At 70.1% G+C, this 57,671-nt stretch carries 38 protein-coding genes (2 of these 38 only partly in view); 21 read left to right on the top strand and 17 right to left on the bottom strand.

All coding sequences use genetic code 11. The features are described 5' to 3' along the window. Window positions 1-428, top strand: partial view of an aldehyde dehydrogenase family protein gene (locus tag WME90_RS48060; protein WP_437278842.1) — the end only. It extends 1,015 nt beyond the left edge of the window; the window shows 428 of its 1,443 coding nt (coding positions 1,016-1,443); its start codon lies beyond the left edge, outside the window; it ends in the stop codon at window positions 426-428. Window positions 429-507: 79 nt separating this feature from the next. Here the strand turns inward: WME90_RS48060 and WME90_RS48055 are convergent, their stop codons facing one another. The 3 genes from WME90_RS48055 to WME90_RS48045 form a co-directional block, all read right to left on the bottom strand. Continuing rightward, window positions 508-1,290 carry a DUF4142 domain-containing protein gene (locus tag WME90_RS48055; protein WP_437278841.1) on the bottom strand — a complete coding sequence of 261 codons (783 nt, stop codon included), beginning with the start codon at window positions 1,288-1,290 and terminating at the stop codon, window positions 508-510. 168 nt (window positions 1,291-1,458) lie between these two features. After that, complete coding sequence (locus WME90_RS48050) at window positions 1,459-2,925, bottom strand: ferritin-like domain-containing protein (protein ID WP_437278840.1); 1,467 nt, start codon at window positions 2,923-2,925, stop codon at window positions 1,459-1,461. Window positions 2,926-3,535: 610 nt separating this feature from the next. After that, window positions 3,536-4,048 carry a hypothetical protein gene (locus WME90_RS48045; RefSeq protein WP_437278839.1) on the bottom strand — a complete coding sequence of 171 codons (513 nt, stop codon included), beginning with the start codon at window positions 4,046-4,048 and terminating at the stop codon, window positions 3,536-3,538. Window positions 4,049-4,160: 112 nt separating this feature from the next. Here WME90_RS48045 and WME90_RS48040 point away from each other — a divergent pair, with 112 nt between their 5' ends. After that, the gene (locus WME90_RS48040; RefSeq protein ID WP_437278838.1) at window positions 4,161-4,724 is read left to right on the top strand and encodes a GNAT family N-acetyltransferase; all 564 of its coding nucleotides are present in this window, start codon (window positions 4,161-4,163) and stop codon (window positions 4,722-4,724) included. Window positions 4,725-4,766: 42 nt separating this feature from the next. Here WME90_RS48040 and WME90_RS48035 read toward each other — a convergent pair whose 3' ends face one another. Then, window positions 4,767-6,251 (bottom strand): serine/threonine-protein kinase, encoded by a 1,485-nt coding sequence (locus tag WME90_RS48035; RefSeq protein WP_437278837.1) that lies wholly within the window; start codon window positions 6,249-6,251, stop codon window positions 4,767-4,769. 370 nt (window positions 6,252-6,621) lie between these two features. On the opposite strand from WME90_RS48035, the gene hemL reads away from it, so the two are divergent. Then, the gene (gene hemL, locus WME90_RS48030) at window positions 6,622-7,935 is read left to right on the top strand and encodes a glutamate-1-semialdehyde 2,1-aminomutase (RefSeq protein ID WP_437278836.1); all 1,314 of its coding nucleotides are present in this window, start codon (window positions 6,622-6,624) and stop codon (window positions 7,933-7,935) included. 148 nt (window positions 7,936-8,083) lie between these two features. Here the strand turns inward: hemL and WME90_RS48025 are convergent, their stop codons facing one another. After that, window positions 8,084-9,811 carry an FG-GAP repeat domain-containing protein gene (locus tag WME90_RS48025; RefSeq protein ID WP_437278835.1) on the bottom strand — a complete coding sequence of 576 codons (1,728 nt, stop codon included), beginning with the start codon at window positions 9,809-9,811 and terminating at the stop codon, window positions 8,084-8,086. Window positions 9,812-10,090: 279 nt separating this feature from the next. Between WME90_RS48025 and WME90_RS48020 the strand changes: the two genes are divergently transcribed. From WME90_RS48020 to WME90_RS48010, 3 genes are all read left to right on the top strand, one after another. Further along, window positions 10,091-10,693, top strand: a complete 603-nt coding sequence (locus WME90_RS48020; protein ID WP_437278834.1) for a hypothetical protein — start codon at window positions 10,091-10,093, stop codon at window positions 10,691-10,693. A 15-nt stretch (window positions 10,694-10,708) separates the two neighbouring features. After that, on the top strand, window positions 10,709-12,202 hold the full coding sequence (gcvPB, locus tag WME90_RS48015) for an aminomethyl-transferring glycine dehydrogenase subunit GcvPB (protein ID WP_437278833.1): 1,494 nt from the start codon (window positions 10,709-10,711) through the stop codon (window positions 12,200-12,202). Window positions 12,203-12,348: 146 nt separating this feature from the next. Next, window positions 12,349-12,657 (top strand): hypothetical protein, encoded by a 309-nt coding sequence (locus WME90_RS48010; RefSeq protein WP_020742172.1) that lies wholly within the window; start codon window positions 12,349-12,351, stop codon window positions 12,655-12,657. A 68-nt stretch (window positions 12,658-12,725) separates the two neighbouring features. Here WME90_RS48010 and WME90_RS48005 read toward each other — a convergent pair whose 3' ends face one another. Beyond that, the gene (locus WME90_RS48005; protein ID WP_437278832.1) at window positions 12,726-16,559 is read right to left on the bottom strand and encodes a serine/threonine-protein kinase; all 3,834 of its coding nucleotides are present in this window, start codon (window positions 16,557-16,559) and stop codon (window positions 12,726-12,728) included. 349 nt (window positions 16,560-16,908) lie between these two features. On the opposite strand from WME90_RS48005, the gene WME90_RS48000 reads away from it, so the two are divergent. From WME90_RS48000 to WME90_RS47985, 4 genes are all read left to right on the top strand, one after another. Beyond that, window positions 16,909-18,024 (top strand): ABC transporter ATP-binding protein, encoded by a 1,116-nt coding sequence (locus WME90_RS48000; protein WP_437278831.1) that lies wholly within the window; start codon window positions 16,909-16,911, stop codon window positions 18,022-18,024. After that, a complete protein-coding gene (locus tag WME90_RS47995) occupies window positions 18,017-18,910 on the top strand; it encodes an ABC transporter permease (RefSeq protein ID WP_437278830.1) in 894 nt (297 codons plus the stop codon). The genes WME90_RS48000 and WME90_RS47995 overlap by 8 nt, the downstream gene beginning before the upstream one ends. Further along, window positions 18,907-19,737, top strand: a complete 831-nt coding sequence (locus WME90_RS47990) for an ABC transporter permease (protein WP_437278829.1) — start codon at window positions 18,907-18,909, stop codon at window positions 19,735-19,737. The genes WME90_RS47995 and WME90_RS47990 overlap by 4 nt, the downstream gene beginning before the upstream one ends. Before the next feature lie 524 nt (window positions 19,738-20,261). Further along, a complete protein-coding gene (locus WME90_RS47985; RefSeq protein WP_437278828.1) occupies window positions 20,262-23,237 on the top strand; it encodes a TonB-dependent receptor domain-containing protein in 2,976 nt (991 codons plus the stop codon). 305 nt (window positions 23,238-23,542) lie between these two features. On the opposite strand, the gene WME90_RS47980 is transcribed toward WME90_RS47985, so the two are convergent. After that, window positions 23,543-24,646 (bottom strand): aromatic ring-hydroxylating oxygenase subunit alpha, encoded by a 1,104-nt coding sequence (locus WME90_RS47980; RefSeq protein WP_437278827.1) that lies wholly within the window; start codon window positions 24,644-24,646, stop codon window positions 23,543-23,545. An 863-nt stretch (window positions 24,647-25,509) separates the two neighbouring features. Between WME90_RS47980 and WME90_RS47975 the strand changes: the two genes are divergently transcribed. Next, window positions 25,510-26,094 carry a GNAT family N-acetyltransferase gene (locus tag WME90_RS47975; protein WP_437278826.1) on the top strand — a complete coding sequence of 195 codons (585 nt, stop codon included), beginning with the start codon at window positions 25,510-25,512 and terminating at the stop codon, window positions 26,092-26,094. Between the two features lie 628 nt (window positions 26,095-26,722). Continuing rightward, window positions 26,723-27,688 (top strand): agmatinase, encoded by a 966-nt coding sequence (gene speB / locus WME90_RS47970; protein ID WP_437278825.1) that lies wholly within the window; start codon window positions 26,723-26,725, stop codon window positions 27,686-27,688. Window positions 27,689-27,780: 92 nt separating this feature from the next. On the opposite strand, the gene WME90_RS47965 is transcribed toward speB, so the two are convergent. The 4 genes from WME90_RS47965 to WME90_RS47950 all read right to left on the bottom strand — a co-directional run bounded on the left by WME90_RS47965 (window position 27,781) and on the right by WME90_RS47950 (window position 36,582). Continuing rightward, window positions 27,781-28,893, bottom strand: coding sequence for a polyamine ABC transporter substrate-binding protein (locus WME90_RS47965; RefSeq protein WP_437278824.1), 1,113 nt, complete (start codon window positions 28,891-28,893; stop codon window positions 27,781-27,783). 89 nt (window positions 28,894-28,982) lie between these two features. Further along, window positions 28,983-31,238: a SulP family inorganic anion transporter gene (locus tag WME90_RS47960; protein ID WP_437278823.1), complete on the bottom strand. Its 2,256-nt coding sequence runs from the start codon at window positions 31,236-31,238 to the stop codon at window positions 28,983-28,985. Between the two features lie 177 nt (window positions 31,239-31,415). Continuing rightward, window positions 31,416-34,502: an AAA family ATPase gene (locus WME90_RS47955; protein WP_437278822.1), complete on the bottom strand. Its 3,087-nt coding sequence runs from the start codon at window positions 34,500-34,502 to the stop codon at window positions 31,416-31,418. A gap of 415 nt (window positions 34,503-34,917) precedes the next feature. Further along, the gene (locus tag WME90_RS47950) at window positions 34,918-36,582 is read right to left on the bottom strand and encodes a serine/threonine-protein kinase (protein WP_437278821.1); all 1,665 of its coding nucleotides are present in this window, start codon (window positions 36,580-36,582) and stop codon (window positions 34,918-34,920) included. 425 nt (window positions 36,583-37,007) lie between these two features. Between WME90_RS47950 and WME90_RS47945 the strand changes: the two genes are divergently transcribed. Together WME90_RS47945 and WME90_RS47940 are read left to right on the top strand one after the other, a co-directional pair. Then, window positions 37,008-38,243: a serine/threonine-protein kinase gene (locus tag WME90_RS47945; RefSeq protein ID WP_437278820.1), complete on the top strand. Its 1,236-nt coding sequence runs from the start codon at window positions 37,008-37,010 to the stop codon at window positions 38,241-38,243. A gap of 23 nt (window positions 38,244-38,266) precedes the next feature. Continuing rightward, window positions 38,267-39,253, top strand: a complete 987-nt coding sequence (locus WME90_RS47940; protein ID WP_437278819.1) for an NAD(P)H-quinone oxidoreductase — start codon at window positions 38,267-38,269, stop codon at window positions 39,251-39,253. 18 nt (window positions 39,254-39,271) lie between these two features. Here WME90_RS47940 and WME90_RS47935 read toward each other — a convergent pair whose 3' ends face one another. Both WME90_RS47935 and WME90_RS47930 read right to left on the bottom strand, forming a co-directional pair. Then, window positions 39,272-39,823, bottom strand: a complete 552-nt coding sequence (locus tag WME90_RS47935) for a DUF2452 domain-containing protein (protein ID WP_437278818.1) — start codon at window positions 39,821-39,823, stop codon at window positions 39,272-39,274. Further along, window positions 39,798-40,982 (bottom strand): thrombospondin type 3 repeat-containing protein, encoded by a 1,185-nt coding sequence (locus WME90_RS47930; protein WP_437278817.1) that lies wholly within the window; start codon window positions 40,980-40,982, stop codon window positions 39,798-39,800. Before WME90_RS47930 ends, WME90_RS47935 begins: the two co-directional genes overlap by 26 nt. A gap of 167 nt (window positions 40,983-41,149) precedes the next feature. On the opposite strand from WME90_RS47930, the gene murA reads away from it, so the two are divergent. From murA to sucD, 4 genes are all read left to right on the top strand, one after another. After that, on the top strand, window positions 41,150-42,418 hold the full coding sequence (gene murA, locus WME90_RS47925) for a UDP-N-acetylglucosamine 1-carboxyvinyltransferase (RefSeq protein ID WP_437278816.1): 1,269 nt from the start codon (window positions 41,150-41,152) through the stop codon (window positions 42,416-42,418). Then, on the top strand, window positions 42,415-43,050 hold the full coding sequence (gene hisG / locus WME90_RS47920) for an ATP phosphoribosyltransferase (protein ID WP_437278815.1): 636 nt from the start codon (window positions 42,415-42,417) through the stop codon (window positions 43,048-43,050). The genes murA and hisG overlap by 4 nt, the downstream gene beginning before the upstream one ends. Before the next feature lie 633 nt (window positions 43,051-43,683). Next, window positions 43,684-44,874 (top strand): ADP-forming succinate--CoA ligase subunit beta, encoded by a 1,191-nt coding sequence (sucC, locus tag WME90_RS47915; protein ID WP_437278814.1) that lies wholly within the window; start codon window positions 43,684-43,686, stop codon window positions 44,872-44,874. A gap of 95 nt (window positions 44,875-44,969) precedes the next feature. Further along, on the top strand, window positions 44,970-45,851 hold the full coding sequence (sucD, locus tag WME90_RS47910) for a succinate--CoA ligase subunit alpha (RefSeq protein WP_437278813.1): 882 nt from the start codon (window positions 44,970-44,972) through the stop codon (window positions 45,849-45,851). A 457-nt stretch (window positions 45,852-46,308) separates the two neighbouring features. Here the strand turns inward: sucD and WME90_RS47905 are convergent, their stop codons facing one another. The 3 genes from WME90_RS47905 to WME90_RS47895 form a co-directional block, all read right to left on the bottom strand. Further along, the gene (locus WME90_RS47905; RefSeq protein ID WP_437278812.1) at window positions 46,309-47,349 is read right to left on the bottom strand and encodes an oxidoreductase; all 1,041 of its coding nucleotides are present in this window, start codon (window positions 47,347-47,349) and stop codon (window positions 46,309-46,311) included. A gap of 59 nt (window positions 47,350-47,408) precedes the next feature. Continuing rightward, complete coding sequence (locus WME90_RS47900; RefSeq protein ID WP_437278811.1) at window positions 47,409-47,600, bottom strand: hypothetical protein; 192 nt, start codon at window positions 47,598-47,600, stop codon at window positions 47,409-47,411. 255 nt (window positions 47,601-47,855) lie between these two features. Continuing rightward, a complete protein-coding gene (locus tag WME90_RS47895; RefSeq protein WP_437278810.1) occupies window positions 47,856-48,425 on the bottom strand; it encodes an AAA family ATPase in 570 nt (189 codons plus the stop codon). Between the two features lie 1,291 nt (window positions 48,426-49,716). On the opposite strand from WME90_RS47895, the gene WME90_RS47890 reads away from it, so the two are divergent. From WME90_RS47890 to WME90_RS47880, 3 genes are all read left to right on the top strand, one after another. Continuing rightward, window positions 49,717-50,736 carry a hypothetical protein gene (locus tag WME90_RS47890; protein ID WP_437278809.1) on the top strand — a complete coding sequence of 340 codons (1,020 nt, stop codon included), beginning with the start codon at window positions 49,717-49,719 and terminating at the stop codon, window positions 50,734-50,736. Next, window positions 50,627-52,093, top strand: a complete 1,467-nt coding sequence (locus WME90_RS47885; protein WP_437278808.1) for an HTTM domain-containing protein — start codon at window positions 50,627-50,629, stop codon at window positions 52,091-52,093. Before WME90_RS47890 ends, WME90_RS47885 begins: the two co-directional genes overlap by 110 nt. A gap of 273 nt (window positions 52,094-52,366) precedes the next feature. Next, a complete protein-coding gene (locus tag WME90_RS47880) occupies window positions 52,367-57,508 on the top strand; it encodes an AAA family ATPase (RefSeq protein ID WP_437278807.1) in 5,142 nt (1,713 codons plus the stop codon). Window positions 57,509-57,590: 82 nt separating this feature from the next. Here the strand turns inward: WME90_RS47880 and WME90_RS47875 are convergent, their stop codons facing one another. Next, window positions 57,591-57,671 carry the 3' end of a PHP domain-containing protein gene (locus WME90_RS47875; protein WP_437278806.1) on the bottom strand. It continues 3,483 nt past the right edge of the window, so the window shows 81 of its 3,564 coding nt (coding positions 3,484-3,564); its start codon lies beyond the right edge, outside the window; it ends in the stop codon at window positions 57,591-57,593.

Here is a 57,671-nt window from a genome sequence, read left to right as displayed (position 1 = left end):
TCGGCTACATCGACCGCGGCGCGGCCGAGGGGGCGCGCCGCGAGACCGGCGGGCGCCGCGAGGGCCCGGGGTTCTTCGTGGAGCCCACGGTGTTCTCGGCGGTCTCCTCGTCGATGAGCATCGCCCGCGAGGAGATCTTCGGCCCCGTGCTGGCGGTCCTCCCCTTCGACGACGTGGAGGAGGCCGCCCGCGTCGCGAACGCGACCGAGTTCGGCCTCGCGGCGGGCATCTGGACGCGCGACGTCGGCAAGGCGCACGCGCTGGCCGCGCGCCTCTCGGCGGGCACGGTCTGGATCAACACGTACAACCGCTTCGACGCGGCGAGCCCGTATGGCGGATACAAGCAGTCCGGCTTCGGGCGCGAGAACGGCCGCGCGGTGCTGGACGAGCTGACGCAGCTGAAGTCCGTCTGGGTCTCTCTCGGGTGAGCCCCGCTCGGGGACGCATCGACTGGGTGTAACGACGCGTTCCCGAGCGTCTCCCTCTTCGGTCCTCGACTGCGGCCGATTACTTCGGCGGGGGCGCGGCCTCCTTCGTGCCAGGGGCCGGATGCTGCGCGTCGCCCTGGGCCCCTGTCGCGCCGGCGCCCGCAGGACCGAGCTTCTGCGAGAGCGCCTCCGCGTCCTTCAGGTGCTTCTCGATCCTCGGCCGGAGGTCCTTCTCGACCATCGCCTTCAGGTCGGCGTTCTTCGCGTTCGGCAGGGCCTTCCTGTCGAGGAAGTCGAGCGTCGACTGGTGATCCTTGATCATGGTGGACACGAACTGCTGATCGAAATCGGCCCCTTGCAGCGCCTTCAGCTGCTCTACCGCCTGCTGCGTCTCGTCGGTGAGCTGCTTGCTCTTGTCCGAGTCCGCAGCCGTGATACCGAGCTTCTTGGCCAGCTTGGCCTGCTTCGCCTTGGCCTCGGTGTGGTGCTGGGCGATGACCTTGGCATAGGCCTTCACGTCCTTGTTCTTGGCCTTCGTCTGCGCGAGCTGGGCCTCGTCGATCTCCTTCTTGTTGGAGGCGTCGAGCACCGCGAGGATCTGCTCGTCGGTCAGGGGGGCCTCGACCTGGGCGCTCGGCGCCGTGGTCGTCCCCGGCTGCGTCGCCCCCGCCTGCGGATCGGTGCTGGGCTCAGCCGGAGGCGGCGCGGGCGCCGCCTCCGGCGGCGGCGCCGGGGCCATGGTCGGGGCCGGCGGAGGTGCTGCTTCGTTCGGGCTCGGGCTGCTCGCCGGGGGTGGGTTGGAGCAGCCGACGCCGACAGCGAGGCCGATCGTCAGGACGAGAGCGTTGCGCGATGCGATCATGGGCAAAGACCTCCTCACGTGGATTGGAGTGCCGGCCCCTGTGCAAGATCTGGTGCACCTGCCACGAGCACGCTTTTCTCCAGATTCACGCGTTCGCGCCCCGCCATGCTGTGGCAAGTTGCTACGGAAGTGAGCGAATCTGCCTCATCAGTCCGCTTCTGATTCTTATCAGGACGAAGCGCCTTGTGGCGGACTCGACGGTTGATCCGAGGCGGCGTGGCGCGACAGCCACGGTAAGGCCGCGCGGCACGGCGCGATGACCTCGGCGAGCACCTCGCGGCGCAACGCCCCGAGCGCGCGCGCAGGGAGCAGGCCGAGCGCCTCGTGCACGGCGGGCCCGGGCGCCGGATCGACCGCGTAGCGGGCGGCGGCGCGGGAGAACGCCCGCTCCGCCGCGGAGCGCGCCGGCTCGCCATGGGTCGCCAGCATCCACGAGAGCGCCTTCCACGAGAGCGCCGCGTGCCGCTCCTCGTCGGCGGCGATGCGCGCGAGCGTGGCCGCGAGCGCCGGGTCCTCTGCGATCTGCGAGAGCTCACGGCCCTCCGCCGCGCCCAGCGCCTCGCCCACGCAGCCCTCCTCGACGAGCGCCTCCACCACCTCCGCGACGCCGGCGCCGAGCGGCGCCGTGGCCGCCTCGAGCAGCGATCCGGGGCCGATCGCCCGGCCGGCGAGGCGCGAGGCGATGCCGTAGGCGAGGCGCGCGTGCTCCATCTCGTCGAGCGCGGCGCGGTGCGCCTCGCCGACGAGGGCGGCCGGCGCGCCCAGCGCGAGGAGCTGGAGGGAGAAGCGGGCAAAGCTCGCGATGGACGCGTGCTCGAGCGCGGCCACGGCGGCGTAGTGCGCCGCGGCGAGCTCGCGCACCTCGGGCGAGAGGGACGCGACGTCGATCTCGGCGGGAGCGCGCCAGTCGTCGCGCGCGGCGCCCTGCGCGGCCCGCGGCTGGCCGTCGACGACGAGGGGGCGGCCGATGGCGCAGGAGATCCCCGCGCACTCCCAGCGCACGCTCTCTCCCTCGATGTCGGGGACGACGCAGGCGGCGCCGCGGTTCTCGTCAGCTCGGCAGTCCGCGTCGCTTCGACAGGTATCCTCCTTGGTGCGGCAGGCGAGCGTGACCTGCTCCCAGCAGCCGTTGAAGTACGCCGACAGGCCGCAGACGCTGCCGGGGCAATCGGCGTCGACCGAGCAGAGGGCCTTTGCGCAGACGGAGTGCTGCTCGCGGAGGGCGCCTGTCCCCTTGCACACGCACACCTCGGAAGCGCCACACTCGGCGTCGCTCTCGCAGGCGTATTCGCAGCCGCAATACGCGCCTATCTGTCCAAACGAGCTCACGCACTTTCCGCGGGGCCCCTCATGGCAGTCGGCGTCCGTCCTGCACTGAAACGATCGCTCCGTGCCGCTGCACGCGCGCTGGTCGATGGTCGCGTCGCACCGGACGCGCGTGGCGCGGTGCACGGTGCCGTCCCGCTCCGTCACCCAGCCCACGCCGCGCGGCGGCCGGGGCGTGGGCGAGCCCTGCTCGTCCGGGACGCCCGCGTCGCGGGGCGTGGCCTGCGGCTCGCCGAGCGTGACGACCGCGATGTCGGGGCTCTTCGCGTTGGAGCAGCCGGCGGCGCCAGCGGCGAGGAGGAGGGTCATGCGGAGCGAGCGATGGCGTTCCATTGCCGGGAGGGTAGCAGAGGGGCGAGCGCGCCCCGACCGGCGGGCTCGCGGGGCGCCGCGCGCCGGCGTCGAGGCAGCGCGGGCGGAGCGCGTGGAGCAGGAGCTCACGCGCGATCCGGGAGAAGGCGGAGTGCGGCGCTGGCGAGCTCGCCGGGGTGGTGAGGCGTGAATAGCAAGTGTTCTTTGTCGACTCGCCTGCGGGAATACCCGGCGTGATAGCGTCCAAGGTTTGCCAGCTGCGAGTAGAGCGCGCCATCAGCAGCGCACAACCTGGACAAGTGCCCATAGCGCGATGACGCGGGTCCGAGATCGACGGACAAGAAGAAGATTGTCATCGTCGACGACGACAGGAGACATGATCTTTCTTGAGCTCCGATTGTGCGATTGTACCGATCGCAACATACACGGCGTCATGCGGCAAGGAGCTCATCATCGATAACCGCACGATCTACAGCCCCACGCCGGCGGATACTCCAGGTCAAGCGGGCAGGCCCAAGGCACGTCCTGCAAGGGCTGCTGCCGTGTTCTGATCCGGACTCTCGCGCTCCCGTTCGCTGCTCGGTTGCCGCTCGTCGCCCCCGCGCGCCTACCTCCTCGGTCTGCGCCCGATCCCACGCGCGTCGCGGCCGATCGGCTCACCCAGCTCGATCGCCGGAGCGCCGGTCCGCGCTGGCTCCTCCCGCGGCTCGCCCACCTCGAGCGGGCCGTGCGCCTGCTCGGCTTCGGCGATCGACGGGTAGTGCTCCACATCGCCGTCGACCTTCCAGCCGCCTGCGCGCGCCGGGCGCACCACGCGGCCGAGCACGATCCCCTCGTCCCAGATCCCCCCGTGCTCGGCGGCGATCGCGGCGCCGGCGGACACATCGCCGAGCCGCGCGAGCACGCCGTCCGGGCGCTTCGGCGTGGGCCGCCAGCGCAGGATCGTGTCCTCGTGAAGCACGACCACCGCGCGCTCGCCGGGCAGCTCGGAGATCCCGAGGGCAAAACGCACGCGATGCCCCGAAGCCCCAGAGCCCGCGCCGCGCCCGCCCCGGGCAGCGCTCGCCGCCTCGTCGATGGCGGCGAGCTGCTCCGGTTGCTGATCCTCGATCGGAGCCATGCGCCGTGTCCTCCTTCGCGGATCTCGGACGAGGTCGCCGTGCCGTCAAGCCCGCTGCGCCGCCCGCCCCTGAGGCTTGACGCCCGCCGTACCTCCGCCCATCCCTCGCCCGATGGTGTCGTTCGATCCGTTCCCCGTCCTGATGACGCCGCGCCTCCGCCTCCGCGCGATCGAGCCCGCCGACGCCGCGACCATCCTCCGCATCCACTCCGACCCGGAGGTGACGCGCTACTTCGGCCGCGCGCCCGACAGCTCGCTGGCCGACGCGGAGCAGCGCATCTCCCTCGTCCTCGCCGGGATCCGCGAAGCCACATCCATCCGCTGGGGCATCACGCTGCACGAGAGCGGAGAGCTCATCGGGACCGCGGGCTTCTGGCACTGGCACAAGCCCCATCGCTGGGCGGAGATCGGCTACGAGCTGCTGCCCGCGCTCTGGAACCGGGGCATCATGACCGAGGCGCTGCGCGCCATCCTCCCCTTCGGCTTCGACGTGATGGGCCTCCACCGCATCGAAGCGCACATCGATCCCGAGAACCGCGCCAGCATGCGCGTCCTGGAGCGGCTCGGCTTCGTGCGGGACGGGCTGCTCCGCGAGAACTGGTATTACGACGGGCGGTACACCGACACCGCGATCTACGGGCTCCTGCGAAGCGACGCCGACGCCGACGCGAAGTGACCCGAGATCGCCCGAGCGGCCCGCGCGCGCTCCCCTCGGGCGCTACCTCGGCGCCGTCGCGCCACGGCTGCCCGGCGGCGCCGCGGTCCCGCGCCCGGCCTCGCCCTTGCGCTCCAGGTTCAGCTGGATCCGCGCCGGGGACTCCGACGTGATCTCCACCGTCTGCGAGACGCCGTCGCTCGATCGCACGTCCACCGAGAGCGACACCCCCGGCATCGGCCGCGCGATGACCTGGCTGCCCACGCCGAGCACCACGCCGTTCAGCCGCACCACCGCGGCGCTCGGCTCGATCTGCACCGCGATCGGATCCATGAGCGACCGCTGATCCCGCGGGCGGCTCAGCGCGACGAACATGAGCGACGCCACCGCGACCCCCGTGGACACCGACGCCACGAGCCACGGCAACGCCACCGGGCGCAGGGCGTCGCCGCCGGCGCGCATCAGCCCGCCGAGCCCGCGCCGCCCACCCCGCGACCGGCCCTCGGAGGAGGGCGGCCCCGCGGAGAGCGTCGCGCCCGGCTTCGGCCGCCACCCAGGGCGCTGCTGCGGGGCGATGGCGGCCGAGATCCGCTGCCGCTCCTCCTCCATGCTCTCCCCGCAGCGCGAAAGGAGCAGCTCCGCCACGTGCGCGGGCGTCAGCACGCCCGACCTGCGCATAAGGAAATCCTCCAGCGCGCTCGCCATCTCGCCCGCCGTCTGGAAGCGCTGCCGCGGATCGCGCGCGAGCGCCTTCACGATGATCTCCTCCAGATCACGCGGGCAGTGCGGCGCGATCAGCGTGGGCCGCGGCGGCTCCGGCACCCCGGTCTGCGGCAGCACGAGATCGTGCAGCACCTGGAACGGCAGCGCGCCCGTCACCGCCTCGAACAGCACCACGCCGAGCGAGAAGATGTCCGAGCGGCGATCGACCGGCTGCCCCTGCGCCTGCTCGGGCGACATGTACTCGCCCTTGCCCTTGATCTCGCCCGTCTGCGTCGTGTCGCCCAGGCGCTCGAACGCCTTCACGATCCCGAAATCGGCCACCTTCACCGTGCCGTCGTGATCGATGAGGATGTTCTGCGGGCAGACGTCGCGGTGCACGATGCCGAGCGGCTCCCCGCGCTCGTCGTGGAGCTCGTGCGCCGCGTGCAGCCCGTGCGCCGCGTCGGCCACGATGCGCGCGGCGATCGCCGGGGAGAGCGGCATCGGACGCAGCCCGGGCCGGAGCAGCCGCTGCATCGTCTGCCCGTCGATCCACTCCATCACGAGGAAGAGCACGCCGTCCGTGTCGCCGAGATCGAGGATCTCGACCACGTTGCGGTGGTGGATCTTCGAGGCGAGGTTCGCCTCGTCGAGGAACATGCGCTGGAACTGCGGATCGCGCGCGAGCGCCGGGATGAGCGTCTTCAGCGCGACGACCTTGTGAAAGCCGCGGGAGCCCTCCATGCGCGCGGCCCAGACCTGCGCCATCCCGCCCTCGCCGATGAGGCGCAGAAGCTCATATCGCCCGAGACGTTGCCCCGGACCGGGGTCCTCGGAGATCCGCATGGCTCACCAGAAGCTTGTGCTCGGGGAGCCGCGCCCGCGGTCCCCAGGAGCAGCCCGGCCGCGGGTCGCGGCCCCTCTCTCCAGACGATCACCATAGCCAAGCGCGACCGCGCCGGAAAGGCTCGTGTGGGGTCCGCCCCGCGTCCGCAACGCCCCGCGCCCGGTGTCCGCGACGCGCCGCGCCCGGCATCCGCGACGCGCCGCGCCCGATGTCCGCAACGCCCCGACAGCTCGCGCCTTTCACCCGCGAGACGACGCCCCGCGTCCGCGACGCCCCGCGTCCGCGATGCCCCCCGTCCGCGATGCCCCCCGCCCGGCGTCCGCGATCCGCGTCGCTCCACCGCCTCGCCCCTGCTATGGCCGGAGCACGATGACGAACGCGACAAGCGCTCCGCCTGCCCGCGCGGACCGAGCCCCCGCCTCCAAAGCCCTGTTCGACCGCGCCGCCGCCGTCCTGCCGGGCGGCGTGAACAGCCCCGTGCGCGCCTTCCGCGCCGTCGGAGGCGACCCCCTGTTCATCGCCCGCGCGGAGGGCGCGCGGCTGTTCGACGCCGATGGAGCCGAGTACATCGACTACGTCGGCTCCTGGGGGCCGGCCATCCTCGGCCACGCGAACCCGGCCGTCGTCGAGGCCGTCCGCGAGGCCGCGCTCAGCGGCCTCTCCTTCGGCGCGCCGACCGAGCTCGAGGTCCGCTTCGCCGAGAAGATCCGCGAGCTCTACCCGAGCATCGACATGCTGCGCTGCGTATCGAGCGGCACCGAGGCCACGATGAGCGCCATCCGCGTCGCGCGCGGCTTCACGCGCCGCGACGCCATCATCAAATTCGAGGGCTGCTATCACGGCCACGCCGATCACCTGCTCGTCAAGGCAGGCAGCGGGCTCGCCACCTTCGGCGCGCCCGACTCCGCCGGCGTCCCCGAGAGCATCGCCCGCACCACGCTGTCCTTGCCCTACAACGACCCCGCCGCCCTCGAGGCCGCCTTCGCCGCGCGCGGCGGCGACATCGCCGCGGTCATCCTCGAGCCCGTGGTCGGCAACATGGGCTGCGTCCCGCCGGAGCCGGGGTTCCTCGCCCTCGTGATCGACCTCTGCCGCAAGCACGGCGCGCTCTCGATCTTCGACGAGGTGATGACCGGCTGCCGCCTCGCCCGCGGCGGCGCGCAGGAGCGCTTCGGCCTCCGGCCGGACCTGACGACGCTCGGCAAGATCGTCGGCGGCGGCATGCCCCTCGCGGCCTACGGCGGCCGCGCCGACGTGATGCGCGTCGTCTCGCCGCTCGGCCCCGTGTACCAGGCGGGCACGCTCAGCGGCAACCCGCTCGCGGTCACGGCGGGGCTCGCGACGCTCGAGCGCCTCACGCCCGATCTCTACGAGCGGCTCGAGAAGCTCGGCGCGTCGCTCGAGCGCGGCCTCAGGGCCGCCGCCGAGGGCGCCGGCGCGGCCGCGTGCGTCCAGCGGGTCGGCTCGATGATCACGCTGTTCTTCACGAAGGGGCCGGTCCGCTCCTGGGCCGACGCCGCCACCTCCGACACGAAGCGCTTCAGCGCCTTCCACGCGGCGATGCTCGCGCGCGGCATCTACTGGCCTCCGTCGCAGTACGAGGCGGCGTTCCTGAGCGGCGCGCACTCGGAAGAGGACATCGAGCGGACGATCGCCGCCTGCCGCGAGGCGCTCGCGGCCTGAGGGCCGCGGCCGCCCTGCGCGCCGGCCCCCGCCGGAGCATCCCAGCGAGGGCGAGGCCAAGACGACGAAGGGCCGACCGCCGCGGCGATCGGCCCTCCGCAGGCTGGCGCCCCCTCTGCGCCGGCGCGCGGAGGGGCGCCCGAGCGCGTCAGTCCGCCGCGCGGACCCAGCCGTTTCTGTAGTAGTTGCCGCGAGCCGTCGGCCAGAGCAGGCAGTTCGTCGCCGATCCCGGCACCGTGTACACATACGTGTTCGGCTCCGGGTCCGCCCCGTCCCACCCGATCTCGCGGAGCGACACGACGATCTCGATCGTCCCGTCGCCGTTCACGTCGCCGAGCGTCGGCACCGGCATCGCGCCGAGCCGCGGCAGCGGGATCTGGTGGAGGATCTTGCCGCCGGCGTCGAGGACGAAGAGGTGGCTCCTGTCCTCCTCGGTCGAGTAGGTGGTGAACACGATCTCGGGGATGCCGTCGCCCGACAGATCCCCGACAACGACGCCGCCCGTGAGCACCTGCGTGTCGTTCGTGTACGCGACGTCCCAGAACTCGGTCTTGTCGGCGTAGACCGCGTGGATCCGCCCGTCCAGGCCCGCGAAGACCATCTCGGGGCCGGCGTGCGTCGCGTCGAGATCGGCCACGGTCACCTGCTGGGTCATGGCCACGATGTTGCCGCCGAGATCCTCGCCGCCGGACAGGTAGTCCGGCGCGTAGAACGGGCTCTCCCAGCCCTCGATGCGGCTCGCGTCGTTGTGGACCACCCAGAGGCCCACGCCCTGGGACTGGTTCGACATGTCGACGTCCTCGGCCGCCGCGAGCATGATGATCTCCGGCGTGCCGTCGCCGTCGACGTCCGCGATCGCAGGGGCCGAGTTCTTGAAATAGGCCTGCAGGTCGCTGCTGTCGCCGAAGCCCTGCTTCGCGAGCTCGAGGTCGTGCATGTACCGCACGCCCGGCGTCTTCGGGCGGCCCCTGAACATGGGATTCGCGTCGAAGGCCTCTCCCGTGCCGTGATAGAACCCGGCATAGGAGTTATCCATCGGCGCGATGATGTCCTGCGAGCCGTCTCCGTCGAGATCGCCGATGGCCAGGTTCTGGTCGTAGCCGCCCACGATCCAGCACTCGGCGTCGTCGCTCCGGCGCGCGTCGCAGCCGATCGTCTGGCTCTCGATCGGCGGGAAGCCCTCGACCGGCGCCCCGCTCGCGTGGAAGGCCATCAGGATGTCGGCGTAGTCGGGGGATCTGTCGGTGCTCACGGCCACGACGTCGAGCTGCCCGTCCCCGTCGATGTCGCCCGCGGCGAGGGAGCGCATCTCGTCGTTCCAGGTGACGGGCCAGCCGCTCACGAGCTTGCCGCTCGCGTCGAGCATGTAGATCGTGGTGCGCGCCGCGAAGACCACCTCGAGCTGCTCGTCGCCGCGGAAGTCCGCGACGATCGGGCTCGCCCAGATGCGGCCGTTCTGGCGGGACTCGTCGTACCGCCACTTCTGCTCGCCGTCGGGGCCCCAGACGACGACGTTGCCGTTGTGCGTCACCAGGATCTCCTTCTCGCCGTCGCCGTCGAGATCAGCGACCACCGGCGACCCGAGCCACGCGCTCTCGTCGTCGTCGGACAGCTGGAGGAGGAGCTGGGGCTCCGCGACGTCGGACGAGCCGCTCGACGCCGGAGCGCACGACGCGGCGGCCGGAAGCGGCTTGGAGCCTCCGCCGACGGGGGGGCGGTAGCCGCCGGAGCCGGAGGAGCCGCTGCCGCCCGTGGGAGAGGTGCCGTCGGGGTTACCGAGCTGCCCCTCGCACGCCGTGAGGGCGAGGAGGCTGGTGAAGAGAGCGATTCTACCGGGAATTACAAAACCTCGGTTGTAGACAAAGGACTTCATCATGCCAGGGAGCTTACCAGCGCTCCGGGCCCCACAAGGAGGTGGAAGCGGAAAATTGACGCGGTCGCGCACGCGCCGAACGGTGGGTCACACTCCTCCTTCAGGTGCGCAGGTAGGCGCACTTCCTTGCAGAAGGAAGGCAAGTACACGTCCGTGGCGTAGCGCGCGTCCCTCCATGCCCGCCCCACGCCCCGCTGCACATCCGCTCGCGCCCCCGCGCGACGTCGGAGACGCATGGCGGGGGTATGGGTGCGGGTAGGTGCTGTGCTAGGCTCCGCCGCCATGAACGTATCGCGACGGCTTTGGATTGCCGGCGCCGCGTGTGCCCTCCTGCTGGGGACGACGGCGCTTGGCTGCAGCTCGAATCCCGCGCCCAAGACGGCCAAGGTGCAAGCCGGTGACATGCCCGAAGGCGGCGACTGGACGGGGGTCTATTACAGCGAGCTCTACGGCTACCTGCACCTCGTGCAGGACAACGACGCCATCGAGGGACGCTGGATCCGTCCCGTCAAGGATCGCTGGGGCGTGCTGCACGGGACGGTGACAGGCGACCTCATCAAGTTCACCTGGACCGAGCACACCATCGGCGCGGTCGGGCAGAGCGCGACAAAGGAAGGCCGGGGGTACTTCAAGTACCAGCGGCCCGAGGGCGAGAACGTCGACGACAAGCTGACGGGCGAGATCGGCCGCAACAAGGACGAGGTCGGCGAGCCCTGGGAAGCGGTCAAGCAGCGCAACATGCTCCCGGATCTGAAATCGATCGGCGGCTCCGGCGCCGCTGACATGGGCGGCGGCGACTGGGACAGCGAGAACCAGGAGTCCGGCGCGCCCGAGCCGCCCGCCTCTCCCTCCGACGAAGCACCTGCCGAGCCCCCCGGCCTCTGACATAACAGCCCCCCGATGACCCAACCGCAGCCTCGAGGCATTCAGTTCCGTGAACCCCCCATCTTCGAGCGTGGCACGCCGGGCAGGACCGGCGCGTCGCTCCCCCCGCTCGACGTGCCCGAGGTCGAGCCCGCCGCCCACTACGGCGCGCTCGCCCGCAAGGAGCCGGCAGGCCTGCCGGAGGTGAGCGAGCCGGAGGCGTTCCGGCACTTCATCCGGCTCTCGCAGTGGAACTTCTGCATCGATGGGCAGATGTACCCGCTCGGGTCGTGCACGATGAAGTACAACCCGAAGATCAACGAGTGGGCCGCGCGCATCCCGGGCTTCGCGAAGCTGCACCCGATGACGCCCGATGAGCTCTGCCAGGGGTCGCTCGAGGTGATGTGGCGCCTGCAGGAGGCGCTCTGCGAGGTCAGCGGGATGGACGGCTGCTCGCTGCAGCCCTCGGCGGGCGCGCAGGGCGAGCTCGCCGGGCTGATGATGATGCGGGCGTTCCACGAGTCGAAGGGGCGCTCGCCGAGGAAGGTGTTCATCCCGGAGAGCGCCCACGGCACGAACCCGGCGAGCTGCGCGCTCAACGGGCTCGTGGCCGTCCGGATCGAGAAGAACGCCGACGGCATCACCCACCCCGAGCAGGTCCTCGCCGCGATCGAGCGCGAGGGGTCGGACGGCGACGTCTGCGGGCTGATGATCACGAACCCGAACACCCTCGGGGCCTACGAGACGCACCTGCCGGCGATCATCAAGCTCATCCACGACAAGGGCGGGCTCGTCTACGGCGACGGCGCGAACACGAACGCGATCATGGGGCACGCGCGGCCGGGCGACGTCGGCATGGACGTCATCCACATCAACCTGCACAAGACGTTCACGACCCCGCACGGCGGCGGCGGCCCCGGCTCCGGGCCGGTCTGCTTCAAGAAGCACCTGGAGCCGTTCCAGCCCTCGCCCGTCCTCGTGCGGCGCGGCGACGCGTTCGCGTGGGACCGCGATCGGCCCCAGAGCATCGGGCGGCTCCGGGCCTTCACGGGCAACTTCGGCATGTTCATCCGGGCGTACACGTACATCCGCGAGATGGGCGGCGACGGCCTCACGATGGCGAGCAGCCTCGCCGTGCTCAACGCGCGCTACCTGTGGGCCAAGCTGAAGGACCACTACCTCGCGCCGGTGCCGCAGCCGTGCATGCACGAGGTGGTGCTCTCCGACAGCCAGCTGGAGAAGGAGACCGGGGTCAAGACGCTCGACGTCGCCAAGCGGCTGCTCGACTACGGCTTTCACGCGCCCACGGTCTACTTCCCGCTGGTGGTGCCCGGCGCCCTGATGATCGAGCCGACGGAGACGGAGACCCGCGAGACCCTCGACGAGTTCGTGGCCGCGATGCTCAGCATCCTCAAGGAGGCGCAGGAGACGCCGGAGGTCGTGAAGCAAGCGCCCCACGGCACCGTGGTCGGCCGCCTCGATGAGGCCCGGGCCGCGCGCCAGCCGCGCCTGCGATGGTCGAAGGCCTGATCCACCGGAGGAGGCGGCCCGCGGTCGGCCTCCTCCGGCGGGCGGCGCCGGCCGGCCGTGCGCTCCAAATTCGCGAATCTCCGCCGGACGCGACTACAATGAGCGCCGAGGGACCGCGGTGAGGCACCTCACGGGACGAGCGACGCGTGGCCGATACCGTTGAGAACGAAGGCGACATCGAGACGATCAGCCAGACCACCCCGGTCTCGGTTGGAGACACCGTGCGCCTCGTGTTCCGTGCCTACGACGAGGCGACCCCCCCGTTCAACATCAAGATCCGCTCCCCGTCCGGGAAGATCATCATCGAGCGCGTGCTGCGCGATCTGCCCACCGGCAAGCCGCAGAGCGCCTCCCCCGTCGAGTTCAGCGCCTCGTCCCCCGGCGAGTACAAGATCGAGATCAAGCAGCTCTACGGCAAGCAGAAGGGCACCGCCGTCCTGCGCGTGAAGCCCTAGAGCGCCCCACGGCGCGAGGCTCGCCGCTCTCCCGACCTGGCGCCTCCGTGCCTCGGAGGCGCTCCGCGCTAGCTCGCGAAACCAGGGAGGAGCATTGCTGTCATCCGATCGGCGCTCACGATGCCCTGATCCTGCATCCAGCCGTTCGCCGCGGCGACGGCGGCGCGGCCCTCGTCGCCCTTCAGCAGCTCGCCGTGACGGCGGCGCGCCGCCGCGGCGTAGAGGGCCATGCCGGCGGCCTCGAAGCCGCGCGCCGCGTCGGCGAGCTGCTGGATGGCCGCCTCCGCCTCGCCGCGGGCCGCGGCGATCGCGGCGCGCACCGCGGCCGCGAGCGGGTCGGCCCAGGGCATGTGCTCCGCGTCGATCTTGCGGGCGGCGCGCGTCGCCTCCTCGTACAGCGGCTCCGCGTCGGCCGGCGTGGCCGCGGCGGCCGCGGCCAGCGCGGCGCAGGCCCGGAGGTGGGTGATGATGATGCGCACGGCCTGGATGCGCAGGACGAGCGAGCTCTCGATGCCCGCCCGCTGCTCCGCGAAGAGGCGGTAGGTCGCCTCGCCCTCGCCCCGGTAAAGGCCGATGTGCGCGCGGGCGACGAGATCGAAGTAGCTCTGCAGCTGGAAGCCCGCCTTGGACCAGCTCCGGATGGCGTCCTGCGCCTGGCGCAGCGCGGAGTCGGGATCGTCGCCGACGAGCCAGTAGGCGTTGCTCTGCGACGAGCGGAGGCTCGTGGCCAGGTAGCGGTCGCCGCGCTCGTCGGCCGTCTGCAAGTACATCGGGACCCGGCGCATGAACTCGCGCGTCTCGCCGCCGTACCAGAGCGCCCAGACCGCGAAGGTGTGCGCCCAGCTCCGCTCCCACGTGACGCCGGTGCAGCGCTCGCGAAAGATGGTGTCCGCCCGATCGAGATCCGCCACGCCCTGCTGCCAGCGGCCGAACAGCGTCGCCGTGACGCCGCCCACGAACCCGACGAGGCCGAGCGCGTGAGGCCTGCCGATGCGCGCCGCGATCGCGCTCGCCGTCGAGAGCAGGTCGGCGACGCGGGGCGCCGACGGGCCGCCGTCGATCGCGAGGTAGCTCGCCTCGAAGGCGAGGGCGCGGGTCACGCGGTACGGCTCGCCAGCCTTCAGCGACAAGAGGAGGTTGCGCGCCTGGAAGTCGGCGCCGCGCGTGGGATCGACGATCGCGAGCCCCATCGCCGCCGACCAGCAGACGTCGATGCGCGTGAGCTCCTCCGGCGAGACCTCGTCCGCCGGGCGCTCGACGAAGTTGAGCCCGCGCAGGCGCACCTGCGCGCGCCGCAGCATCAGCGACGCGACCGCGAGCTCGGGCGTCTTCGGCACCTGCATCCCGACCGCGCCGAGCACCGAGCGCAGGCCCGCCATGCCGGCGTCGACGTAGCCGGCGCGGAGCAGGTTCTCCGCGGCGCGGCGGCCGAGATCGATCGCCTCGGCCTCCGGGGCGCCGTCGCTCGCGGCCATGTAGGCCTCCGCGGCCTTGGCGCCGCGGCCGGCGCTGCTCAGCGCGTCGCCGAGCTTGGCGAGCACGACCCGCCGCTCCGCCCCGCCAGGCAGGTGGAGGTCGATCGCCATGCGGTAGAGGCGCGCCGCGTGGTCGAACGCGAACGCGGCCTCGGCCTGCTCGCCGGCGCGCACGGCGTAGCCGGCGGCGCGCTCCGGGTCCCCGGCGGCGCGCCAGTGCTCGGCCAGCGCCTCGAGCTCCGCGCGCCCCGAGGCCTCCAGCGCCAGCGCGAGCCGGCCGTGCCAGCTGCGCGCCGCCTGATCGTCGAGCCGGCTCGCCACCGTCTCCCGGATGCGGTTGTGGAACGGCTCGACGAACTCGTTCTGACCCGAGCCGCCGGTCCGCACGAGGTTCGCCGCGCGCAGGGCCGAGAGCACCCGCGTGAGCTCCCCGAAGTCCGCCGCCATCGCGTGCGCTGCGACCGACGTCAGCACCGGCACGCCCGCGCACACGACGAGCTCGAGCAGCTGGCGCGCCCGCGGGTCGAGCCGGCTGATCCGCGCCCAGAGGACATCGTCGAGGCGCACCGGGCCGCCGTCGGCGTCCGGGGACATCATCCGGTGGCGCAGGAGGGCGTCGATGAACAGCGGGTGGCCGCCGGCCTCCTGCGCGATCGCCTCGATGCTGAGCGGGCGGCCGACGTGAGCGCCCCGGAGGAGGAGCGCGCAGAGCTCCTGCGCCTCCGCGAGCGACAGGCGGTGGAGGATGATGTGCCCGAGCGAGTCGACCGGCACCCCGAGCTGCCGCGAGACGGGCGGCGCGGTCTCCGAGGCCGTCCTCACGGACGCGATGAGCATCATCGCGCGCGGGCGCGACGGGTCGACCGGCGCGCCCGAGGACACGGGCCCGTCGAGGCCAGCGAACGAGCCAGGCCTGTTCGCGGCGCTCAAATCGGCATCCGTCCACGGGCGCATCACCTCCGAGAGCAGCGCGACGCTGTCGGCGTCCGCCCACTGGAGGTCGTCGATCGCGAGCACGAGCGGCCGCTCGGCCGCGAGCCGGCCGAGCAGCTCCCGGAGCGCGGTGAAGACGAGGGCGCGGATCTCCGGCGGGTCGATCGCCTTGCGCCGCGCGCGCGCCTCCGTGATCGCCGGGACGGTCCGGAGCACGGGGAACACCGTGCCGAGCAGGCCCGCGTTGGGCGGCAGCAGCGCCTTGACCTGCTCCGGCGCGCGCTGCGCGAGGTGCCGGCTCAGCCCGTCGATGAGCTCGTCCACCGCCTTGTAGGGGACCGCCTCGCGCTCGTAGCAGCGCCCCGCGAGGACGAGCGCCTCCTTGTCGATGCGCTCCAGGAACCGGCGCAGGAGCGCGCTCTTGCCGACGCCCGACTCGCCCTCGATGAACCGCGTGACCGCGCGCCCGAGCTTCGCCTCGGCGAACGCGCCCTCGAGCGCGGCGAGCTCGCTGTGCCGACCGACGAAGCCGATGCGCTGCGAGAGGACGGGCGGCTCCTCGATGGGCTCCTGCACCCGCAGCCGGCGCAGCACGTCGCGCGCCGTCGGCCGGGCGGCGGGATCGATGCGGAGCATGTCCACGCAGAGCTCGTCGATGTCGGGAGGCATGTCCTCGACGAGCTGGCTCGGCGGCGGAGGCTCCGCCCGCCGCATCATGTCGAGCGCCGCCTTGGGCGCCGTCTGGAACGGGTAGACGCCGGTCAGCGCGAGGTAGAGCATGACGCCGACACTGTAGATGTCCGCCTCGGGCCCGGCCGCCTTGGCCTCGGCCTGCTCGGGCGCCATGTAATGAAGGGTCCCGACGACGGCCTGCTCGCGCCCTGGGCCGCTCGCGTCGGCGACGAAGCCGAAGTCGAGGAGGACCACCCGCTCTTCCGCGGTGACGAGGACGTTGGAAGGCTTGATGTCGCGGTGAACCTTGTAAGCCGCATGCACCGCCGCGAGCCCCTGGGCGAGCTGCGCCAGGGCCGAGCGGAGGCGGGCCTCGTGGAAGGGGCGCTTGATCCGGCCTTGTTGCACCGCCGCGGAGGCGCTCAGAGACCACATGGGGCTCGAGGGCCGGGTCGAGCGCGGCCCGCTGCTCGCGGGCTGGCCCCTCGGCGCGGCGTCGCCCTCCTCGTGGAGGCGCACGTGCACCACGAAGTCGACGCCGCGGATGAGCTCCATCGTGAAGAAGAGCTGCCCCTCTTCTTCGTGCAGCTCGCCGAGGCTGACCAGGTTCGGGTGCTGGATGTCCTGCAGCGATCGGAACTCGTTCTTGAACCGGAGGCGCGCCTCGGCGCCCAGATTCCGGAGGATCTTCAGCGCGACGCGCCCCTTTCGGTCGCGATCGAACGCCTCGTACACAACCCCCATCCCGCCGACCCCGACGACGCGAACGACCTGGAAGCGACGCGTGCCTCCGAACTCGGGTCTCGCGTTCCTCAGGCCCATGCGAGCACCAAGAAATCACCGGCGCCTGGCGGTGGCAAGCCAAGCGTGACCACGCGTGGACCGCGCGCGAGGTGCGCGAGGTGCGCGTGGACCGTGCGTGGACCGCGTGCGAGGTGTGTGTGAACCGAGTGTGGCACGGCGACGGGATCGGCAGAAAGCTGGCATGCCTAGGCGAAGGGCGGTAGCGTAGCCGTCCGCGAGCGAGAAGAACCCGCCCGGGCGCGCGCCGCTCCGCCGGTCAGCACCGGCGCGCACCCAGTTGACAACGGGAGGGCATCATGGTCTGCGTAGTACGCTCCGAGGCTTCGGAAGCGCGTCCGAGAGCGCCACGTGTAAAGGGTTTGACGGGGTGATCCAGAGGTTGAGAGACTTCTTCGCGACGTCGGCGCGGCGCAGCGCGGCGCCCCCGATCGAGGGCGGGGTCGACCAGAAGCCGGGATGCAGCCTAGTCGTAGAGAACATCAGCAAGAGCTTCGGCAAGACACAGATACTGAACGACGTGTCGTTCACGGCGGAGGCCGGCGAGTTCGTGACGCTCCTCGGGCCTTCCGGCTGCGGGAAGACGACGCTGCTCCGGATCATCGCGGGGCTCGATCGGGCGGACCGGGGGCGGGTCCTCCTCGCGGGCAGAGGGGTTGACCACCTGCCCGCGAACCGCAGGCCGGTGAACACCGTCTTCCAGAACTACGCGCTGTTCCCGCATCTCACCGTGTTCGAGAACGTGGCGTTCGGCCTGAGATCGCGCAGCTTCCCCAACGAGGAGGTGCACGAGCGGGTGCGCGCCAGCCTCGCGATGCTGAAGCTCGAGGATCTCGCCGCGCGATACCCCCACCAGATCTCAGGTGGCCAGAAGCAGCGAGCCGCGCTCGCTCGAGCGGTCGTCAACGAGCCTGAGGTGCTGCTGCTCGACGAGCCGATGTCGGCCCTCGACGCGAAGCTCCGCGCCGAGGTCCAGCTCGACCTTCGCCGGCTCCAGCGCGCCCTCGGCAAGACGTTCGTGCTCGTCACTCACGATCAGGACGAGGCGATGACGGTCTCGGACCGGGTCGTCCTCATGAACAAGGGCCGCATCGAGCAGCAAGGCGCGACGACCGAGGTGTACGAGCGCCCGCGCAACCGATTCGTCGCCGAGTTCTTCGGCGCGGCCAACCTCATCTCGGCGCAGCGCATCGGCGCCACGCTCGTCTTCACGACCGTCGGCGCGCTGAGGGTCAAGACGATGCCTGAGTGGGAGTTTGGCACGCTCGCGATCCACCCCGAGTGGATCGAGCTCTGCGAGGACGAGCCCCCGGAGAACGGCGTGCGCGGCGTCGTGCGCGAGAGCTTCTATCGAGGCGACCACGTAGAGCTCATCGTCGAGCCCGGGCCCCTGCGCGTGCAGCTCAGCCCCCGCGCGCGGCTCAAGCCCGGCTCATCGGTCTGGCTCGCCCTGCCCGCCGAGCGGCTCGAGGTGCTCCTTGACTGAGCCCACGGTCTGGTATGGCCAGCTGACGACGCGGCGCAGGCTCCTCGCGCGAGGCTTTTTGTTCATCGCGAGCGGCGTCGCGTGGCTGTCCGCGTTCCTCCTCCTGCCGAGCCTCGCGCTCATCGTCGTGTCGTTCGTGAAGCGCGACGCGGACGGAGCCCTGATCTGGGAGCTGACGCTGGAGTCGTTCCAGCGCATCTTCGGCGCCGCGTCGGGCGAGAACGCGCGCATCCTCATCAGGAGCATCGTCCTCGCGCTGATCGCCACGACCGCCTCCGTGATGCTCGCCTATCCGATGGGCTTCTTCATCGCCCGCGGCTCGCGGCGCCGGCGGTTCTTCTGGCTCGCGACCGTGATCGTCCCGCTCTGCACGAACCTCGTGATCCGCACGTTCAGCTGGAAGCTCCTGCTCTCCGCGCAGCTCTTGCCCGCCAAGATCGCGGCGGGGCTCGGCTGGGTCGATCCCGGCCGCGACATCTACCCGAGCTGGACCGCGGTCACGCTCGGCCTCGTGGCGGCCTCGCTCCCGTTCGCGGTGGTCCCCCTCTACACCAGCATCGACCGCATGGACTGGTCGCTCGTCGAGGCGGCGCAGGACCTCTATGCCTCGCGCCTGCGCGTCTTCCTCGCGGCGATCTTGCCCCAGACCCTCCCTGGCCTCAGCGTCGCGGTGATCCTGACGTTCGTCCCCGCGATGAGCGTCTTCGTGGTGAGCGACATGCTCGGCGGCGCGAAGCACTGGCTGATAGGGAACCTGATCCAGCACCAGTTCGGCCCCGGCCGGAACATCCCCTATGGCGCGGCGCTGAGCCTGATCTTGATCATCCTGACCCTGGGCGGCGTCTCGCTGTATCGCCGGAACGGGCGCTCCGTGGAGATCTTGTGAACATCGGCCGCGGCCCCTGGCGCGCCCTGACGACCGTCGCCGCCTTCTTCGGCTTCGCGCTCCTGTACGTGCCGCTGTTCGCGGTCGCCGTCTACTCGTTCAACGCCTCGGAGAGGGGCCTCCTCTGGACGGGCTTCACGGTGCGCTGGTACGTCGATCTCTTCGCCGATCCCGAGACCAGCCGGCACGCCAGGGAGATCCGCGAGGTGGCCGTGAACACCATGCTGCTCGGCGGCGCCTCCACGCTCATCGCGACGGTCCTCGGGACGCTGCTCGCCCTCGGGATGCGCTTTCCGTGGACGAGCTCCACGAGCCGCCTGCTCGAGTCGATCGTCGACATACCCGCGGTGGCGCCGGACATCACGTTCGCGGCGGTGCTGGTCATGGCGTTCAACTTGCTCCGCCGGGTGGTGGACGATTGGTTCGAGCCCGGCATGACGACGATGATCATCGGTCATGTGACGTTCGAGATCGCGTTCGTCACGCTCATCGTGCGCAGCCGCCTCACGGCCATCGGACCGACGCTGAGCGAGGCGGCGATGGACCTCTACGCATCGCCGTGGCTCCACTTCCGGAGGGTCACGCTTCCCCTCCTGTGGCCGGCCATCGTGGGGGGCGCCATGCTCGCGTTCACGCTGTCGCTCAACGACTTCGTGATCAGCTTCTTCACGTCCGGCCCCCGCTCGGTCACGCTCCCGCTCTACGTCTACCAGTCCCAGGTGCGAGGCATCCGGACCGACCTGTTCGCCATCTCAACTATCCTCGTGTTCGGGGTGGCGGTGTCCATCATGATGCTGGAGCGCTTGACCCGCTGGAAGCACGATTGAGCTGCCACCCCCGCTCGGCCGAAGGGCCCTCGGCCCGGAAGCTCGACCGCTGACGGGCTCGCGCCGTCCTCGCGGACGCGGGGCAGGGCGAGCCGTCCGCCAGCGCACCGCGATCATGGACACGCGGGGAACACGACCGGCGATCGATGTCGCGTCGCGCTTGCGCCGGGGCGCGGGCTTGAGCGAACATCAGGGCCCTCGCGGCCCGCGAGCGCGCGCCCGACGGCGCTCGGCGGCCGCGTGCTCCGATCGCCGCGCGGCGAGATCCGCGCGCGCCGCGCGCTCGGCGCCGCTCAGGATGTATGCGCTCCGCGCCGAGCGCCTACACAGCGCGTTCGCGCGGACGTAGGGAACATCGCCCGCGTCGCCCACTTGTGCGAACAGGTTGGATCGGCTCACGGCTTACGGTAGGCTGACCAAGCAATGGGGCTGTTCGTCCCAAGCTCGCCGTGATCAGCGTGACTGCTGGCCCCGGCGGACGGCACCTCCGCTCCACTACGACCGTTGGGAATCGAGATCGAAAGATGAGCTTTCGTCGTTCCACAATCCTACTCACACTCGTTTCACTCCTCACATTCTCCGGTCGGCCTGCCTGGGCGGACGATCTGGCCGATGAGGCCGATCTACACTTCAGGATAGCCACGGAGCGCTACTCGGTCCGCGACTACCGGGGTGCCCTCGAGCACTTCCTGGTGTCGAACCGGCTCGTGCCAAACCGCAACGTCATCTTCAACATCGCTCGAACGTACGAGGCGCTCCAGGAGTACCCGGACGCGTTCCGCTACTACGTTCAGGCGCTCGATCTCGAGCCCAACGCCGCGCGCAGGCCCGCCATCGAGGAGGCCCTGGCGCGCATCCGGCCCAACGTCGCCGTCATCAATGTGACGACGGACCCGCCCGGAGCGACGGTGTACATCAACCGCCGCGATCTCGGCGGCCGCGGCAACACGCCCCGCCTCCTCGGCTTCCAGCCTGGCAAGCACAAGATCATCGTCGACCTCGAGGGATACGAGCCGGCGGAGGTCGAGAACGTCGAGGCGAAGATCGGCGAGCAGACGAACGTCGCGGTGAAGCTGAAGCGCATCGTCGGGACGGTGCGCGTGGTGGGCGAGACGGCGGGCACGACGGTGCGCGTGAACGACGCGAGCGGCCCTCCGGCGTGCACCGCGCCGTGCGACCTCACGCTGCCTCCTGGCCGGCACCGCCTCTACCTCTCGCAGGAGGGCTATCAGCCGTCGGAGCAGGACGTGAACGTCGGGGCCGCGAGCACGGTGACCGCGCGTTACCGCCTCAACCCGCTCACGGGCAGCCTGGTGGTCAACGCGGACGAGCGCGACGCGCTCGTCGAGGTCGACGGCAAGCCGATGGGCTTCACGCCGGCGGTCCTCAACGTGCAGAGCGGCCAGCGCAAGGTGCGCGTCTCGCTGCGCGGCTTCCGCCCGGTGGAGCAGGTCGCGAACGTCGTGGCGAGCCAGCAGACCCGCATCGACATCTCGCTCCGGCAGCTCGAAGAGGTCGAGGCCGCGTCTCGTTCGACAGAGGCCGTCGAAGACGCGCCCGGCTCGGTCACGATCATCCCTGGCCAGGAGCTCCGCGCGATGGGGTACCCGACGGTCGCGGAGGCGCTGAGGGGCACGCGCGGCGTCTACACGACCTACGACGGCGCCTACACCTTCGCCGGGATCCGCGGCATGAACCTGCCGGGCGACTTCGGTAACCGCGTCCTCACGCTCCTCAACGGCCACTCAATCAACGACAGCTGGGTCGGCCTCCAGATGACGGATTACCTGGCGAGGACCGATCTGGAGGACGTGGAGCGGATCGAGGTCGTCCGAGGCCCCGGCTCCGCGCTCTACGGTACAGGCGCCTTCTCGGGCGTCATCAACGTCGTGACGAAGTCGCGACCGACCTCGGCGTCCGCCGGCTTTGGCCTCGGCACCGCGGACAACTCCTTCATCCGCGGGCGGGCCTCGTTCCAGCTCCCGCTCGGCTCCGACTCCGGTGTCTGGATGTCGGCCGGCGCGGGCCGCAGCCTCGGGCGGGACTACTACTTCCCCGGGGCGGCGGACGCCAGCAGCGGGTACACCGGGGAGGTCCGCAACTCGGACCAGTTCAACGTCGGGACGCTCCAGGGGCGCATGTGGTTCAAGTCGCTGTCTGCGCAGTGGTACCTGAACTCGAGGGTCAAGTCGCTTCCGAACGGCGTGGCGGGAACCAAGCTCAACACCAACGAGACGAAGTACCGCGACACGCGCGGCTTCCTGGAGCTCATGTTGACGCCGCGGATCTCGGACAAGCTCAGCTCGATGACCCGGGCCAGCGTCGATCTTTACAACTTCCACGACAACCTGGAGTACCCCCCCGGGGACAATCACAAGGTCTTCGGCACCGAAGACTTCTTGGACGTCTGGCTGCTCGCCGAGCAGCGCATCGAGATCTCTCCGATCCCGTCCCTGAAGTTCACCGCCGGCGCCGAGGGGCGGCTGCACTTCCTCGGCGGGCACAGAGGCTGGGACACCGTCTGCGGGCCCGCCGGCACCTGCGAGAAGTTCATCTATCTTCCGCGTAACGAGCCGGACGCCAAGGTAGGCGATTACGAGGAGCATCCCTCTCATGTCCTGGGCGCCTATGCGCTCGTGGACATCACCCCGTCCGAGCGGCTCCGCATCTCGGGTGGTATGCGCCTCGACTATTACTCCCTCTACGGAGGCGTGGTGCCGAGCCCTCGGCTCGCGCTCATCGTCAAGCCGTACGAAGGTGGCAACCTGAAGATCTTCGGCGGCCGCGCGTACCGCGCTCCCACCGTCGAGGAGCTGTACTACTCCTACAATGACGTCTGGGTTCCCGGGAAAGACTGGAGCAAGATGTCTGCCGAGAACGTCTACTCGGGAGAGGTGGAGTTCACGCACCGGTTCTCGACAACGGTGTCGCTCGTCGGCGCGGGGTACCTGAACTACTTCGACAACCTCATCGCCCAGCAAGGAACCGCCACCCCGGTGACGGATCCGACGCGCTTCCAAAACACGGGGGTTCCGATCCTCGTCCTGGGCGGCGAGGCGGAGCTGCGGCGCGAGTGGCGCCAGGGCTGGATGGCCTCCGCGTCGTACTCCTACGCGCGCGCTCGGTACCTGGAGAAGGACGGCCATGACGACCTGCGGCACGTCCCGAACTCGCCGGAGCACATGGGCTCGCTCCGCGGCGCGATGCCGCTCATGGGCAGCGCCCTCACGCTGGCATCGCGCTTGACGGTCGAGGCGCCCCGGTGGGATCGCAACTTCAAGGAAGACTCGGGCGTCGACCAGGAGGAGACCGATCCGGCGGTGATCTGGGACGTGGTGCTGTCAGGGCAGCTCGATCTGGGCGGCCTCCGCTACAACATCGGCGTCTACAATGTCGCTGACTGGCGCTGGTCGGTGCCCATCGCCCCCCAGTACACCGTCTCCACGCAGTTCCCCCAGAACGGGCGGACGTTCCTCGCGTCGATCAACCTCAACCTCTGAGCGCCGCCAGCCGACCCGGCTCAGGCGCCGCTTCGAGCGCGTGAGCCGGGCACGGTGGCCGTCCCCCGCCCCGAGCTCAGCTCAGCAAGCCTAGGCAGCCGCCCCGATGACGTCGCAGAGGCGGCGCCGGGGCGGCCGCGCGACCCTCCGTTGAATCGAGTGAATCGAGCGGGAGCAGGCGCCCCCGCGGGTCCAGCGCCACGCTGGCGCTGCGAGGCGCCGCTCCAGGCACCCGCGCAAGCGCCGCGGGAAGCCGGAAGGCGCCAGCCGCGCTTCTCGCGGTCGGCGCCGGCGAGCCGTACAGGTCAGCCGTGCGGTCGCCCGATGCGGTCGAGCACGTAGTCGTCGAACTGCCAGAGCAAGCTCTCGTCCTCGAAGTACGGGCCAGGCCGGTACCCCCGCTTGCTCTTCAGGCCGGAGGCGATCAGCTCACACACGGCCCAGTCTTCCTTCTGCGCGACGTCCCAGAACTCGACCGCATCATTGCCGTCGAAGTCCGGCTGGGCCACGTGGCTGGGATCGAAGTAGATATCGGAGACGAACAGCGTGCGCCCGACCGACACAGGCCAGATGTAGTTGACGGAGACGTAGTCGGAGAACAGGCTGATCCCAAGGTTCGGGAAGAGCGTGTAGAAGTACATGCTGCGCGCCTCCTCGGCGGTGAGGCCGGGAAAGGGGCGCCGGTTGCTCGAGCCGCTCGTGGTCGCCGAGGTGTATCCGTCGCGCAGCGCCTGGGAGCTGCCCATGTATGCACCATCCGCCGCGAGGACGTCCGACTTGCTGTCAGGCGGGGAGACGCGGCTGAAGGCGGGGTGCACGCTCGGGCAGTGAGCGCACTCGTTGTAGTTCCCGACGACGATCTTCCAGTTCGCCTCGATGACGGACTCCATCCGGCGGTAGTGCTTCAGCCCGGTGAAGCCATAACGCCGCAGCCCGAGGTTCAGGCTGCCGAGGTGCTCGTCGAGCGGCTTCGCGGGGTTGCCGAAGTGAACGAAAATGAGCCCCTCGTACACCGCGGAGCGAGGCGAACGGAGCGGATAATCCTCTGTACGGAACCCGGTCAGGCTCTTCGTATGAGGCGCCACGACGAGCCTGCCTCGCAGGTCGTACGCCCACGAATGGTAGGGGCAGACGACGTGCTTTCTGAGGTGCCCCGAGCGCTCGCACAAAAGCTGGCTGCCCCGGTGCTGGCACACGTTGAAGTGCACCTGGACCCCGCCGTCGCTGTCCCGAACGATGAACAGCTTCTCGTCGAAGACGCTACAGGTGATGTAGTCGCCCGGCTTGGGGATCTGGGCGACGTGCCCGATGCACAGCCAGTCATCGAAGAAGATCCGCTCACGCTCCAGATCGAAGATGGCCTGGTCGAGATAATAGTTTGCCGCCAAGCCGTGACGCATCGGGTTCATGGCCTCTCCTGAGTTGCTCGCTGCGTGTCACGATTCATCGGGCTGAACGGTCACCCCTCCGCGATACGAGCACGTCCTCCATGGCAACTGATATCCGAAACCCTCGGCAGAGGGTATCTTTTTCTTCGGACGGACAGCCTCTGCCTTCTGCGCTCGCCGATGTGGACATGTGGACACCGATTGTCCGCTCCACAACGGCATCGTTGCAATGCTTCCAGTCGCACTGTTTGGCCGCACTGTTTGGCCGCACATGTGTGCCCATGTGCCCCGCCGCCGCGCGGTTGTTCCAACGGCCTCACCCGCTCGACCCAGGAGACGGCCCTGGCCTGCGCGGGCGTGGCCCTGCGTCGCCGCCGCTCTGCGGCGGCGGGATCACGGCGCATCAGGAGCGATCGAAGCTTCGATGTCGCGCATTGAGACCGCCGGACGCAGAACCGCAGCGCTTCACCGTCTCCACGACGACACGACTCGCGCTCACGGACAGCGCCGCGGCCTTCGCCGAATTTTCTTGACGTCCGCGTCGCATTTTGCTCCGGTCATCAGGAGGGCTCTCGCGAGCAACCCAAGCAACGCTCTTCGCCTGTGCAATGGGCTCGACGACACAACGTCATCTGATCGGCTGAGCTGCTCGCGACGCCGTGTACGGATCTGTATGGGCATCGGCTCGCCCATGGCGCGCGGGGTGTCGCCTTTTAATCACTCGCCGCTGGCGCCGCAGCACCTGCTCGCAGCCGCTCTCTGCAGCACGACGCGATCTGTCATGACGGGCCGCTTACAGCAGCACAGAAGCGGATAGCAAAAATTCCGCAGGTGTTCGCCGGGTCATGCTATGGGTCGAACAGGCCCAGAAAGAATTTGACGTGATGAACAAACGCCCAGACTTCCCACTCAAAGTGTTTCCGCGGCTCGAGACCGAGCGCCTGATCCTGCGAGAGCTCGCCGACACGGATGCCGAAGCCTACTTCCAGGTGTGCTCGGAGTATGAGTGGCTAAGACTCTGGGGCTTTCCAGTCCACCGCTCGCCGAAGGACACGCTGGAGATGATCCGGCATCAGAGGGAAGCGTATGAGGCCGGCCTCCAGCTCCGGTGGGGCATTGCCCTTCGCGGCCTCAATAAGGTCATCGGATCCATCTGCCTCTATCGCTTCGTCGTACCCCACTTCCGGGCCGAGGTGACGTACGAGCAGGCGCGCGCCGTGAGCGGCAATGGGTACATGACGGAGGCGCTCCGCGCGGTCGTGCGGTTCGGCTTCGATGAGCTGGAGCTGCACACCATCGAGGCGGGCATCGATCCCGGGCACGCCGGGTCGCTCCGCGTGGCCGAGCGGGTAGGCTTCCAGCGAGAAGGGTACCTCCGGGAGAACTTCTTCTTCGAAGGGCGGTTCTACGACACCATCCTGTGCACGATGATGAGCGGGCGCCCGTCGACGCGCCCCTGGAAGAAGTGACCCCTGCTCGCCGAGCCCCGCGGGCTGCCTCGGCTCCGCGAGCCCCGTTCCGGCTCGTACGCCCTCATGGTAAGCGCAGGATGACCGCCGAGGGGCTGCGCCGTCCGCTCCGGACCATAGCGGCGAGCAGATTCGTGTGATACGGACTCAGCCGCTAGAGCGGGGTGCGGATTCGGGTGATACGAGCTCAGGCGCTAGGCAGGCGAGTGAGGCGTACGAAGGTACGCCGCGGCGAGCTTCACGCTGCGGATGAGCCCGTAGCGCACTGGGCTGCGCCCCGCTGTGGACCATGGACGGACATCAGCATCACCGCGACGCCATCGCAGCTAGCGATTGTTCCTTGACCATGGCAGCCTGTTGCTATGCCGCCGTGCGCAGTGGCGCCCGCAGACGCGCGAGGGGTGCGTCGACATGAGCCAGGCGCGCCAGCGCCCCCGCAGGACCCGAGCGCCAGCGCCGCCGCAGGACCCGAGCGCCAGCGCCGCCGCAGGACCCGAGCGCCCGCGGCGCCGCCCTCGCCGCGCGCGATGGAGGCCCGCGCCGCCCGTGGGGCCCTCGCGCCCGAGGCGGGCCGGCTGAGCTATCATTGGATTGGTGATAGTCTATCTGAAGGTGACAGTGAGGCAAGATGAGTAACAATATCGGCGATCATGCTTTTACGGCTCAGTCGCTGACCAACGTCTCTCCAGAGCCGTTTTATTCGGGTGCGCTATCGTTCCTGCGCCGGAAGTACTCGCGCGACCTGACGGGCGTGGACGTCGCGGTCACCGGGCTGCCGCTCGACACGGCGACGACCCACCGCCCCGGCACGCGCTTCGGCCCCCGCGCCGTGCGGGAGGCGTCGACCACGCTCGCGTGGGAGCGCCCGTACGGGTGCGATTTCAACCCGATGCAGGAGCTGGCGATCATCGACTACGGCGACTGCGTGTGGGATTTCGGCCGGCCGGAGAGCGTCCCTGCCGCCATCGAGGCGCATATCCTCGGCATCCTGCGCGGCGGCGCGGCGCCTCTGTCCATCGGCGGAGACCACTTCGTCACGCTGCCCGTGCTGCGGGCCATGCACAAGGAGCACGGCCCCCTGGCGCTGATTCATTTCGACGCTCACTCGGATACGTGGAGCCGCGCCGAGGAGGACGGGCGGATCGATCACGGGACCATGTTCTTCCACGCCGCCCAGGAGGGGATCATCGATCCGGCCCACTCCGTGCAAATCGGCATCCGCACCTACAACCCGGACACGCACGGGTTCCAGATCCTCGATGCTCCCTGGGTCCACAAGAACGGCGCGGCGGCCGTGATCCAGCGCACCCGAGAGGCGGTGGGTGGGCGCAAGGTCTACCTGACCTTCGACGTGGACTGCCTCGACCCCTGCTTCGCCCCGGGTACGGGCACCCCTGTCTGCGGCGGGATCAGCACCGCGACGGCCATCGAGATCCTCCGCGGTCTCGCGGGCATCAACCTCGTCGGGATGGATGTCGTCGAGGTTGCGCCGGCGTACGACGTCTCAGGCATCACCGCCCTGGCCGCCGCGACCATCGCGTTCGAGCACCTCGTGCTGTACGCGAGCAGGCCGAGCGCCACGCCCCGGCGCTGAGCGCGGAGCCCCCCCACATCCTCGCGACCCGTGCTCTGCCCCCCGTGGCGCTCGCCTGCGCCCCCTGCGCGCGACGAGCCGTGGGACAGGCCCTAGTTCGACTTGATGGCTGTCCAGGCTTCGTCGTAGACCTTCGAGGCCTCGCCCAGGTCACGGTGGTATTCGAGGCGCGTCGAGATCTCCCCGGTCGGGTAGATGAGCGGGTTCTCCCGCTCTTCGGCGGGGAGCTTGGCCTGCGAGGCGGTGTTGGGCGAAGCGTACTTTGTGAACAGGGAGAGCTGCGCGCCGATCTCCGGCCGCAGGATGAAGTCGATGAACTTGTGCGCCAGCTCGGAGTGAGGCGCCTTCGCGGTGACGGCGAGCACGTCGACCCAGATCACCGAGCCCTCCTTGGGGATGATGAGCCCTAGGCGCTCCTTGTCCTCGGCCACCACCTTGGACGCGTCGCCGTTCCACACGACGGCCATGTCGACAGAGCCGCCCTTGACGTCCTGGGTCGCCCCGACGCCGGCCCTGAACCCGAGGCACTTCGGGTTGGACTTCGTCTCCTTGAGGAGCTTGCCCGCCTCGCGGATCTCCTCCGGCTTGGTGGTGTTGCTCGAGAAGCCCTTGTACTTCAGCGCGACCCCGAGCATGTCCCTCATCTCGTCGATGAGCACGAACGTGCCCGGCATCTTCGGCGGATCGAAGATGACGTCCCATGTCGGGCTCAGGTTGGGGAACTTCTGCTTGTTGTAGATGATCGCGACGGTGCCCCACTGGTAAGGCACAGCGTGCTTGTTGCCGTCATCGAACGAAGCGCCCGAGAAGCGCGGCTCCACGTTCTTGATGTTCGGGATCTGGGCATGGTCCAGCGGGCGGAGGAGCCCTCGCCGGACGAGCCTCGGCATCGCGTGGCTCGCCAGGACGACGACATCGTACTGGCTGTCGGCGCCCCCGTACGCCAGCTTGCTCTCCATCTCTTCCGTGGAGTCGTAGATCGTCATTCGCAGCCGGGCGTTGTGCTGCTTCTCGAACTCCTGGACGATCTTCTCGTCGATGTAGGCCGGCCAGATCAGCAGGCTCAGCTCGCTGGGGGGAGCGGGCGCAGGAGCCGCGGACGCGCTGGGCCCATCGGACTTTTTCGCCTTCTCAGAGCAGGCTGAAAGCAAGAACACGCCGAGAAGCGTGGCGAGCACCATCAGGGGCAGGCATCTGTATCGCATAAGCCGATCCTTTCATTATTCCATGCGGCGTGCCGCTCGCTCCGGCGTCTGACCCGAGGGGTATGCCCTTCGAGCCCCTCGGTCGGGCGTTAGTTGAACAGCGATTTGAGAGGCCCAGTCGAATGCACAATTCTCCTGGCGAGCAGCGTGACCACGAAGTGGTGGAACGCAGCGGCCAGCTCGGGCGCCTCCGCGGTCATGCGGATCAGCGCCTCCTCCGAGAGCCGGTAGAGCGTGGCCCGTCGGCTGGTGGTGACCGTCGCCGACCGCTTCTCGCCCATGTAGAGCCCGGACTCGCCCACGACCGACCCCGGACCCATGGTGCGGAGCCGCTTCACCTTCATCCCGTCGATCTCGAGCCAGGCCGTCAGCTCCCCGCTCTCGATGAGATAGAGGTCCTTCGAGACGTCGCCCTGCCGGAACAGATCGAACCCCTCCGGCGCCTCCACGCGCTCGAGGTAGCCGAGAAAACGTATCATGTCCTCACGGCCGTTGAACACGTCCTGGAGATCGTAGAACAGCATCGGCGGCGGCAGCATGCTGGGCGGCGCGTCCGCGATGATCTCGTTCTCACACGCCTCGAGGCCTCGATCCAGATCGGGGTAGATCCGACAGACCTCGTCGCTGTCGCCGCCGACGACGACCTCGCCTCGCTGGAGGTGATTGCGGATATCCGCTCGCACCTCCGTCAAGATGAGCTTCACGCCGTTCGCCTTGGCGAGCCTGCGGAGCCGGAGGAAGCTCGCGATGGCGGACGAGTCGATGCCGTTGACGTGACGGAAGTCGAGCAGCAGATAGCGCACCTTCTCATCGTCGTCGTTCTCGATGCGCTGCTGCGCGCTCGTGAGCAGGTTGTACGCCGTCCCGAAGAAGATATAGCCCTGGAGCTGGAGCACGTAGAGCAGCTTGGCGCGCCCCGTCAGGGTCATCTCCTCGCCGTCGCTGCGGGCGACGTTGCTGCGCAGGTGAACCCCGGAGATCGCGTTGCGCACCACCTCGATGCGGCTGTAGCTGAGCGCGAACAGGATGAACGAGATGCCGAGCCCCACGCCGATGCCGACAAGGAATCCCCGGACGGCGACGACGAGGAGGATCGCCACGATGACGAAGTACTCGATGCGCCGCAGCCGGAACCAGCTCTCGTAGAGCGTGTTGATGAGGAAGTGAAAACCGAGATACGCGATCAGCCCGCCGAGGACGGGGCGCGGGAAGTACAGGATGGCGTCCGCGCCCACGAAGAGCACAAGGCAGCTGATCGACGCCGCGACCAGACCGGAGACGCGGCTGTTCGAGCCGGCCTTGTAGCTCATGGACGACTCGGCCAGCGACAGGTAGCCCACCATCCCGCCGAACAGGCCCGTGACGATGTTCGCGACGCCGGTGGCTCGCAGCTCGCGGTCGAGGTCGATCTCCTGCTCCGTCGCCAGCTCGACGCCAGACGCGCTCAGGAGCACGGTGATGGCGGCCATCATCGTCACGGCGGCCATGTTGCCAGCGCTGCTGAACAGGACCGCCCAGTCCACCTGCGCGAGGTCCGAGGGCCCGATCGGCGGCCAGAGCGACCTTGTCGGGAACGGACCGAGGAGCCAGCCGCCGTCGAGCACCTGCTGGACGCTGACGCCGGCGAGGCCCACCGAGATGTAGAAGACGCCGATCGACCCCCCGAGCAGGATGGGGAGGAGCAGGAGCGACGAGAACCGGCGCAACACCGAGAGGAGCAGCACGCCGAACACGAGGCCCGGGAGGACCCGCGTCAGCAGGTTCGGGTCCGCGAACACGCGCGGGAGCTCCTCCAGCGCCGAAGGCTGGCCGGACATCACCGAGATCGACCCCGTGAGGAGGAGCCAGCCGGCGCCTGCGATGAAGCCGCCGGCGACGGGGTACGGGATGAAGCGGACCAGGATGCCTAGACGCAGGATACCCAAGAGCAGGAAGAAGCCGCCCGCGACGACGGAGGTGATCGCGATGGCGACCACGATCGTCGGGAATGGGCTCATCCCCGGGTTCTTCTGCGCAATGCCCGCCGCGATCGTCGACGCCATGGAGGCGAGGATGACGGCCGCGTCCTCCTGCGGCGCAGCGATCACCGGGCGGTACGAGCTGAGGAGCGCGACGAGCACGCCGACGATGACGGAGCTGATCAGGATGATGCCGATCCCTCGCGAGAGGTAACTGGCAAGATCGTGGTTGAAGATCAGCGCGCCGAGCGAAATATCGAAGGAGACGACCAGCATGCCCGAGACCATGCCGGCGATGACCGCGGGCATGATCTTGGACGGCTTCACCTTCGCAAGGAGGTCCTCGTTCGGCAGCTCAGATGACTCCTTTGTTGCCTGTCGTGTCATGCGCTTGGGAGACCTCTTCGTCGATTGTCGGCAAGGTTCGCGTGGCGGTGAGGTCCGAGGCGAATCGGCGCCGCCGAGCGGCTCGGTCGGACCAGCGCCCCGTGAGCGAAGGAAGATGCAACGATTGCTGACGAGGAGTCGCAACGAGCGGCGGGCCGCGGGGCCCGGCGCTCCGGCTCAGGACGCGCCCAGCTCACGCTCGATCGCGGCGGCCTGCTCCTGCAGAGCCTCCGCCTCGCCGAGGTGGCCGCTCAGCCGGTGGAGCTTCGCGAACTCGGCGAGGAGCCTCGCCTCTTCGCGGCGGTTCCCGATCTGGCGCTCGATCGCGATCGCGCGCGTGTACAGCGTGCGCGCAGCATCATATCGGCCCTGGACGGCGTAGGCCATGCCGAGGCTCGCGAGCATGAGCCCCTCCGCTGGCAGGTTGCCCGCTTCGCGCGCGGCGCGCAAGCCCTCCTCCCAGTAGGTGCGCGCGTCATCGGGCTGCTGCATCGCCCAGTGCGTGCGGCCCAGGCCGAGGAAGCCGAGCGACTCGGAGCCGCGGTCGCCGAGCTTCTGCGCGTCGGTGAGCACGCGGATGTGCTCCTGCCGCGCCTCCTGGTACCGCCCCCTCGCTTCGAGGACGTCGCGCGCGAACTCGTAGCGGACGACGACGCTCTCGGGCGTCGGCTCGGGCGAGAGCTTGAAGTAGACGCGGTAGAGCCGCGTCGCCTCCTCGTGCGCGTAGCGCGCGGCCGCCTTGCGCGCGCCCCCGAGGAAGTAGCGGCGCGCGTGATCGACCTTGCCGGCGCGGCGCCAGTGGCGGCCGAGCGCCACGAGCTGATCCTCGAGGTCGTCGCCGTAGAGGCTCTCGATCGCCTCGGCGGCGAGCCGGTGGAGCTCCTGGAGCCGCGCGCGCGACTGCATCTCGTAGGCCGCGTTGCGGAGGAGCGCGTTGCTGAACTGGAAGCGCCGCTCCGTCATCTGCGACCAGATGCACTGCGCCTCGCCGATGCGCACGTGCTCCTCGAGCACGGAGGCGTCGGGGAGCATCAGCGCGAGGACGCGCAGGTCGAACTCGCGGCCGAGGACGGCCGCGGCGACGATCGTCTGCTTCACCTTCGCGTCGAGCCGGTCGAGCCGCGAGATGAGCAGGCTGTTCACGTTCTTCGGCGGCATGAACGTGTTCGAGATCGAGATGGAGCTCGAGCTCGATCCGTAGCGCCCGTCCTCGAGCCAGTACGCGAGGATCTCCTGCGCGAAGAACGGGTTGCCGCCCGCCGTCTCGCAGAGGAGCGTCGCGAGCATGTCCGGCATCGGGCCGCCGAAGAACGGGACCGCGAGCGCGAGGAGCTGCTCGCGCGGCAGCGGCTTGAGCTCGATCACCTTCTCCGAGATGCCCGGGTCGAGCGGGATGCGCACCGGGGTGCCGTCATCCTTGCGCCGCGTCGTGCAGATGATCGCGATCGGCAGCCCCCGGCACGCGCGCGCGATGACGCGCACGGCCTCGAGCGAGTCCTCGTCCGCCCAGTGGGCGTCCTCGAGGTGCAGGATCACCGGCTGGAGCGACGCCTCGGCGAGGAAGACGAAGCTCAGCGCCGAGAGCGTGCTCGTGTACCGCAGCTTGGGGTGCAGGCGCTCGTACGGCGAGTCCTCCCAGCGGATGCCGATGAGCGCTGCGAACACCGAGCGCGCGCGATCGAGCTCGCGCTTGAGCGCGCTCTGGCTCTCGGGCAGCCGATCGAGGAGGTACTCGAACGCGTCGTCGAAATTCGTCAGCTTCTCTTCCTTGCCGAGCGCCGACGACTCCCAGAAGTACTCCTTCAGCGCGAACTCGAACGCGTTCAGCGAGCTCTGCAGCGTCTGGTCGCAGCGCGCGTCGATCCAGAGGAACGGCCGCTCGTTCTGGTGCTCCTCGCACCGGTGGCGGAAGCGCTGGACGAGGTAGCTCTTCCCGAGCCCGGGCTCGCCGTCGATGTAGACGATCCCGGCCGGCTTGCCCTCGAAGATGGGCCCGACGTACCGCGCGAGCTGGTCGATCTCCTGCTCGCGGCCGATGAGGCCGAGATCGTAGAACTCCTTCTGGACCGAGATGCGCCGCCGCTCGAGCGAGTAGACGAGGATGGGCAGGTCGAAGCCCTTGAACCGGAAGATGTTCTCCGTCGTCCACTGGTAGCTCGTCTCGCCGGCGCGGAAGACCTGCTCGTCGGCCCAGATCGCCGACCAGGGCGCCTTCGCGACGAGGCGCGCCGCGAGGTTCGTCGCGCGGCCGATGCACGCGAACTCGTGGCGCTCGGTGCCGCCGTTGAAGCCCGCGTAGCGGACGTCGCGCGTGATCCCCGCGCGCAGGCGCATCTGCCGGAGGCCGCGCTTCTTCAGCTCGAGCGCGAAGTCGAGCGCGCGATCGTTGTCGTTCTCGTGCGTGATCGGCGCGCCGAAGTGGATGAGCGCGGCGATGCCGAGGTCGCCCGCGTCGATGCCGGTGAACGTGCCGCCGTAGAGCTCCGAGAGCTCGTGCAGGAGGCGCGTGAGCTCCGCGAAGCTCGGGATCTGCTCGAACGACAGGAAGACGCTCGTGACGTTGCGGAACTCGCCCTCGGGGGGCATGTCCGCGACGCCCCTCGCCACGAACGCCGCGCCGTCGCCGGGCGGCGGGTTCCTGGGCACCTGCGCCAGCCTCGGCGCCGGCACGTCGCCGAGCTTGTAGACGCCCTCGCCGTGGTACTTCGCGCTCGCGGGCGGGATGCGATCGCAGAGCGCGCGGTCGAGGAGGATGTCGCCCTTCTGCGCTTGCCGCTCGATCGCGACGCACGCGGCGAGCGCCTGCCCGTGGAAGTGGTAGTACGCGCGCTCCGGGGAGATGCGGACGATGCCCCATTCGACCGAGCCCCACGCGAGCCCCATCCGGAACGAGAACGGGAAGCTGCCGAACGGCGTGTCGCGCTCGGGGTGCTCGGCGAAGAGATCGCGCATCGAGAGCGCCGCGCCGAGGACGTACTCCGCGACCTTGCGGTCCGGCGTGTCCTGGAAGAGCGCCGTGAACGCGTCGCCCGCGAAGTTGGTGATGAAGCCGCCGGCGTGGTGGACCGCGGCGATGAGCGGGTCGAAGTAGTAGCGGAGCGTGCCCGCGAGCGTCTCCGCGCCGGCGCGCCCATGCTGCATCAGCTTCTCCGTGAGCTCGGTGAAGCCGGGGATGTCGATCATGAGCACCGCCCCCGTGAAGCTGCCCTCGGTGTTGCCAAGAGCGTCTTGCTGGATGATGAAGTCGGGGACGAGCGGGTTCATTTCCTTGCTCCTCAGCAACGGATCCCGCTTGGAATCGGCCTGGGAAGCGCGTCTGCGGGACGCAGAGCCTGGAGTCTACTGCCGGCGGGAACGGATGAATACGGGGATCTTCGATCGATCGTGCGGTCGGTCTGCACAGGCTGGTTTTGACGCTGGATTCGGCGCTGGGCGCGACCTTGGCCACGCTTCGCGAGCAGGCGAGCGTGCGCGTGTTCCTGCGCATGTTCCGGAGAACGCTGCACATCGTCACCTTCACCGTGCGCACCGAGCGCGTCGTGCGCCTCGTCCGATGAGCGCTCGTCCGTGGAGAACCTGGAACAAGCCGCCTCCGCGTCGGCATGGATATCCGCCCAGAGCGGCCGTGCGGTGAAGACAGACGGGGAGACGACGATGAGGCGTGCGGGGCGCAGGAGGGTCATCGTTCGATTTGGATATCCAGCGGCCGAGAAGGAGGGGGCGGGGGCGGCGCGTCGGGAGCGGGCGTGGGCCTCGCTGCCGGCCGGCCGGAGTAAGTGCGAGGCGCCGCGGCGGCCGGGGGCGGCGTGGGCGCGGCCGGCGTGCTCGTCGGCGCGACGGCGCGCTTCGTGAGCGTGGCGACGAGGCGCACGGACTGATCGGAGGGGCCCTGGACGATCGAGTACGGCTCGAACCCCTCCTGACGCACGGTCAGCCGGCGTGGGCTCGCGCGCACCGAGCTGTTCGAGATCGACAGCTGGAGCGGCGTGTTCCCGAGGGGCTTGCCATCTTCCAGCACCTCGGCGCCGGACGGCATGGACTCGACCATCAGCACGAACGACCCGACGTCGGCGGGCGGCGGCGCGACCTGCGGCTTCTCCTGCGGCGCGACGGCGGTCGGCGTCGGCTCGCTGGAGCGCATCCGGGACATCGCGACCCCGATGCCCGCGACGGCGAGGACCCCCACGGCGACGAGCACGATGCCCTTGCGGCCCTGCGGCGCCGCGTCGGCCGGGCGCGAGGCGGCGCCGAGCGAGGCGTCGTCCACCTGCGAGGTCGTGGCGCCGGACGTCGACGTGGGCGACGAGGAGCTGGCGGGGATCGCCGTCATCACGCGCACGGGCGGCATCGGCGTCGGCATCCTGCCGGTGCCGGTGGAGTCCATGGTGACGAGGCCCGTCGAGCCGAACGCCGGGGACAGGCCCATCGCCTGCGCGCACTCGCCGAGCCCGCGGATGACGGCCTCCATGTTGGCCGGTCGGCCGTCCGGATCCTTCGACAGGCAGCGGAGCACGAACGCCTCGAGCGGCTCGGGCACCTCGGCCTCGGGGCTGCGCTCGCGCATCCGCGGGACGGGCTGCTGCAGGTGGGCGATCAGGATCTGGACCGAGTTCTGCGCCTCGAACGGGACCTTCCCGGAGAGCATCTGATAGAGGATCACGCCCAGCGAGTACACGTCGGTCCGCAGATCGACCTTGCCGTGCGAGATCTGCTCCGGCGACATGAAGCGCGGAGAGCCGAGGAACGAGCCCTGCTGCGTGAGCTCCTCCGAGTCGTCCGCGAGCACCTTCACGAGGCCGAAATCGAGGATCTTGACGAGCTCCCCGGTGTCCTCGCCGGGCACGAGCATGACGTTCGACGGCTTCAGATCGCGGTGCACCACGCCGTGCTTGTGCGCCTCGCGCAGCCCGCGGGCGATCTGCCGGGCGATGCCCATCGCGTCGGGCGCCGCGAGGCGGGTCGCCTTGCGCAGCCGCCGGAAGAGCGTCTCGCCCTCGAGGAACTCCATGGCCATGAAGTACCGCTCGGGCTCCATGTTCTCGACTCGGCCGTAGTCGAAGACCGTGACGATGTTCGGGTGCTGGAGCCTGGCGAGGATGCTCGCCTCGAGGAAGAAGCGCTTATGAAAATTGGGGTCGATTTGATTCGATGAGTTCGTGGGTGTCAGGACCTTGATCGCGACCTGGCGCTCGAGCGCGATCTGCTCGCCGCGATAGATGACGCCCATGCCGCCCGTCGCGAGCAGGGAGTGGATCTTGAACTTCTGATTCAAGACCTTTCCCAGCAGCGGGTCGGACTCACCGCTGGCCGAGGCACCGTCCGAAAGCTTCTCCGCCGTGCTCATGGCCTCTGTCTCTTTCCCCTTCCCATCCCGCTGGCCCCCACTGCTGGCACTCGGGGAAAGCGTACCCCGTGCCCGTCACGCGCTGCCTTACGTTCGACTTACGTTCGACTTACGTACTGGTTCACGTGCTGGCTTACGTTCTGGTTCACGTGCCCGTCCATGTGCCCGGTTACGTTCCGGCTTACGTTCCAGTTTACGTTCCGGCTTACGTTCGAGGGCAAATTCTGGTACCCGCCTCGCTGCGGCACCTCTCGCGCTCGTCGGGTTGGCTTTCGGATCGGCTGCGGCACGTTTGAGCTCAGCCTACCGTAAGCCGCGGGCTGATCCAACCCAGCTGCTGAAGATGACATTGGTTGGCTACCCGACCACACGCTGTGGGCGTGCCCCCCCGGCCGGGACGCTCGGTCCCTGAACGAGCTTGCTGCATGGGCGGATGTACCCGTACTCTGACCGGGTCCCCGATGCCGCCGCAGCACTTCATCCGATGCCAGGCGTGCGGGTTGCCGCACCCGTCGGACACCGAGAGGTGCCCGGTGCACGGCACGGCGCTCACGCCGAGCGTCGCCCCGCCCTCCTCGACGCGGGTACCGCCGGTGGGCAGGGGCGAGTCGGCGTGGCCGGTGGACGGGCCGCTGCCGCCCGATATCGATCCCGATCAGCCGAGGCCGACGAAGGAGGCTCCGCTCGTCGGCCGCCTGCTGCACGACCGCTACCGCATCCTCGGCGTCATCGCGAAGGGCGGGATGGGGATGGTCTACGACGCGATCCACATCGGCCTGCGGCGCCGGGTCGCGATCAAGACGCTCCGCGGCCAGTACGCTCAGAGCAAGACGGCCATCGCGCGCTTCCACAACGAGGCCGCCGTCGCCGGCCGCTTCGGCCATCCGAACATCGTCGAGGTCTACGATCTGGGCGTGCTCGACGACGGCACGCCCTACCTCGTGATGGAGCGCCTCGAGGGCGAGACCATCACCGAGCGGCTCGCGCGAGAGCGCCCGATGCCCATTCCCGTCGTGCTGGACGTGGCCGTCCAGGTCCTCAGCGCGCTGGTCGTCACGCACACCGAGGGCATCCTCCACCGCGATCTCAAGCCGGACAACATCTGCCTCGTCGGCGGCGGCCGCGGCCCGCTCACCGTGAAAGTGCTCGATTTCGGCGTCGCCGAGGCGTTCAACACGGGGGCGGCGGCGTCGATCCTCGTCTCGATGGGCGCCGCGGGGAGCCACGCGGTCGCCGGCACGCCCGCGTTCATGGCGCCGGAGCAGGCGCAGGGCGTCCGCGATCTCGACGCGCGCGCGGACCTCTACTCGGTGGGCATGCTGCTCTACGTGATGCTCACGGGGCAGCTGCCGTTCAAGGCGCCGACGGCCGCGGCCCTGCTCGCCGAGATCCAGCGCGTGAAGCCGATCCGCCCGCGCATGCTGCGGCCCGAGGTGCCCCACTCGCTCGACGTCGCGACGATGCGCGCGCTCGCGCTCGATCGCGAGGAGCGCTTCCCGAGCGCGGCCTCGATGATGGACGCGCTCGAGCAGGTGCAGATCGAGGCGGCGATCGGCGGCAACGCGCCCCCCGAGCCGGAGGCGGAGCCTGTCGATCCGGACTCGGAAAAGGTGGAGTACTTCTACCGGAAGAGCGTGCTCCCGCCGCCGATGGAAGAGTGAACGGCGCAGGAGGGGCATCGAAGATGCGCGCCGTCGTCATTCGCGAGCCGGGCGGGCCGGAGGTCCTCGAGGTGCGGGAGGTCGACGCGCCCGACGCGCCGGAGGGGCACGTGCGCGTCGCCGTGCGCTTCGCCGGGGTGAACCGCGCCGACGTGCTCCAGCGGCTGGGCCTGTACCCGGCGCCGCCCGGCGCGCCGCCGGACGTGCCGGGGCTCGAGTACTCCGGCGTGGTCGAGGCCGTCGGCAAGGGCGCGCGCCGCTTCGCGCCGGGCGATCGCGTCTTCGGCCTCCTCGCGGGCGGCGCCTACGCCGAGCGGATCGTCGCGCACGAGCGCGAGGTCGCGCCGGTGCCCGACGGGCTGACGGACGAGGAAGCGGCGGCGATCCCCGAGGCGTTCGTCACCGCCTACGACGCCCTCGTGACGCGCGCCCGGCTCGCCCCCGGCGAGCGCGTCCTCGTGCACGCGGTCGGCAGCGGCGTGGGCACGGCCGGCCTCCAGATCGCCCGCGCGCTCGGGTGCTTCGTCGTCGGGACGTCGCGCACGCAGGACAAGCTGGATCGCTGCCGCGCGCTGGGGCTGCACGCCGGGATCGCGACGTCGGGCGCAACGTTCGCGGACGAGGTGCTGAAGGCGACCGGGGGCGCGGGGGTCGACGCGGTCCTCGAGCTCGTCGGGGGCGCCTACGTCGGCGAGGACCTCAAGGCGTGCGCGCCGAAGGCCCGGATCGCGCTCGTCGGGCTGACGGCCGGCGCGTCCGCGGAGCTCGATCTGCGCGAGCTCCTGCGGAAGCGCGTCGAGCTCTTCGGCACCGTGCTCCGCTCGCGCCCGCTCGAGGAGAAGATCGCGGCGGCGCAGCTCCTCGAGCGGAACATCTCCCCGTGGCTCGCGAGCCGCGCCGTGCGGCCGGTCGTGGACCGGGTCTTCCCGATCGACGATGCCGCAGCAGCGCATGTTTACATCGCCAGCAACGCGTCGTTCGGGAAGGTGCTGCTCCGGCTCGGCGGGTGAGGGAGCGCGGCGCCGGCGTCACGCGCCGCGGCCGGTGAGCCGCCCGAGCGCGCCCGCCTCCGCGTCGTGCGCCTCGGCCTCCTCGGACGGCGTCCACGACATGTCGACCTCGAGGCGGTACGAGCCCTCGAACGCGTGCGGCGGGGAGCCGCCCCACTCCTCGGGCGAGAGCATCGAGAGGTAGGGGACGCCGTCGCCGCGCCGGTAGAGGTGATAGACGTGGCCGGGCCGCTTCTTGAAATTGCACGCCGCCCGGTGGAGCTCGCCGTCGCGCTGCGCCGCCTCGAGGACCCGCCGCGCTTCGTCCTGCAGCGACCTGATCTGCCGCGCGATCTGCGCGAGCTTGCCGCCGGTGACCGCGCCGAGCAGCGCGTCCGCCTGCTGGATCTCCCGCGCGACGTCGACGAGCTCGTGCGGCGCGGAGAGCCGGCTCAGGGGATAGGGCGAGGTGCGGGAGGGCCCCTCGTGGCGGCCGCCCCCGTGCTTCGTGTAGCCGTCGTCGCTCATGCGGTCCACGTCGTCATGGATCGTCCGCGGGCCGGCGTCACGGGTCCGGGCACCCGTCTTCATCGTCGACGCCGTCCTCGTCTTCCTTCTGCAGGGGGCAGCGGTCCTCCTCGTCGACGATGCCGTCTTCGTCGGCGTCCCCTTCGGGGCACCCGTCGCCGTCCTGGAGGCCGTCGCGGTCCTCCGCGAGCTCACGGCACTGATCGGCGTCGTCCTCCACGCCGTCGCCGTCGGCGTCGTGGACGCGCGGGGACCAGGCGACCGAGAGGACGGCGCGCAGCGGCGCGGTGCCGACGCCGCCGGCCAGCGCCGTCTCGACGCCGGCCAGGAGCGAGACGTCGCCGAGCGCGTAGCGCGCGGCGAGGCCGAGCTCCAGCGCGGCGGTCTCCTGGTTCTCGAACGGCGCGATCGGCGAGAGCGGGAGGTGCCCGTGGGCCTCCAGGAAGAACGTGGCGCGCCCTTCCGGGTCGACGCCGAGGATCTGCGGCCGGAACGAGAGGCCGAGCCCGAAGGGCAGCTCGTGGCCGAACACCGTGGGGCACGGATCGGCGCCCGCGGCAGAGGCCGGGGTCGCCTCGCAGCCGAAGCGGGCCTCGTCGGCGCGGAGCTTGAGCCCCGCCGCGGCGTGCGCGCCGAACGCGATCAGCCGGTACTCGGCGAGGAGCCTGAGCTCGTTCGTGACGCCCCCCTCGCCCACGAACGACGCCTCGTGCCCCGTGGGCAGCGTGAAGCGCTCGTGCAGCGCGAGCGCGAACCCGCCGAGCTCGCCGCCGGTGGGCTGAACGAGCGTGAGCTTGCCGACGAGGCCGAGATCGCCGAGCGCCTGCGCCGGGAGCCACGTGTCGCCGAGCACGCGCGTGGCGTCGGACGTGGGCGCGTCGCCGGTCTGATGGAGGACCACGGGGAGCGTGACCCCGAGGAGCAGGCGCCGCGCGACGCCCACGCCGGCCGCGAAATCTGCGCTGACCTGGTGGCGGATGACGTCGAAGCGGACCTCGTCCGAGGCCGGATCGCGGAGCGTGATGGGGCGGTAGGCGTACGAGGCCCAGAGGCTCGCGCTCCACTCGCCCGTGTCCGGGGTCGCGGCGGGCTCGAGGTAGACGCCGGCCCCGGGGTCGATCGAGGCGCGGAACCCCCGGAGATCCGCCGACGGCTGGGCGGCGGCGAGCGAGGCCACAGAGCCGGCGAGCAGCGAGGACAGGGCGAAGGCGCTCGGTCGCATGGCCGGAGGAGACTAGATCAGCGCAGGGGAAAGTGGGGCTCCGTCGTCCGCCCGCCCGGCGCTCCGTGCCGGCCGCGATCGCGACGGCTTTCGCCGAGCGCGGGGCGCGGGGGCGCGCGCCGCCCCCGAAACATCGCGTTCCGCCGCGGGTTGTGCGATAGCGGGGCATGGACTCCATCCGGATCCGGGGCGGGAAGCCGCTCTTCGGCAAGATCCGCATCAGCGGCGCGAAGAACGCCGCGCTGCCGATCCTCTGCGCGACGCTGCTCTCCGACGGGGAGAGCTTGCTCCGCAACGTGCCCGCGCTGCGCGACATCGACACGACCTCGGCGCTGCTCCGGTTCCTCGGGCGCAACGTCGAGACCGCCCCGCCGCTCGTGAAGGTCGGCGCCGGCGACAACGTGCGGCCCGAGGCCCCCTACGAGCTCGTCAAGCAGATGCGGGCGAGCGTGATGGTCCTCGGCCCGCTGCTCGCGCGCTTCGGCCGCGCCAAGGTGTCGCTCCCCGGCGGCTGCCAGATCGGGACGCGCCCTGTGGATCAGCACCTCAAGGGCCTCGAGGCGCTCGGCGCGACGATCCGGCTGTCGCGCGGCTACATCGTCGCGGAGTGCAAGCGGCTCCGCGGCGCCGAGGTCGTGTTCGATCTGCCGACCGTGACCGGGACCGAGAACCTGATGATGGCCGCCGCGCTCGCGAAGGGGCGGACCACGCTCGTGAACTGCGCGCGCGAGCCCGAGGTCGAGGAGCTCGGCCGGGTGCTCAACAAGATGGGCGCGCGCGTGAGCGGCGCCGGCACCGACGTCATCCACATCGAGGGCGCGGACGAGCTCGAGCCGTTCGACCACGCGATCATCTCCGATCGGATCGAGGCCGGCACGTACATGGTCGCGGCGGCCGCGGCCGGCGGCGACGTCCTGATCGAGAACGCGCCGCTCGAGGACCTCGAGGCCGTCGCGGCCAAGCTCCGCCAGGCGGGCGTCGAGGTGGGCCGCGAGGGCGACTGCGTGCGCGTCCGCCGCGAGGGGCGGCCGCTGCGCGCCGTCGACGTCACGACGGCGCCGCACCCGGGCTTCCCGACCGACATGCAGGCGCAGTTCATGGTCCTGATGTGCCTCGCGCAGGGCACGTCGCGCATCGTCGAGACGATCTTCGAGAACCGCTTCATGCACGTCCCCGAGCTCTCGCGCATGGGGGCGCACATCGACGTGGACGGCCACACGGCGCACGTGCACGGCGGCGCGCCGCTGTCGGGCGCGACCGTGATGGCCACCGATCTGCGCGCGAGCGCGTCGCTCGTCATCGCCGGGCTCGTGGCGACCGAGGGCGAGACCGAGGTGCTGCGCGTCTACCACCTGGATCGCGGCTACGAGTTCATGGAGCGCAAGCTCGCGCAGCTCGGCGCCGACACGGTGCGCGTCGAGGGGCGGGCCGGATGATGAAGCCGCTCACCATCGCCGTCCCCAAGGGGCGCATCCTGAAGGACCTCATCCCGCTCGTGCGGCGCGCGGGCCTCGACAGCACGCCCCTCGAGGAGAACGATCGCCGCCTGGTCCGGCCGACGGCGGACGGCGCGTTCCAGTACGTGTTCCTGAAGCCGGACGACGTCCCGACCTACGTCGAGTACGGCGCCGCCGATCTCGGGGTCTCGGGCCGGGACACGCTCCTCGAGCGCCGCCACGATCTCTACACGCCGCTCGATCTCGGCATCGGCCGCTGCCGCCTCGTGGTGGCCGGGCCGGAGGACAGGCCGATCCCCGATCTGCCGCGCGTCGCCACGAAGTACCCGCGGATCGCCGGGGATCACTTCGCGAGCAAGGGCGTGGTGGCGGAGATCATCCCCGTCCACGGGTCGGTGGAGCTCGCGCCGCTCGTCGGGCTCTCTCACCTCATCGTCGATATCGTCGAGACGGGCGCGACGCTGCGCGAGAACCGCCTCGAGGTGCTCGAGACGGTCACCGAGGTGAGCACCCAGCTCATCGCGAACCGCGCGTCGTACAAGCTGCGGAGCGACGTCGTCCGCCCGCTGATCGAGCGCCTGCGGGCCGCGACGGCCAGCGCAGGGCGGTGATCGCCGCGGGGGCGCTCGCCCCTGCTCTCTGATCGAGGACAGCCGTCATCCAGAGACCGAGCGAGCGGAGGCTTGGCTGTTAACGCAGCTCGCCGCGCCCCGGCCGATATCGAACCCTGGATTGGCATCGAGGACTGGGGCGGCTGGATCGACTGCTCCCCGACCTACTCGACCAGGATCAGCGCCGTCCCTTATCGATCGACGGCAGCGTCGGGCTGGTCGGCGCGGCGGGAGCGGTCGAGCTGAAGCCCTGGGTGGGCGGCGAGATCATCGTCAGTCTCCTCCCGAAGGTGGCAATCCATCCGCTCTTTCGGCTCCAGGCTCTCCTGTTCGCCCTCGTGGCCCTCCGCCGGCCTGAGCCGCCTGGCGCCCGACAGCCGACAGAAGCGACGGAGGCTGACGACGGCGAGCGCCGCAAGGCCGCACTTTTCCATGAACAGGCGGGAGTCGGCTCGAAACACTCGAAACACTCGAAACACTCGAAACACTCGCAACGTAGCGTGCGTGCACGAACGTAACGAAACGTAACTCGCGCGCGCCCGCGCGCCCGCGCGCACCCCCCCAGACGTCCGTCGACCCTGTTTTTCGAGTCTCGCGCGAGCGCGCCCTTGTGATAGGGTGGCGGCCCCTCTCATGAAAATCCACGAGTATCAAGGCAAGCAGCTCTTCGCTCGCTACGGAGTGCCCATACCGAAAGGGGAGCCCGCTTTCCAGGCGAGCGAGGTGGCGCCGATCGCCGATCGGCTGATCGCCCAGACAGGCAACCCGGTCGTCGTCGTGAAGGCGCAGATCCATGCGGGCGGCCGCGGCAAGGGCGGCGGCGTCAAGGTCGCGAAGGGCGGCAGCGCGGAGGCGACCGCCCTCGCCGAGAAGATCCTCGGCATGCAGCTCGTCACAAAGCAGACGGGCCCCGAGGGGCAGAAGGTCCGGCGGCTCTACATCGAGCAGGGCCTCGACATCGCGCGCGAGCTCTACTTCGCGATGCTCGTCGACCGCGAGCGCCGCCGCATCGCGGTGATCGCCTCGACCGAGGGCGGCATGGACATCGAGGAGGTGGCCCACAGCACGCCGGAGAAGATCTACAAGCTCTTCATCGATCCGGTGCTCGGCCTCGCCCCGTACCAGGGGCGGCAGCTCGCGCTCGCGCTCGGGCTCACCGCGAAGGAGACGCAGCGCCAGTTCCTGAAGCTCGTGGCCTCGCTCTACGCGTGCTTCACCGCGGAGGACTGCTCGCTGCTCGAGATCAACCCGCTCGTCGTGACCGGCGCCGGCGACGTCTTCGCGCTCGACGCGAAGGTGAGCTTCGACGACAACGCCGAGTTCCGGCACGCCGAGTGGAACGGGATGCGCGACGTCGACGAGGAGGATCCGGTCGAGCTCCAGGCGAAGCGGGCCGGGCTCTCCTACGTGTCGCTCGACGGCGATATCGGCTGCCTCGTGAACGGCGCCGGGCTCGCGATGGCGACGATGGATATCATCCTCCATTACGGCGGAAAGCCGGCGAACTTCCTGGACGTCGGCGGCGGCGCCACGCAGGAGCAGGTGAAGACCGCGTTCCAGATCATCCTCCGGAGCGAGCGGGTCCGCGGCATCTTCGTGAACATCTTCGGCGGCATCATGCGCTGCGACGTCGTCGCGGCCGGGGTCATCGCCGCGGCGAAGGAGCTCGGGCTGAAGGTGCCTCTCGTGGTGCGCCTCGAGGGGACGAACGTCGAGGCCGGCCGCAAGCTGCTCGACGAGAGCGGCCTGACCATCCAGTCGGCGAGCTCCATGGCCGACGGCGCGCAGAAGATCGTGGCCGCCACGCGCGGCGGCAAGGCCTAGGGCGCCCGGGAGCACCGAGCTTCGAACCCAGTTGAGCAGCGAGCCAGCGGCGGTGGCCGAGCTCCTGTCCACGTTGAAGGTAGAGTAATCAAGCGATGAGCATCCTCGTCAACAAGGACACGCGGGTCGTCTTCCAGGGCATCACGGGCGCCTACGGGTCGCAGCACGCCCGCGCCTGCATCGAGTACGGGACGAAGGTCGTCGCCGGCGTGACGCCCGGCCGCGGCGGCCAGCGATTCGAAGACAAGGTGCCGATCTTCGACACGGTCGAGCAGGCCGTGCGCAACGAGGGCGCCGACGTCTCGTGCATCTTCGTGCCGCCGGTCGGCGCGGCGGACGCGATCACCGAGGCCGTCGATGCGGGCTGCAAGCTCGTCATCTGCATCACCGACGGCGTGCCGGTGCTCGACATGATCCGCGTCCGTCGCTTCCTCGAGGGGAAGCCGGCGCGGCTCATCGGGCCGAACTGTCCCGGGGTGATCACCCCGGGAGAGTGCAAGATCGGGATCATGCCGGGCCACATCCACAAGAAGGGGCACATCGGCGTGCTCTCCCGCTCGGGCACGCTGACCTACGAGGCGGTCGGCCAGCTGAGCGCCCTCGGCATCGGCCAGTCGAGCTGCGTGGGCATCGGCGGCGATCCGGTCGGCGGCATGGACTTCATCGACGTGCTCGAGCTCTTCAACCAGGATCCCGACACCCACGGTGTGGTGCTGATCGGCGAGATCGGCGGGACGGCAGAGCAGCGCGCCGCGGCGTGGATCAAGCAGAACATGAAGAAGCCGGTGGCGGCGTTCATCGCCGGCCGCGCGGCGCCTCCGGGCAAGCGCATGGGCCACGCCGGCGCGATCATCGCGGGCGGCGAGGGCACGGCGGCCGAGAAGATCGCGGCGCTCGAGGCGGCGGGGGCCAAGGTGGCTGCCACGCCGGCCGAGATGGGCATCGCGATGCAGGCCGCGATGGCGGCGGCGCGCTGATCTCCTCGCCCGACGGGGCGTCGAGCGTGCAGCGGGCTTGCTGTACGCGAACTTCCGAATTGCCCGGCCCGGGGCGAGCGTGCTCGTTGGGCGGGGTGGGGGCCCCGCCGAACTCGCCCGAGGCATCGCTCCTCCAGCTTCGCCGGAGGAGAGATGCCTCGGGCTCAGACATCGGCCCATCCCCCACCCCGCCCAACGAGCACCCTCGCCCCGGGCCTACCGCTGTCCTTTTAACCCACCTCGGACATCGGCCCATCCCCCACCCCGCCCAACGAGCACCCTCGCCCCGGGCCTACCGCCGTCCTTTTAACCCACCTGGGATATCGGCTTAACCCACCTGGGATATCGGCCCCTCCCCCGCGCGATGTCCCCTGGCCGCGGGACTGGCGAGATCGCATGAGGGTGGTCCTTTCAACCGCCTCTCAACGCGAGCAGCGGTTCTCCCACGCCGCTTCGATCACGCACCGAGCGGGATCGTGCGCCGCTCCGCCGAGCTCTTCATCGCGGCCTCGATGACGCGGATCACGTCGCGCGCCTCCTCGGCGCGCACCGGCGGCGGGGCACCGTCGAGGATCGCCGCCGCGATGCCCTCGTAATAGGCCTCGTAGGCGCCGGGCAGGCTCTCGATCGCGCGGCGCTCGCCGCCCGCCGTGACGAGCGTGCCGTACCAGCGCGGGTCTTCCCGCCCCCACTCCGGCACGCCGGGGCGCGCGCCCGCCTTGAGGGCGTCCTCCTGGCCGTCGATCCCGTACTTGAGGAAGCTCCCACCGTCGCCGTGGACCGCGAAGCGAGGCCCCGGCTCGGCCACGAGCGTCGAGGAGCGCACGATCACCCGGCGCGGGCCGTAGTCGAGCGTCAGGTGGAAATAGTCCACCGTGCGCGCCCCGGATCGCTGCGCCAGGAGGTCGGCGGTCACCGCACGCGGCGGGCCGAAGAGCACGAGCGCCTGGTCGATCAGGTGCGCGCCGAGGTCGTACAGGATCCCCGAGCCCGGCGCCTCCTGCTCTCGCCAGCCCTGCTTGATGGCGGGGCGGAACCGGTCGAAGTGCGCCTCGTACGAGGCCACCTCGCCGAGCAGGCCCTGCTCGATGCAGCTGCGCACGGTGCGGAAGTCCGCGTCCCACCGGCGGTTCTGGAACACCGAGAGGAGCCGGCCCCGGCGCGCGGCCAGCGCGATGAGCTCGTCCGCCTCGGCGCTCGTGATCGTGAACGGCTTGTCGACGACGACGTGCTTGCCCGCCTCGAGCGCGGCGCGCGCGAGCGGGAAGTGGGTCTCGTTGGGCGAGGCGATGACCACGAGGTCGATCCCGGGCTCGGCGATCAGCACCTCGGGCGTCGGGTGCACGGCGACGCCCGAGTGGTCGGCCATCACCTGGCCCTCCCGGCGGGTCGCGATCGCGGCGAGGCGCAGCCGAGGGACGGACCGGATCAGCGGGGCGTGAAAAACGGCGCCGGCGAGGCCGTAGCCGACGAGGCCGACATAGACGCGCTGGGACATGGCAGGACGGGCTCGTCCGGGACGCTAGCCTGAAGAGCCCTTGGGGGGAAGGCCTGGGCTCAGCCTCCCGCACGCCGCCGGTCAGGCCGCCGGAGTGCCGCGTCGACGGCCTCGGCCAGGCGCGGAGCCCTGCGGCGCAACCCCTTCAGCGTGAGGTCCTCTTCAAGGAACCACCGCCAGTGGGTCTGCTCGTCGGCGATCGTTACCGGCTCGAGCCCTTCAAGGCGGCATTGCACGGCCTTTCCGATCAAGGGAGCCTTCCTGAAAAGCCACGAGAGCGGGGTGCGTGGAGCGGCTCAGGTAGTGATCGACTGTTCCCCTGCGGATCCACATCGCCGAGTAGCCGCAGCGATCATTGAACCCATCCGCGAGGAGCTGGGTCATCGGGCGCCAGAGCGCCGGCATGGCCTCCGGCTTCGCGCCTGGATGCCGCGCGAGCCAGCCGTTGCCAGGCGCCCGCACCTCTTCGTCGAAGCTCGCGGGCTCCGGAAGGCGCTCGACGTGGATCACGTCCCGTGCCCCTCGACAAAGGCCAGCCACCGGGGCCAGAACGGATCTTGATCGGCGAGCGTGTCGTGGAGAGCGCGGTCGACCTCCTCGCGCGTCCTGGAACGGCGAGGCTCTTCCCCGCGCATGAGCGCGCTCGCATCGTCGATCGCCTGCTCCGCTTCGATCGAGCGCGCGCGATGGAGGTTGAACGCAGGCGAGGTGAGCCAGCGGGAAGCATCACCGAAGCGCGCCCAGGGCACTTCTCGGAGCGCGACGGTGCGCGCCTCGAGGTCGAACACGAAGAGCTTGTCCTGCTCTGGATCGAAGTGGGGCTCGAGCGACGCGAGGACCATCGGCGCGTGCGTTGTGAGGTGCGCTTGGACGCGCATCGACGGAGCGAGGGCCTCTAGCACCCTAAGGAGCGCCGGAGCGATGCGGCGCTGCCACTCCGGGTGGAGGTGGTTCTCGACCTCGTCCACGAGAAAGACGAGCTCGCTCATAGGCTCCTGCTTCAGCAGACGGCTCGCCTCCACGTGCTCGTGCCACGCCCAGACGATCAGGTACGCGAGGCTGATGATGCGTCGCATCCCAGCGGAGGCGTGGATTACTGGCACCTCTCCGTAGCCGGTATCGATGGTGGGGAATTCGCGCGTGTCGTCCAAGAAGAGGCGGACGGGTTTGCCCGCGAGGATCCTCTCGGCGCCCCCCCGCCGGGTTGGGGGAGAGCTGCTCGAGAGCCTCACAAAGATGCCGAAATGCTCGTCCCCCCTGTGTCTCGGGCTTCTTCTCCTGCCAGCTCACCCAGTCGCGGATGAGACCATTGCAGACGGTCTTCCCCTGATGCATTTTACCGTTCAAGATTTCATCAGGATCGAAGAGGTACGCTGGCGGGCGTCGCGTGGTACCTGAGCCAGCGAACAGAGAGGTCTGCTTCGACCCGCGTGGTCGCTTGTAGTCCTCCGGGTCGAGGTTGCGAGCTGGATCCCACACGGCGAAAGAGCCATCCGCCCGCGCATACAACACGAGCGCGCCAGCCCGCGTACCGGCTTCGCTCCACCCTTGGGACTCGAACTGGAACCAGGACGCGTTGCCGGTACCGTCATCCATTTCATAGGATATTTTGGGTGCTTTTGCTCCGCCCAGCGGCCATGCAGGGCTCCCTGCCCAGGTCCCCGACAGCGCCCACCAGATCACGTCCAGTACGAAGCTCTTTCCCAGACCGTTGTCCCCCGTCATCACGTTGAGCCGCCGACCGAGCTCCAGGTGCAGTTCGGGGGCTGGTCCGACGTCCACGAGTTCCAGGGTGCGCAGCATGACCGTCCTCCTGTACCAGAAGGTCCAGGCCGCGCCCAACGCGTAGGCAGGAAGCGCACCAGAACCCGCAGACGCTCACCTCGTCGCCGTGAGCCGAGCGGTGGCGAGCACCGCGGCCACAGGCTTCGCGTCGGCAGCAGGCCCTGCCGCGCGCCGACCTCGACGAGGCGTACGACCGGGGCGCCCCGGACGCGTGGGACGACGGCAGGCGTGCCGCCGGAGGCGTCCGCGACGCTCGCCATCGCGCCTGGCGGACCGCCAGGGCCGCCCGCGACGCTCGCCATCGCGCCTGGCGAACCGCCAGGGCCGCCCGCAACGCTCGCCATCGCGCCTGGCGAACCGCCACGAGCGTTCACAGCGCTCGTCATCCCATCTGGCACTCTGCACAAGGCTCCTTCGGTGCACACGAGCTCACGCCGGAGGGCCGTGTCCGCGGCGATCACGGGAGAAGTGGTCGTCGTGCCTCCAATGTCGTCGCTCGTGCCCCCCCATCGCCGGGGGACCAGACGGTTCGTACAGACGCAGCGCGGCGGTTGCGGTAGCCTCCTGCGCTTGGAGGCTTTGATGCACGCGAAGAGCGTCCTTTCCCTAGTGGCCCTGACCACCCTGATCGCCGGCAGCTCCTTGACCGCAGGGTGCAAGACCACCGCCGAGGCCAGCGTGACCGAGGAGTCGGTCGAGGCCGTCCCCGTGGCCATCGAAGATCCGTTGATCGAGGAGCACGACGGAGGCTCGGTCGGGTGGGATTTCGCGGCCGACGGCACCGTGAAGGCGATTGTAAAGACACCTGACGGCAAGCCCGTCGACAAGGACGTGAGCGGCACGCTCACCTGGAAAGGGCCGAACGGCGACGCGCAGGCCCCGCTCACGCTCGACGCGAAGACGGGGCTCCTCGTCGCGACCGGGCCCAAGCTCGAGGCCGACATCACCGAGGTGAAGTACAACGTCCTCGTCGTCGGGAAGCCGTGGAACGGCACGCTCCACGTCCCCGCAGGCGGCACGAAGGTCATCGTCGAGGGCGCGAGGAAGGCCGAGAAGAGGCCCATCCCCGCGGGCAAGACGGGCCCGAACGGCGGGGTGATCCAGGTGGTCGGCGACGACACCGTCGAGGTGGTCGCGGACAAGGCCTCCGGCCAGGTCAGGGTGTATGTGCTCGACGCGAACCTGAAGCCGGTGCCCGTCGGCGACCGCAAGATCAAGCTCGGCTTCGTGGGACAGGGCTCCGAGCTCGTCGTGCTCACCCCTGGCCCGGGCGGCCTCTACTGCGTCGGCAAGATCGCGGCGAAGGTCAACCCCGTGAAGCTCACCGTCGTCGTGGCGCACCCGACGCACGCCGACGTGGTGCTCGTGGGCTATCGCCCCGGCGTGCACGTCGTCGTCGGCCCGAGCGCGCCGTCCCTGAACGTCGTGGTGGCGACGACGTGGAACGTGGATGTGAAGGTCAACGCGGCTCCAGGCGTGGTGGTGGTCCACGATGACGACGACGATGATGACGACGGCCGACCGGTCCTCATCCACGTGCACGGCAAGCACAAGCACCACAAGCACCACAAGCACGGACACGCACACGGGCACTGGAAGTGACCTCGCGCGGCGCTGGGCGGCCTACCTCACCGCCGAGGTCGACGCCGCCTCGCTCGCCGTCTTCCGGGCTGGATATGGCGCCCTGATCGCGTGGGAGGTCGTCCGGTACGCCCTCCACGATCGGATCTACCGCTATTACATCGAGCCCGGCTTCTTCTTCAGCTTCGTCCCCTTCATCCGCCCGTGGGGCGGGACGGGGATGTACTGGCACTTCGGCGCCCTCTTCGTCCTCGCGCTGCTCTGCGCCGTCGGGCTCTTCTACCGGGTGAGCGCCGCGCTCCTCTGCGCCGCGCTCACATATGTCTTCCTCCTCGACAAGGCACAATACCTCAACCACCTCTATCTCCTCTGCCTCCTCGGCCTGCTGCTCGCCGCCGCCCCGGCGCACCGCGCGCTCTCGCTGGATCGCCTCCGCGCGCGGCGCGCTTCGCCCGCTGGCGCCCCGCCCAGCGCGCCGGCGGAGACCGTGCCGCGCTTCTACCTCTTCGCCCTGAAGGCCCAGATCGCGATCGTCTACTTCTTTGGCGGCATCGCGAAGCTGAACGGCGACTGGCTCCGGGGGCAGCCGCTCACCATGTGGCTCGCCGAGCACGGCGACGCGCCCCTCGTCGGGCCGCTCCTTGCCTCGAAGGCAGCGGGGCTCGCGCTCTCGTATGCGGGCCTCTTCATCGACCTCTCGATGGGCTTCCTGCTCTTCTCCCGGCGCACCTTCCCGATCGGCGCGGCGCTCGCCGTGGCGTTCAACGTCTCCAACGCCCTCCTGTTCAAGATCGGTATCTTCCCCTATGCGATGATCGCCTCGCTCGCGCTGTTCGGCGATCCCTCATGGCCGAGGCGGCGCCTGCCCTTCCTGTTCAAGGGCGCCGGCTTCCCGGGCGAGAGCGCCCGCGTCCCCTCCCCCACCCCGTCGCGCCGGAGCGCGCTGCCGCTCGCGCTGCTCCACGGGTATCTCCTCTTCCACCTCGTGGTGCCGCTCCGCCACTGGGTCTATCCAGGCGACGTCGCCTGGAACGAGGCCGGGCACCGCTTCTCGTGGCGCATGAAGCTGCGCGACAAGAACGTGAGCGAGCTCGGCATTCACGTGCTGGATCCGAGGACCGGCGTGCGCGAGCCGCTCGACCTCGAGGAGTGGCTCACGGACCGCCAGCTCGGGGAGATGAGCGCGCGGCCCGACATGATCGTCGACTTCGCGCGCCACGTGGCCGACAGCTTTCAGGCGAGCTTCGGGGTGCGACCCGTCGTCACGGCCAAGGTCGTCGCCTCGCTGAACGGCGGTCCTTTCCGCGACCTCATCGATCCGACGCTCGATCTGGCGTCACATCCCGGCGGGCTGCTCGCGCGCGTACAGCCGCCCTAGTCCCGCCCCCATCGGGTCCTTGATCGCGCGCTCACGGTAGGCCATCGAGGAGGGGGGCTCGTCGTGCGGGGTGGGGACGGGCAGTTGTCTGAGCCCACACGCAACGACGAGCAACACACCCCCAGACGCGTCACACAACACACATTCAACCACCCTTCTTCGCGCTCCTCGCGTGAACCCCCAGAAGACCGTCCTATACTGTTCCTCCCGGGACGTAGTCGACCGCACAAGACGGACGGACGAGGCCATCACGAGGTGGAGCGCGAGCACGTTATGACCGCCACAGCACCGTTTGATTTGCCAGGGCACGTCGTCGAGCAGCTGATCCACGAAGGCGGCAAGACCCACGTGTACCGCGGCCGCCGCGCCGCGGATCAGCGGCCGGTCGTCATCAAGACGCTGAAGGGAGAGCACCCGAGCGTCCGCGATCTCGCCCTGTTGCGGCACGAGTTCAGCCTCCTTCGCGATCTGGAGCTCGAGTCCGTGGTGAGGGTGTGCTCGCTCGAGAGGACGCGCGGCGGCCTCGCCCTCGTCACGGAGGCGGTCGAGGGCACGACCCTGAGGACGATCCTCGACGATCGCGCGCTGGATCTCCGCACGGCGCTGGCGCTCGGGGCCGCCATCGCCGACGCCATCGGCGCGGTGCACCGATCTCACGTCACCCACAAGGACATCAACCCCGCCAACATCATCGTCAGCGCGGACCTGCTCCGCGCCACGCTCATCGACTTCGGCGCCGCGTCCCGCCTCAAGCAGGAGTTTCAACAATCGACCTCGGCGTCCACCCTGCAAGGGACGCTCGCGTACATGTCGCCCGAGCAGACCGGGCGCATGAACAGGAGCATCGATTACAGAGCGGATCTCTACTCGTTCGGCGTCACATTGTATGAAATGCTGACCGGCGCGCTGCCGTTCCCGGACGACGACCCGCTGGACGTCCTCTACAGCCACATCGCGCGGCAGCCCGCCCCGCCGCACGAGCGGCGCGCAGACGTCCCCCGGACGGTCTCCGAGATCGTCATGAAGCTCCTCGCCAAGACCCCTGAGGACCGCTACCAGAGCGCGTACGGCGTCAAGGCAGACCTCGCGGAGTGCCTGCGCTCCCTCGAGCAGACAGGCCTGGTCCACCCCTTCCCCATCGGGCAGCGCGATCGCGGCCACGAGCTGCGCGTCCCGCAGAAGCTCTACGGCCGGGACGAGGAGCGGGACCGGCTCCTGGCCGCCTTCGAGCGGGCCCGCGCGGGCGCCGCGGAGCTCGCGCTCGTCTCCGGCTATTCCGGCGTCGGCAAGAGCGCGCTGGTCCACGAGACCTACAAGGCCATCGCCAGGGTCGGAGGCCACTTCGCCCACGGCAAGTTCGATCAGCTGAACCGCGGCGTGCCCTGCGCCTCGGTCGTCCAGGCGTTCAGAGGGCTCGTGCAGCAGCTCCTCTCCGAGCGGACAGAGACGCTGTCCCGCTGGAGAGCGGAGCTCGGCGCGGCGCTCGGCGCGAACGCCGGGGTCCTCGTCGACCTCATCCCCGAGCTCGCGCTCATCATCGGCGAGGCGCCCCCCGTCGCGGCGCTCGGCCCCTCCGAGTCGCAGAACCGCTTCGACATGGTGTTCCGGAGCTTCCTGAACGTCTTCGCCGCTCCGTCTCACCCGCTCGTCCTGTTCCTCGACGACCTGCAATGGGCAGACCCGGCGTCGCTCAGGCTCCTGCGGCTCCTGCTCACCGACGCCGACACGGGCCATCTCCTGATCGTCGGGGCGTACCGCGACAACGAGGTGAGCCCGGCGCACCCGCTCGTCATCACCCTCGACGCCGTCCGCGCCGCGAACGCGGCGGTGACGGACATCCCCCTCGCGCCGCTCTCTCAGGGCGACGTGACGGCGCTCGCCTCGGACGCCCTCGGCCGCGCGGCCGAGGACGTCGCCAAGCTCTCCGAGCTCATCCACGACAAGACGCTGGGCAACCCGTTCTTCATCGGGCAGTTCCTGCGGATGCTCGGCGACGACGAGCTCCTCCGCTGCGACCCGGAGACCGGCAGATGGACATGGGACCTCGCAGCCATCGAGTCACGGGCCGTGACGGACAACGTCGTCGACTTCATGATCGCCAAGCTGCAGAGGCTCTCGCCGCCCACCCAGCGCGCCCTGACGCTCGCCGCGTGCATCGGGCACCGGTTCGACCTGCGCACGCTCGCGACGATCTCCGAGCAGCCGGCGCAGCAGGCGGCGCAGGATCTGTGGGGGGCCATGCAGGAAGGGGTCCTGCTCCCCATCGACGCCGACTACCGGCTCGTGCACCCGGAAGACCCATCCCACGGCGAGCCCGCGGCCGACGCGCCGCTCGCCGTCTCCTACCAGTTCTTGCACGATCGCGTCCAGCAGGCGGCCTATGCCCTCATCGCGGACGAGCACAAACGCGCCGCCCACCTGCGCGTCGGCCGCTTGATGCTGGCCAGCCAGGGCGGCGAGCCGCAGGAAGAGCAGCTCTTCGACATCGTCAACCATCTTAACTATGGCGCCGCTCTCATCGATGATCCCGGCGAGCGCGATCTGCTCGCGCGCCTGAACCTGCGCGCCGGCAGAAAGGCCAAGAGCGCGACCGCGCACGGGGCCGCGGCGGAGTATTTCAGCGCCGGGCGGAGCGCGCTCGGAGACGACGGCGCCTCGCGCGACCACGCGCTGCGCTGGGCGCTCACGCTGGAGGCGGCCGAGTGCGAGTACCTGTGCGGCCGCTTCGCGGAGGCCGAGGCGCTGTTCCAGCACCTGCTCGACGTGGCCGCGTCGAACCTCGATCGGGCGCGGGTCCAGAGCCTGCGGATGAAGCTCTATCAGGTCGCCGGCCGCTACGACGAGGGCGTCACCGTCGGACAGGAGGCGCTGCGCCTGTTCGGCGTCGAGATCCCCGAGGCGAGCGAGGAGATCGGCGCCGCCGTCTCCGCCGAGGTCGCGCAGATCCCGGAGAGCATGGCGGGCAGGAGCGTCGAGGACATCCTGCACGCGCCGCTGCTCGCCGACGAGCAGATCCGCGCGATCATCAACCTGCTCGCCGACTGCGCTCCCTGCGCGTACATCGGACGGCCGGGCGTCTTCCCGCTCATCGCGCTGAAGATGCTGAACCTGTCGCTGCGGCACGGCAACACCGAGGCGTCGTGCTTCGCGTACAGCGTCTACGGGCTCATGCTGGTCGCGGCGTTCGGCGATATCCCGTCGGGATTCCGCTTCTCGGAGATGTCGATCCGGCTGAACGAGAAGCTCGGGGACGTCTCGCTGCGCGGGACGCTGCTGCACCTCCACGGCGATCACATCAACTTCTGGGTCCAGCACATCCGGAACGACCTCCCCATCCTGGAGCGGGCGTTCCTCGCGTGCATCGAGGCCGGCGACCTCGTGTACGCGAGCTACCTGGCCTTCGAGACCGTCTGGCAGGTCTACGAGAAGGGCGATCCGCTCTCGGAGGTCCACCGCGTCTCCGAGCGCTTCGCGTCGTTCGCGCGCAAGACAGGCAATCACGCCGTCCTCGAGACGATCCGGCTGGAGCAGCAGTTCCTGCGCAGCCTGAAGGGGCTCACGGCGGCCGACGCGTCGCTGAACGAGGAGGGCTCCGCCGGGTTCTCGGAATTCTCGGAAGACGCGTGCCTGTCCGCGCTCACCCGGGCGAGCTTCGGGTGCGGGATCGCCTTTTATCACATCATCCGGCTCATCCTCCTCTACTCCCACGGCCGCCACGAGGAGGCGCTCGCCGCCGCGGAGGCGGCGCGCCCGGTGCTCGGGGCCGTCATGGCGATGCCGATCGAGGCGACATACCACTTCTATCTCGCGCTCACGCTGGTCGCGCTCGGCGAGCGCGACGATCGCGAGCGTGTCGCCGACGCGCACGCCGATGCGCTCTCCGCGTCGCTCGGGAAGCTCGAGCTCTGGGCCCGCCATTGCCCCGACAACTTCCGCGTGAAGCACGTCCTGGTCCTGGCCGAGGCGGCGCGCGCCGCCGGCCGCGACGCCGAGGCGATGGAGCTCTATGACGACGCCATCGACGCCGCCCGTCAGAGCGAGCTCGTGCAGTACGAGGCGCTCGCGTCGGAGCTGGCGGGCCTGTACTACGCTCGCAGGGGCCGGCGGCGCATCGCCACGCTCTACCTGGACGCGGCGATGCATGCCTACCGGCAGTGGGGGGCAGAGCGAAAGGCCACGGAGCTGATCCGGCAGCACGGGCTCGACGCGCCCGCCGTCGCTCGAGGGCCCGCGGCGGAGCACGAGAAGGCCGCCGCGAGGTCGAGCACCCTGTCGACGAGCCACCCGCTGCTCAACAAGCTCGCCGACGTCGCGGCGGTGCTGCAGACGACGCACGCGATCTCCAGCGAGCTCGTGCTCGGGAAGGCGCTCGACCGCGTGATGCGCGCCGTCCTCGCGAGCGCCGGCGGCCAGCGCGGCTTCCTGGTGCTCGCGCGCGAGGAGCGGCTGTTCATCGAGGCGTCCGTCACCATCGATCCTGGCTCGGTCGAGGTGGAGCTCGGGCGTCCGCTGGACGAGTCCTCGGACCTGCCGGTCAGCGTCGTCCACTACGTGGCGCGCACGCGGGAGCTCCTCATCCTGGACGACGCCGCGGCGAGCCCTCGCTTCGCGGCGGATCCGTACCTCGCCGCGCGCCGGCCGAGGTCGGTGATGGGCCTGCCGCTCGTCCACCAGAACCGGGTCACGGGCGTGCTGTACGTGGAGAACACGCTCGCGAGCGGCGCCTTCACCCCGGAGCAGACCGAGCTGCTCCGCCTCCTGGGCGCGCAGGTCGCGGCGGCGCTCGAGAACGCGCTGCTCTACGGCCGCCTGCACGAGGCCTCCGAGCGACAGCGCGCCATGAACGATCGGCTCGAGAGCGAGGTGCAGCGGCGCACCGAGGAGCTGTTCTCGGTCAACGAGCGCCTCTCGCAGAAGGCGGAAGAGCTGAACCGGGCCAACGAGCTCTTGCTCGACGAGCTCCGCGAGCGCGAGCGCGCCGAGAACGCCCGGGCGGCGCTCCAGGAGGAGATCATCGGCGTGCAGCGCATGCGCCTCTCCGAGATGGCGACGCCCATCCTCCCGATCACCGATCGCGTCCTGGTCATGCCGCTCATCGGGACGATGGACGCGGCGCGCGCCGCGCAGGTGCTGGAGGCGTCGCTCGCCGGCGTGGAGCGCCACAACCCGTCCATCGTGATCATCGACATCACCGGCCTGAAGCACGTCGACGGCGGGGTCGCCGACACGCTGATCCGCACCGCCTCGGCGCTGCGGCTGCTCGGCGCGCAGGCGGTCTTGACCGGGATGCAGCCGGAGGTCGCCCGCCTGCTCACGCAGGGCGGGATCGACCTCCGCGGCATCGTCACCCGCTCGACGCTGCAGAGCGCCATCGCGCACGCCCTCGCGCCGTCCCGCGCCGCAGGGCGCTGCTGAGCGCGCGGCGCGCGCCGCCGTCGCGCGTGCCCGCGAGGTCGTGCGCGGCCGCGCGCGCCCGCGCGCGTCCACCTTTCGCGCGCTACGGCGACGCCTGCTTGTCCTCGCAGCGGCCCAGCACGAGGATCCCGCAGACACGCTCGTTCGCCAGGCACTCCTGCCC

The sequence above is a fragment of the Sorangium sp. So ce375 genome (assembly GCF_051473855.1).
GTDB lineage: Bacteria > Myxococcota_A > Polyangia > Polyangiales > Polyangiaceae > Sorangium.
This window is presented reverse-complemented; position numbering and strand designations above follow the sequence as displayed.

Excerpts from the sequence above, each read along its gene's own strand:
- murA (WP_437278816.1), top strand. The coding sequence starts at position 41,150 with ATGGACTCCATCCGGATCCGGGGCGGGAAGCCGCTCTTCGGCAAGATC.
- WME90_RS47950 (WP_437278821.1), bottom strand. The coding sequence starts at position 36,582 with ATGAGCACGGCGGAGAAGCTTTCGGACGGTGCCTCGGCCAGCGGTGAG.
- WME90_RS48055 (WP_437278841.1), bottom strand. The coding sequence starts at position 1,290 with ATGATCGCATCGCGCAACGCTCTCGTCCTGACGATCGGCCTCGCTGTC.
- WME90_RS47935 (WP_437278818.1), bottom strand. The coding sequence starts at position 39,823 with ATGAAGACGGGTGCCCGGACCCGTGACGCCGGCCCGCGGACGATCCAT.
- WME90_RS47890 (WP_437278809.1), top strand. The coding sequence starts at position 49,717 with ATGCACGCGAAGAGCGTCCTTTCCCTAGTGGCCCTGACCACCCTGATC.
- WME90_RS47985 (WP_437278828.1), top strand. The coding sequence starts at position 20,262 with ATGAGCTTTCGTCGTTCCACAATCCTACTCACACTCGTTTCACTCCTC.
- hisG (WP_437278815.1), top strand. The coding sequence starts at position 42,415 with ATGATGAAGCCGCTCACCATCGCCGTCCCCAAGGGGCGCATCCTGAAG.
- sucC (WP_437278814.1), top strand. The coding sequence starts at position 43,684 with ATGAAAATCCACGAGTATCAAGGCAAGCAGCTCTTCGCTCGCTACGGA.
- WME90_RS48045 (WP_437278839.1), bottom strand. The coding sequence starts at position 4,048 with ATGGCTCCGATCGAGGATCAGCAACCGGAGCAGCTCGCCGCCATCGAC.
- WME90_RS48035 (WP_437278837.1), bottom strand. The coding sequence starts at position 6,251 with ATGCGGATCTCCGAGGACCCCGGTCCGGGGCAACGTCTCGGGCGATAT.
- WME90_RS47895 (WP_437278810.1), bottom strand. The coding sequence starts at position 48,425 with ATGCGACGCATCATCAGCCTCGCGTACCTGATCGTCTGGGCGTGGCAC.
- WME90_RS47905 (WP_437278812.1), bottom strand. The coding sequence starts at position 47,349 with ATGTCCCAGCGCGTCTATGTCGGCCTCGTCGGCTACGGCCTCGCCGGC.
- WME90_RS47880 (WP_437278807.1), top strand. The coding sequence starts at position 52,367 with ATGACCGCCACAGCACCGTTTGATTTGCCAGGGCACGTCGTCGAGCAG.
- WME90_RS48005 (WP_437278832.1), bottom strand. The coding sequence starts at position 16,559 with ATGGGCCTGAGGAACGCGAGACCCGAGTTCGGAGGCACGCGTCGCTTC.
- WME90_RS48020 (WP_437278834.1), top strand. The coding sequence starts at position 10,091 with ATGAACGTATCGCGACGGCTTTGGATTGCCGGCGCCGCGTGTGCCCTC.
- WME90_RS47955 (WP_437278822.1), bottom strand. The coding sequence starts at position 34,502 with ATGAACCCGCTCGTCCCCGACTTCATCATCCAGCAAGACGCTCTTGGC.
- WME90_RS47975 (WP_437278826.1), top strand. The coding sequence starts at position 25,510 with ATGAACAAACGCCCAGACTTCCCACTCAAAGTGTTTCCGCGGCTCGAG.
- WME90_RS48050 (WP_437278840.1), bottom strand. The coding sequence starts at position 2,925 with ATGACCCTCCTCCTCGCCGCTGGCGCCGCCGGCTGCTCCAACGCGAAG.
- sucD (WP_437278813.1), top strand. The coding sequence starts at position 44,970 with ATGAGCATCCTCGTCAACAAGGACACGCGGGTCGTCTTCCAGGGCATC.
- WME90_RS47960 (WP_437278823.1), bottom strand. The coding sequence starts at position 31,238 with ATGACACGACAGGCAACAAAGGAGTCATCTGAGCTGCCGAACGAGGAC.
- WME90_RS47980 (WP_437278827.1), bottom strand. The coding sequence starts at position 24,646 with ATGAACCCGATGCGTCACGGCTTGGCGGCAAACTATTATCTCGACCAG.
- hemL (WP_437278836.1), top strand. The coding sequence starts at position 6,622 with ATGACGAACGCGACAAGCGCTCCGCCTGCCCGCGCGGACCGAGCCCCC.
- WME90_RS48025 (WP_437278835.1), bottom strand. The coding sequence starts at position 9,811 with ATGATGAAGTCCTTTGTCTACAACCGAGGTTTTGTAATTCCCGGTAGA.
- WME90_RS47885 (WP_437278808.1), top strand. The coding sequence starts at position 50,627 with ATGACGACGACGATGATGACGACGGCCGACCGGTCCTCATCCACGTGC.
- gcvPB (WP_437278833.1), top strand. The coding sequence starts at position 10,709 with ATGACCCAACCGCAGCCTCGAGGCATTCAGTTCCGTGAACCCCCCATC.
- WME90_RS47945 (WP_437278820.1), top strand. The coding sequence starts at position 37,008 with ATGGGCGGATGTACCCGTACTCTGACCGGGTCCCCGATGCCGCCGCAG.
- WME90_RS47965 (WP_437278824.1), bottom strand. The coding sequence starts at position 28,893 with ATGCGATACAGATGCCTGCCCCTGATGGTGCTCGCCACGCTTCTCGGC.
- WME90_RS47940 (WP_437278819.1), top strand. The coding sequence starts at position 38,267 with ATGCGCGCCGTCGTCATTCGCGAGCCGGGCGGGCCGGAGGTCCTCGAG.
- speB (WP_437278825.1), top strand. The coding sequence starts at position 26,723 with ATGAGTAACAATATCGGCGATCATGCTTTTACGGCTCAGTCGCTGACC.
- WME90_RS47930 (WP_437278817.1), bottom strand. The coding sequence starts at position 40,982 with ATGCGACCGAGCGCCTTCGCCCTGTCCTCGCTGCTCGCCGGCTCTGTG.
- WME90_RS48040 (WP_437278838.1), top strand. The coding sequence starts at position 4,161 with ATGGTGTCGTTCGATCCGTTCCCCGTCCTGATGACGCCGCGCCTCCGC.